Below are 57,671 nucleotides of genomic sequence, written 5' to 3'. Positions count from 1 at the left end.
TTTGCTTAACAGTACCTGTTGCTTCTAAAGCATCCGGACAACCGTCTCCATCACTATCTAAATCTAAATAATTAGCAATTCCGTCTCCATCAAAATCTCCAGTTCCTTCAATAGTATCTAAAATACCATCATTATCATCATCTAAATCATCCGTATCTTTTACACCATCACAATCATTGTCTTCACCGGCTTCAGATATTGTTTGTGTATTATTACTTGGATCACTATCTGGTTGAAACACCCCCGTTGCTGTAGTTGTAAAACTGATAGGAAATGAAGCCGTACTTACAGAAGTATTAACCGTTAACGTAACACTTTCTCCTACTGATAAATTATCAATAGTCCAGGTATTATTCGTATTATTAAAACTTGCTGATAAAGGAGAAACACCTGATTCAGAAAAAACTGCGGAGTTACTTGTTGCTGTCATACCAACTGGTATTGTAAAATCTACCTCAAAATCTTTTGATAATTCGGTAGCAGATAAATTAGTTATCGTTGTTGTAAAAGTAGCCGTAGTAGGCGCACAAAAATCATCTGCAGAAATCATTAAATTTGATACTTCTAAATCTGTTGCTGGTAGCAATATTTTTATCGCATCAGAATTATATGCCGTAAAAGCTATATCTGTATTACCAGATGTAGTGTGTACAAAATTAGTTATCTGGTTAAAATTACTCGTTGTTATGCCAAAATCGCTTAAATTGATAGATAGAACTCTTAAATCTCTATAGGTATCTATGCCAAATGTACTTTTAACCAAACCTGTAGAAGGGTTGATTCTATAAATAGTCCAATCTGTTCCTCCAACAACAGCAACATTTCCAAAGGAAACGTTTATTTCTGTACCTACTATATTCCCTGCACTGTCTATAAATTTAAACTTATCGGTATTACCAGGAGACCCTGTTTGGGTAACAATAATGTCTGGCAATGCATCGTTTATACTTACTGCTTGATTTATTACAATGGCATCGTATATGATTACTTGACTTTTTATATTAAAAAAATTGGTAGCTAATTCTAAACCACTACTACCATCTCTAACAAAAAATGAAGGAACAATAGGGCTAAATGTTTTTATATAATCTGTTGCACTATTATTTTGAGAAACTCCCCCCCAATTAGTTCCAATACCAATTAATTCTTCCGATTTATAATCAATAGAAGCAGGCATTGGAAATGAGACAAAACTTCCGCTTGTAAATGTTATATTATTTGCTGTTAAAATTGCATCATTAACACCAGTAGAATACGTATCACCATCTACACTAAACCCTAATAAATTATTAGAATCATCATAAGTAACTTGTGTAGCCGTTGTAGAAGTATAAAAACCTCCATTATCACCATAAACAGCGGCTACAGCATGTTGCGCACTCGAAGAAAAAGAAGTGCTTAATAAAACAAAGAAAAAAAGATAGAGATAAAAAAAATTACTAAAATTTAGACGTATGGAGAGGTGATTTTTCAATTATGTATATTTTAATAAAATTAATTTCTTGATAAATATAAATCTTAGAACACGACAACATTGTATCTATTTTACCCGAAAAAAAAACAATATTGATCATCTATTGATGTTACCAATTACAAAAGTAACCAATAAAAAAAACCTCTCCAAGTAGGAGAGGTTTTTCATAATCTTTTAACATTCTTACTTTACTTCTAGAACATTATTCTCTAAATTAATATCAGCCATTAATCCGCTTTTATCAATAGTAACAGATTTTACAGCTTTAGAAACTGTAAAAGAATATGTTGGCATTGCCCAACCCCAATCTTTTAAAATGGTTGCTATTGTTGGCTTAGTACCTCTCATCATTTCTAATGGAATGTTAAAACTTTCTGATGTTCCATCTGCATAAGTTACATCAACATCCATTGGCATTGGCATTTGCCCAATTCTCTCTAAAGTAATTGTTTTCTCATCAACAGATTTTACACCATAATCTATGGTATGTGTAGTTTCTGTCCATTCATTTAAATACCAACCTAAATCCAATCCAGCAGTTTTTTCCATAGATCGTTTAATATCATTTGGTGTTGGATGTTTAAAACTGAAATCGTTAAAATATTTCTTTAATCCGTTTGCTACATTCTCTTTACCAATAACATATTCTAATTGACTTAAGAAAATATTTCCTTTAGAATAACTTGCAGTACTGTACGCCCAATTTGTATGGTATCTGTCTGCATGTGTAGATAACGATTCTTCATACCCTTTTGTAACAATAGATCTATAACCTCGATAAGAACCTGCATGTGGGTTTTCTTTGTTTTCTTTTAAAATTTCGTTTTCTGCTTTGTTAGAAATATAAGAAGTAAAACCTTCATCCATCCAAGGATGTAAACTTTCGTTTGATGCTAATAGGAACTGAAACCAAGTGTGTGCCATTTCATGTGCTGTAACTCCAAAAAGACTACCAAATTTACGTTTTCCTGTAATTAAAGTAGACATTGCATACTCCATTCCACCATCTCCACCTTGTATTACAGAGTATTGTTTATATGGATATTGACCAACTTGCTCACTAAAATACGTCATTAATTCAGCCGTTTTAGGCTGTAAATCTTTCCAGTTTTTTAAATATTCTGCTTCTAATGTTTTCTTGTATAAAAAATGCAAATCGATTCCATTTTCCATTTTTAAAACATCGTGAATGTATTCTGGATCTGCTGCCCACATAAAATCATGCACATTTGGTGCTTTAAAATTCCATGATAATTTATCGCCTTTAGGCAAGTTCAATTCTTTTGAATCATCTTGATAACCATGACCAATTTCTTGTGGATTTTGTAAATAACCAGTACCACCTACAGTATAGTTCTTATCAATATGAATGGTTACATCAAAATCTCCCCAAACACCTTGAAACTCTCTTGCAATATATGGTGGCGTGTGCCAACCTTGAAAATCGTATTCTGCTAATTTAGGATACCATTGAGACATAGATAATGCAACTCCTTCTGCACTATTTCTTCCAGAACGACGAATTTGCACAGGAACCTGAGCATCAAAATCCATTTCTAAAGTAACCGTTTCTCCAGATTTAATTGGTTTATTTAGTTGAACTTCTAAAATAGTCCCCACAGTTTCATGAGAAACTGCTACGCCGTTTTGTTTTAAAGAACCAACTTTAATATACCCAATTTCATTTGGCTGTAATTTGCTAATTCTATCTCTAACTCTTCTGTCTGGATCTTTAATGTTTAACGACCTCACATCCATTTGAGAACCAGGTTGAAACGCATTAAAGTATAAGTGATAAAATACTTTATCTAGATCGTCGGGAGAATTGTTTGTATAAACTAACGTCTGCTTTCCTTTGTATTGATAGTTGTTTACATCTACATCAACATCCATTGTATAGTCTACATGTTGCTGCCAATAAGTTTCTTTAGCCACATTGGTTGTATCTTTTATAACCTTACAAGAGGTTAGCATTATTAGTGACAATCCTAAAAAATAAATTTTTCTCATATTTATATTAATTAATGTTCAAAAAAAAAGCAGCATTTTTAAAATGCTGCTTTTTAAGTTTAATAAATTATTTTTTTCCGTTTACCATTCTGTCTGCCATTTGTAATGCATTGTAAGCATTAACAACTCTACCAGTAACTGATAAATCTGCAAAAGGAACTAACTCTCCTTTAGGATTTTCTCTAGACTGAGATCCTGGTTTAATTACCTCTAAATCTATTTTTACACCAGAATTCATTAAAATATGCTTTACCTGACTTGCTGTTAATTTAGGATAATAAGAACGTACCAAAGCAGCTACTCCTACTGCAGAAGGTGCAGCCATAGATGTTCCACTAAAGTGTTTATATTCATTTTCTGGAGTTGTAGAATAAATTTGAACTCCAGGAGCAAAAATATCTACATTTTTTTTACCATAATTAGAAAAATTAGCTGGTAGGTTTTCATTATAACTAGAGCTCATTGCTCCAATTGTTAATACGTTATCTGAAACCTCTGTTATTAAATCTTTAGAATCGTTTGGGTACGTTCTTTCTACATCAATATCCTTACCATCGTTTCCTGCTGCATTTATAATTAATACATCGTGCTTTGCTGCATATTGAATTGCTTCATACACCCATTCTTTATGAGGTGAGTATCCTTTACCAAAACTAGTGTTAATTACTTTTGCGCCATTATCTACTGCATAACGTAAACCTAAAGCAACATCTTTATCATACTCATCTCCATCTGGTACAGAACGTACAGCCATAATTTTTACATTATCTGCTACACCATTAACTCCTTTTCCATTATTTCTAGATGCTCCAATAATTCCAGAAACATGAGTACCATGTGCTTCACTTTTAGTTGAAACCCCTGGATTTCCATTTCCATAACCTGGAGAGTCATTAATATCTTCTGGGTTATCTCCTATTCTATAATTAGTATATTCGTTATTTAATAAAGCAATCGATTTGTCTAATTCTTTTTTAATTTCTTCTTGTGCTTGGCTTAAAGAAGGCAAACCAAAACCAAACATTTGTTTTGCAATTGCAATGCTCTGTAATAAAGAAGGATCTTCGGTTGTAATTGCCGCAACTTCTATAGCACTATAATCGTCTTTACCAAAGTGTCTAGCTAAATTTTCATCTGCACCTTTAACACCGCTTAACATTTGCTCAAATCTAGTTTTTGTCTTTTCAGCATTCCCAACTTTAATGTCGTGCGCTGCCTGAATCTCTGCAACAATTTCTGGACTTTCTAAAGAAGGATTGTGTAAAATTCTAGCTGACTCCAAGTTTTCTTTATAAGCATCGCCTAAAAAGTTCCAACCATTAATATCATCTACATAACCATTTTTATCATCATCAATTCCGTTACCAGCAACTTCTTTTTCATTTACCCAAGCCACATCTTTTAAATCTTCATGACCCAAATCTGTTCCAGAATCTACAACACCTACTACAACCGTTACACTTTTTTTACCTTGTAAAAAATCATACGCCTTGTCTACAGACATTCCAGGAATAGAATCTTTTACCAAATCTAAATGTCCCCAAGTATTTTTTTGTGCTTCTGTTAATGGTGCTTTTTTAGCTACTGCTATTATTGCTACATCAGAACCATTTGGAACTGGAAGGTTAGAAATTGATTTACAACCTGTAAAAACAAGTCCAGCAAAAGCTGTATATAAAATTGGTTTTAAAACTCTCATAATATTAATTAAATATATCTATAAATTTGTGTGTGTTCTTTAATCTAACTCCTTTTTCTGTATGCTGAACAGTACAAAGTTCATTATAAGCATCATGTTCTAAAAAAAGGTAATATTCTTTATCTGCTGCTTGGTTTAAGAAAGCTGCTTTTTCTTTTAAAGTTAACAAAGGTCTTGTATCATATCCCATAACATAAGCCAAAGGAATGTGCCCAATTGTAGGTAATAAATCTGCTACAAAAACAATTGTTTTGCCTTGATAAGATAGCATTGGTAGCATTTGTTTTTCTGTATGACCATCCATAAAAAGGACATCGAAACCTATTTGGTCTTTATAATTACTATGTATAAAATTTAATTGTCCGCTTTCTTTAATAGGATTGATATTTTCTTTAAAGAAAGAAGCCTTTTCTCTTGGGTTTGGCTCGGTTGCCCATTTCCAATGTTTATCATTAGACCAGAATTTGGCATTTTTAAAAGCTGGTTGTAAAATGGTTCTTTGTGCATTCCACTCTATAGCACCTCCACAATGATCAAAATGTAAATGTGTTAAAAAAACATCTGTAATATCATCTCTATGAAAACCATGTTTTGCTAAAGAAGAATCCAAAGAAAAATCTCCAAAAAGGTAATAATAACTATAAAATTTATTTGATTGTTTTTCTCCTAGGCCTGTATCAACTAAAATTAAACGATCTCCATCTTCTATAAGCATACTTCTCATGCTCATATCTATCAAGTTATTAGCGTCTGCAGGGTTCGTTTTTTGCCAAATAGTTTTTGGTACAACACCAAACATTGCACCTCCGTCTAATTTAAAATTTCCAGTTTCTATAGGGTATATTTTCATTCTGTATAGATTAAAATCATAAAAAAAATTGACTATAAAAATAATCAATTAGAATTCAATATATTCATAATACTTCTTAAAAGTATACAGAAAGCAAAGATGAAGAAAATAAGATAGTTTTTTGTTAAGAAAGTCTAAAGATTACACTAAAACAATTTAAAAATGATTGCCCAATAAATTCTAATTATTTTTTCTGAATCGAAAAAGGAAAACTAAAAAATCATGAATAAAATTAGAATTATTTAGAAGCCCTACTAGAATCCATTTCACTTAGAAACTTAGCCACTCTAATAATTACAAATACCAAAGCAATCAATCCCAAAATAACAAACAATAATTGATTGTCTAAGAATGACGAGGAAGTTTCCCCATTAATTGGAGTAGAGATTTGTAACATCATAATAAGGAGTTCGGTTTAGTTATATCAAAAATCTATAAAATTAAGCGCATACCTCTTGTTCTTCGATAAAAAACCCTTTTCTTACGTTGACATGCACTTAATCTACTTTAAGTAAATTATTCTTTTACTGTTATTTGCTGATGAATTTCATTTCCAAAATTATCCGTAGCCGAAATAAGATAGTTTCCAGTATTTAAATCCACTCCAAACTCATGCAGTTCTTTTGTGCTCCCTAAATATTTGCTATCAACATACCAATATAAAACAGCTTCATTGTTGGCATGAGCTACTTTTAAAACAAGTTCATTCTTCTTTCCATCGAAATTCTTTGGTAAAAAAATGGTGCTTTTTTCCGTTGGATAAATAAATTTCATCGCGTTTTTTGCCGCACCTAAACAATCATTTCTAAATTTTGGTAGCGGTTTATAAAACGGGTTTTTATCCTTGTAATAATATTCCATTAAAGGAGGCAACACAAACCAAGATTTTTGTTTGATGTTTTCTAGTTGTTCACAAGAAGTATTTACCTGATAATTTTCTGAAGCATCTACATTTACCAAAACATGAAACGGACAAGGTGCTGTTTTTAAACCTGCATTTTGTACAAATTCTAATGATGTTTCTTCACAATTTTGAGTTGCTCTATAACCACTTTGTGCACAAATTTCGATTTCAGTCATTTCATCAAAAGGCTTCTCAAACCATGCTGAATTTGGTAATTTATCAAAAACATCAAATAAAATAGGAGCTGCAGCTTGCACACCAACCAAACCAGGTCTTCCTTCTCCATCTGCATTCCCAACCCAAACTCCTACTACATAATCTTTAGTGGTCCCTATTGCCCAAGCATCTCTAAAACCAAAACTTGTACCTGTTTTCCAAGCAATTTGTTTAGAAGCATCAAAAAACTCCCAATTTTGATCTGCATTGGGTCTATTTACATCTTTTAAACTCTCAAAAGTGAGATAAATAGAAGCGGCATCAAAAATCATTTTTTCTGATGATTTTTCTCCAAAATCTATTTTATGATCCGCATAAAAAGTAGGTTCACAAAATTCGTTTTTAAAATACCTACTAGAGTTTTCTGAATAATGATTTACTGTAGATGCCATGGAAGCATAACTTTTGCATAAATCCCACAAATTACTTTCTGCACCACCCAAAGCCAGTGTTAGTCCATAATAATTAGGATCTTTCTTTAAATCTCTCAGTTTTAATTTTTGTAAATAATCATGAAATTTCTCCAACCCAAAACTTTGCAACATTCTAACGATGGGCACATTTAAAGATCTAGACAGTGCTAACTTTGCAGAAATTGCTCCAGCATATTTTTTATCAAAATTTTCTGGATGATAACTTCCAAAGTTTGTAGGCACATCTGCAACCAACATATTTGGCAACAAATCTCCACTATCTAACATGGCTGTATATAAAAATGGTTTTAAAATACTTCCGGTACTTCTAGGTTTGTCTATAACATCTACATCTTTCTGATTAATTTTAGTCGTTTTAGAGTTGCCAACATAGGTTAAAACTTGCCTAGTATTCACATCTAAAACCAAAACAGAAATATTAAATATCTCATTGTTTTTTAATTGATTATAATGATTATTTACAATTAAATTTGTTTGATTCTGCAACTTTTTATTTATGGTCGTTTTTACAAACTTTCCTTTATTTTTTTTATTGATTTTCTGTAATAAATGTGGTGTAATTTGAGGAAGTGGATACGGTTTTTGTGGTAATTCTTCTAAAACTGATAATTCATACGTTATCGAGTCAATGATATTCTTATTCAGTAACTTTTTTAACAATCTATTTCTTTTCACCAACAATCTATGTTGATTTCTCCCTGGATAAATCAAATTTGGAGCATTGGGTAAAACAGCTAAAGTGGCAGATTCTGCCCAAGATAAATCGGATGCTTGTCTATTATAATAGCGCCAAGAAGCAGCATCTAAGCCTACAACATTTCCTCCGAAAGGCGCATTAGAACTCCAATAGGTAATAATCTTTTCTTTGGATGCTCTAAACTCTAAACGTGTTGCTAAAATTAATTCTTTTACTTTTTCAAAATAAGTTCTAGGTTTGTTATCTCTACTCAAACGAATAACTTGTTGTGTAATGGTACTTCCACCTCTTTTTACACTTCCTGCTTGTAAATTTTGTTTTAAGGCTTTAAAAATGGAAACTGGATTAAACCCAGGATGCATATAAAAATGCTCGTCTTCAAACTGAATTAAACAGGTTTTAAATTTCTCAGGAACGGAGTCTTTATGAGGAAAACGCCATTGTCCGTCTTCTGCAATTAATGCCCCCAATAACTCATTATTATTACTTGTAATTACAGTTGATGTTGGCTTGGTAAACAACTGACTTGGCAAACAAAACACATAAAAAATAAGCAGAACAACAATAAATATTGTTTTCTTTTTATGACGTTTTATGTAGTTTGTTATTTTCAATTTTTTGCTTATTTATTTCTTTTAAGGTTTAATTATCATTTCGAAATGAGACTTTTTCAGGCGATTGAGAAATCTCATATTTATACTCTTCTCATTATGAGATTTCTCCTATCGTCGAAATGACACTCTTATTTTTTGGATTGTATTACTTAATCACTTCAATCCAACGTCCTTTTGTTCTTAACAAATAGTCATGATCATACATCGCTTCCACCTGAATTCCTGGTAAATAATAATTCCCTAAATACGCTGCATTCAATAAAACAGTAAAAGTTTTTGTTTCTGCTTTTTTAGACCGTTCATTTAGGTCGAAATAAAAATTAACGCTGTCATCTCTAATATCTGTATAACGAGCTTCACTTTTTGTAGTGGTTCCAAAATCTGTAAAACGAGTGTTCACAATTTCCCATCCAGAAGGAAAAACTTGCGTTAAAGCAATGTCTTTTACATTTTCATTTTTAGGGTTGCTCACAATTATTTTTGCTACAAAATCCTGACCTTGTTTTAAATTGTTGATATCAATGGATTTCCCTTGTAAATCTACATACTGAACAGTTGCACTTAAGCCTCTACTTTCTGTAATTTCATCACCCAATGGCAATTGTCCTGAATTGATAATTCTTGCAAAGACAACATTGTTATTCTCATTTTCTATAGTGATGGAGTTTGCACCATTTTTAACCTGAACGGTTCTTTGCACCATAGAACTTTGCGTTTCTACAGCAACCTTTTTGCCATTATTAGTATATTTTAAGTTGATAGCTTTCCCTCCGTTTTTAACTACCATTTTACCAATTGCTAATAAACTATATGCAGTAGATTGTGTACTCATCCATTTACTACCAGACAATTCTTTTGCAATAGATTTCGCCACCTCTCTTATGTCCTTATGATCAGTTATTAACATGGTTTCTAAGGCCATTGCTCGGTTTCTATCTACAGAACCGTAAGAATAATAATTGTATTTAGAAGTAGTAAAATTAATGTTTGCAGTACTCATAATTTCTAAACTCGCTTCTTTTTGTCCTGCCAAAGCATACGCTGCAGCCAAACGCCATTTTGCATCATTAGAAATTTGTTTAAACTCTCGCATTCTGTTCATCGCAGACAAATCTGGACTACCAGCTAAAGCCAATGTGTATAAACGATAAGCTTGTGCTAAATCTGTATAATTATTTCTGTAATCTGGCCTCCAATTTCTTGCTGCTTTTTTCTGATAACTAATAAAGTTGCTTTTAAAAGTTAACGGTAAAACAAATCCTTTTTTGGCAGCTTCTAACATAAAATGACCAGCATATGTTGTTCCCCAATCATCTGTCTCACTTTCTCCCATCCAATAACTCAAACCTCCATTTGCTTGCTGAAAGTTACCTAATCGTTTAATTCCGTTTTCTATATTTTCCTGAACCCGACGTTTTTTATCCGCTGTTAAATCAAAAATATCATTCAAAAATAATTGTGGAAAAACACCTGATGTAGTTTGCTCTACGCAACCATGCGGATACTGAATTAAATACTCTAATCTTCCTGAAAAGTTAATGTGAGGAATGGTAGAGATTTCTAACATTGCGGTATTTGATCCTTCAACTCCAAATGTATCAAAATTAATAGTTTGATTCTGATTACCTTCTACAGTTGCCTCTACTATTTTAGAGGTAATTGGATTCGGATTTACAACATCCAACTCTACTTTATAGGTTGCTTTCTCTCCGTTTCCTGATGCAATAATTTCAACGGTATTGATGCCGTTTGCTTTTAATACATCCATTTCAAAATACACCATTTTTTCATCTGGCTTCTCAAAATTAAGTTTTTGAGTTTTATGACCAATCACTGCAATTCCGTTAGATGTTTTTACCTCTACCGTTACATTTTTCACTTTTTTATCCATTGCAAAAATGGTAATTGGCAACGTAACTTTTTCCTTTGGCGATAATTTTCTTGGCAACGTAGCCAACACCATTAAAGGCTTTTTAACAGGTACTGCTTTTTCTGCATTTCCAAAAGCTTCATTAGTAACATCACCCGCAACTACCATGGTTCTTACAGAGCCAATATAATTTGGCAACGTAATTTTATGTGATGCTGTTTTTCCTTTTTTAAGATAAAACGGACCAATAAATTTTACAACTGGTTTAAATCTGTTGGCTTTTCTATTTTTTGCAGCAGCAGCACTTCCATCTCCACCAATTGCGAAAACCTGATCTACACTACCCGAATAGGCACCAATTACATCATCAAAAATATCCCAAGTTTTTACACCTAAACCTTCTCTTGCATAGAAAACATCAAATGCATTCGGAGTTTTAAAACGTGTTAAATCTAACAGCCCTTCTTCTACAACAGCCAAAGTATACGTCATGGCTTTGTTGTTTTTTTCAGAAACTTTTACAGTAAATTCTTTTTCTGGTTGCAACTCTTCTGGCATCGAAATTTGAGGCTCTAATTTGGTACTTTCATCTTCTACCAAAAGCGGAATTACACCAAATAATCTTATTGGTAAATCATTTTCTGAGACTTGGTGTGGTTGTAATAATGAAATGTTTACAAACACATTTGGCGCCATATTTTTGTTGATAGGAATTTCTACAGAAGTATTCCCTTTTGTAGTTTTTATCCATTTTGTTTCTAATACTTTTGTACCATTCTCTATACTAATTAACGCATGACCTTCACTGCCTGAAGGAAATGTAATTTTAGCAGTTTCACCAACATTATACTTTTCTTTATCCGCAGAAAACACTAACATTTTTGCAGCTTCTTTATTATCAGAACCAGAATTTTCCCACCAATTCTTATAGAAATAAGCTGTTCTACCAGTTGCGTGACCACTTTTCTTATCGATCACTCTTATTAAGAAACGACCTCTATCTCTTTCTGGAATATTTAAATTGAAACTTCCATTTCCTTTAGAGTTCGTGCTAATTTTTAAAGTTTTATATGGTTTATTATACGTGCTAGAAGTATATCTAGACAAGTTATCATCCGAAGAACTCCACCACCAACGCCACTCAATTTTATAAACTTCAACCTCTATTTCATCTCTTTTTACTGGACTTCCTTTTTCATCAACCGAAACCACAGAAAAAGTCTGACTTTCATCTGTAAAGAAAGAATCATATCTATTTCCTTCTGGCGATTTTAAACCTACAAAAGAGGCAAATGGCGCATATTTTTTAGTGAAAGCATCTATAGAAAAATCTCCTCCGTTTTCAAAAGCTCTTACTAAAAACTGAACATTTAACATTCCGGGAGCATTTTTACCAATAGCTAGTTTACTATCAATTTTTGCGAATCCATTCTCATCTAATTTTCCATCAAAAATATTTATTTCTTCAGATGAAAACTCTCTTGATGGATCTGTAAAAACATAGTCTTTGTAATCTTCAAAACCATAATTTGCCGTAGAAACTTTTGCTTTAATTTCTGCCTTTAGGTTTTTTGCAGGAGTTCCATGCAACCATTTTACCTCTAAAGTTCCATTAATAGGTTTGTTGGCTGTTAAAACTTCATCATCAAAATCGACCTTAATTTTTAAACGATTTGGTTTTACCGTTTCTATTTTTAGTGACTTGTAAAACTTTGCACCACCTACAGAAATTTTTGCATTGTAGTTTCCTGTTTTTGCTTCTTGAGTAGTTGAAAATATAAAGTTGTAAAAGTTATTTACGTTTTCTGAAGTTACTTTTTTATACACCAATTTTCCACTAGGGTCTGTAACTTCTAGCTTAACAGGGTGATTTTTTGGCAACTTATTATCTGCATCATTTAGTAAAAACGTTAAATACACATTGTCTCCAGGGCGCCAAACTCCGCGTTCTCCATAAATATATCCTTTTAAGCCTTTTTCTGTTTTGCTACCAGCAACATCAAACTTACTTAAAGACAAAGAATTCCCGTCGAACAATCTAATGTACCCTTTATTATTCCCTTTAGAAACAACTGCAAAAGCCGCTGTTTTAGAGGTTTCTATATTAGCAAATCCTTCTGAATCTGTTTTGGTGGTTACAATTTCTTGTTGCTGAAAATTAAATAATTTAATAGTTGCTCCAGCCTGAGGTTTTGTGCTTAAAATATCTGTTACGGCAAAGAAATAAGAGTTATTTTCTCCTTTTTTTGCGATAACCCCTAAGTTTGAGGCTAATAAATTTTGAGTTACTTCTTTATAGTAATAAAAAGAATCTGAACAAGGGTTGTCTCTTTCTTGCCAATTATAATTACGGTCTTTATAATCGTATAATTTATTATCCCAATACAATTCTTCTCTCGCTTCTTCGTCTTCTATTTTACTTAATTCATCATACGTTTCCTCTTCGAAATCAGAGTTTAAACTTTGATTTCCTGAACAATCATAAAGTGCCTGACTTTTATTAAAACTCAACTCTACTCTATAAATAGCTCCAGGTTCAGCATCTATTAATTTAGCCAAATCTACACTATACGCCTTCCATTTTTGAGTATTAATTGTCTTGCCGTCAATTAAGGAAATGGTTTGCTTAGCAACACGCCTACCAACTCGTTTAATTTGGTATTCATTATCACTATTCATACTGTTTTCTTGCAAAAACTGAAGCACATTATCTTCGTAAATTTTTATAATTCTAACATCTACTTCTTTTACGTTGATGGCTTCAAAATTGAATTTTAAATCTTTAGAATTTGGTAAAATAGCTCCGCTACTTATCGCTCTTATTGCTGGTTTCTTTTGCTCGAAAGTAATGGTTTCCTTAAAAGATTCTTTCAATTTATAATCATAAGAGTTTTTAATTCCCTGAAAAACAGAAACTAAAACATCGCCTTGAAACTTATTTTCTGAAAACACTTTTAACTCATTCCCGTTGACAATAAAACGTGGATTTTTTTCATTTTGAATAGTTACCAAGCCGTCAAAATTTTGTTGTTTTTTAAGTTGATCAGAAAAATTAATGGAAATATACTGCTCGGATGTATTGTTAACTTTTAAACTAAGTACTTTAAAATTATTTTTACCAGGAATTAGAACTTCATTTTCACCTTTAGATTCAGCATTTATTGCTTTTCCATCCCAAGAAATGTCTAATTGAGAGTCTTCTACAAAACGCTGAATACTATCAACTTTAAATTCGAAAACCTTTCCGTTTTTGTAGGATTCATTCCAAACGATGTTTTTTGATGTTCCATTTTGAGAAGCACTTATTAATTTTTTAGCATTTTCTAATAAAATAATATCTGCAGATTTTACAACACCTTCTAAATATTGAAATTCTTTAGAGTAGGATTGTAAATTATTGGTCTGAATATTAAAATTTGGCGCAATTGTTTTAAACTGAAAAGTATAAGTTTCGAAGTCATGAGGCGTGTCTTTATAAATTTCTTCTAGATTTACAGAAACACTATATTCTGTATCTGCATTTAAGATTTCATCCGGTATAAATACAAAAGCATGTTTATTTACTGTTTTAACAGTACCACTTACATGCGGTTTCACAGAAATAATTTCAGTTGAAATCTCTTTATTTGCTTCCCACCCTTCTACTTCTTTGGCTAGGTTTATTTCTATATTATTTGCTACAGAAACCACTCCAGAAGTAGTGTAACTTATATATTCTTTAAACTTAAAAATGTTATCTGTTTTAACTTCTTCTTTCTTACAAGAAAGGATAAGTAAAAAGATTGAGATTGTTAAAAGTAGATTTTTCTTTTTCATAGTAATTGTATTTATAAACACAGCTCAAAAATAAGGATTCCCTTTGAGCTTAAGTAAGACTATTTAGTATTCGCTATGGTTTATTTAGTATTCGTGAAAAATGGTTATTAACTCTTTTCTTCTTTTAAGGATAAGAGCTTTTTATTACTAAAACCTTAGTCAAGATTTTTACATAAATCCCAAAGACTATATATTCCAGCAAAAATTCCAAATAAAAAAACCCCAATCGGAATGACTGGAGTTTTTGGAGGTGTCTAGCGGATTCGAACCGCTGTACATGGTTTTGCAAACCATTGCCTAGCCACTCGGCCAAGACACCTTTTATCTTAAAGCAAGATGTAAATCTATTTTTAAGGATTGCAAATTTACGCAATTTTACAAAGATTACAAGCATTTTTTTTAATTAATACTCAAAACAAATAAATTTTAAGATTTTAAAACAAATTACCCTCTTTTTATCTGCGTAAAATTTATCTTTTTTCTGTAAGAATAATTACTACTTCTTCTACGTTTCCACCAATTGGTGGATTAATCTTAGCTACAGAAACCTTCGCTTTTTTTACTCTAGAAATTTCTTTAAATATTCTATCTAAGATTCTCTGCGCCACTTCTTCTAACAGTTTAGAACGAATAGCCATTTCTTCTTTTACAATAAGGTTTAAGTGCACATAATCTACCGTATCTGCCAATTCATCTGTTCTAGATGATTTTTTTAAATTCGCCTTAATTTCTAAATCTACAGTGTATTCAGATCCTATTTTTGCTTCTTCGTCTAAACATCCATGAAAAGCATAGAGTTTAATCTTGTTTACTTGTATTATTCCCATTTTGTAATTTAAAAGAACAAATATAGCGTTATTAACCGATTTTTATAGACTTTCTACTACTTGTGTTAGTGATTGAAACGGCAGCTTTTTTATAGTTTTTTTTTGGAAACTATAAAAAACTACAGTGTAAAGCACGACCCGCAGGGAAACACCCAAAAAAAGATCTGAAAAATGAGTTATTTTACGTAATTTTGGAGCTTAATTTTGTACCGAAACAGATGTCTGAAGAGAAAAAATCGCTCAATTTTTTAGAGCATATTATTGAAGAGGATTTAACAAACGGAATGCCAAAAGAAAATTTACGTTTTCGTTTTCCGCCAGAACCAAATGGGTATTTACATATTGGTCACACAAAAGCAATCGGAATTAGTTTCGGTTTGGGTGAGACTTATAATGCACCTGTAAATTTGCGTTTTGATGATACAAATCCAGCAAAAGAAGAGCAAGAATATGTAGATGCAATTAAGAAAGATATTTCTTGGTTGGGCTATTCTTGGGCAAATGAGTGTTATTCATCAGACTATTTTCAGCAATTGTTCGATTGGGCAGTTTTGTTGATAAAAGATGGAAAAGCATATGTAGATTCTCAATCTTCGGAAGATATGAGAGCGCAAAAAGGTACACCAACTCAGGTTGGGACTAATAGTCCTTTTAGAAATCGTTCTGTTGAAGAAAACTTGGAATTATTCCAAGGAATGAAGGATGGAAAATTTAAGGAAGGTGAACATACTTTGCGTGCAAAAATTGACATGGAAAACCCAAATATGTTAATGCGTGATCCTTTAATGTATAGAATTATGTACAAAGATCACCATAGGACTGGTTCTGATTGGTGCATTTACCCAATGTACGATTGGACGCATGGTGAGAGTGATTATATTGAGCAAATTTCGCATTCTTTGTGTTCTTTAGAGTTTAAACCTCACAGAGAATTGTACAATTGGTTTAGAGATAATGTGTACGATTTTAGCAAATCTGAATACCCAAACCCGCCAAAACAACGTGAGTTTTCTCGTTTAAATTTGAGTTATACCATAATGAGTAAACGTAAATTGTTAACTTTGGTTGAACAAGGAATTGTTGCTGGTTGGGACGACCCTAGAATGCCTACAATTTCTGGTTTAAGAAGACGTGGTTATACTCCGGAATCTATAAAAAGTTTTATTGAGACTGTTGGTGTTTCTAAACGTGAAAACGTAATTGACGTAGCTCTTTTAGAGTTTAAAATTCGTGAGGATTTAAATAAAACTGCCAAGAGAGTGATGGGAGTTTTAGATCCTGTTAAAGTGGTAATTACAAATTATCCTGAAGGAAAAGAAGAAATGTTAGACGCCAACTATAACGACTATGAAGATGGTTTTGGTAGCAGAGAGGTTCCTTTTTCTAGAGAGATTTATATAGAACGTGAAGATTTTAGAGAGGAAGCAAATAAAAAGTTCTTCCGTTTAAAATTAGGGAAAGAGGTCCGTTTAAAAAACGCTTATTTTATTACAGCCACTAGTTGTACTAAAGATGCTGATGGAAATATTACTGAAATACAATGTACGTATGATCCGTTAACAAAATCTGGAATGGATACCGAAGAAAGCAAACGTAAAGTAAAAGGTACTTTGCATTGGGTTTCTGTAAAACATGCTGCAAAAGTAGAAGTAAGAGCCTATGACAGATTGTTTTTAGATGAAGCGCCAGATAGCCATAAAGACAAAGATTTTATGGAGTTTATTAACCCAAATTCTTTAGAAGTAATTACTGCTTTTGTAGAACCTAGTTTAAAAACGGCTACCATTGGAGAACGTTTCCAGTTTCAGCGAATGGGATATTTTAATGTTGATAATGACACAACCAAAGACAATTTAATTTTTAATAAAATTGTTGGATTGAGAGATTCTTGGGGAGGGAAATAAGTAGGCAGTATTCAGTAGCAGCTATCACTGTTGTGTTTTAAAATAGAATGTTCATTTAAAATTTATAATGATGAAAAAATTAATTGTTTTAAGTTTATTAATATTCGCTTCTTGCACCAGCAAGAAGGAAATGAAACATGTTGCAGAAATTTCTTGTGGTCAATGTCAGCTTAATTTAGATTCTGAAGCAGGTTGTAGTTTAGCCGTTAGATTTGATGATAAAGCCTATTTTGTTGATGGTTTTGGGATTGATGATTTTGGTGATGCGCATGACGAAAACATTGGCTTCTGTAACGCAATTAGAAAAGCAGAGATTACTGGTGTTGTAGAAAATGGACGCTTTTTTGCAAGTGATATTAAACTGGTTGAGTAAAAGAACCAAGATATTTAAAATTAAGACGTAAAAACAGATTTCTGCTTTCGCAGGAATGACAATAAATAAAAAATCCGATGAAATAATTTTCATCGGATTTTTTTATCAATCTGAATTTATTTCAGACTCTTATGATTATTGAAGTTACGCAAGTTCAGCATGACAAATTTGTTTTTAAGACAATTTGTTTTTATACTGCCTACTGAAGACTGAATACTAACCTAAGGTGCAGGATTCGGTATTAATTTGTGAACTGCTTCAATTTCAGTTAAAATTTCTTCTGATAAATCAATATTTATACTTCCAATATTTTCTTTTAACTGACTCATTTTAGATGCACCAATAATATTACCCGTTACAAATGGCAATTGATTTATATAAGCCAAAGACAACTCCGTTAAACTCAATTTGTTTTTTAACGCAATCTCTTCATACTTTAAAACCGCTTGCTCAGAAGCACCTGTTTGATATCGAGTAATATAATTAGGATATATAATTCCTCTTGCATCTGCAGGTTTTTGTCCTCTTAAATATTTACCAGTTAATACACCTTGTGCCAAAGGAGAATAGGCTAATAAACCTATATTTTCTCTCATAGACACTTCAGACATTCCGTATTCATAACTTCTATGTATTAATGAATATGAATTCTGAATCGTTGCCATTCTTGGTAAATTCAATTCCTTAGCAGCTTGTAAATACTGCATGGTTCCCCAAGGAGTTTCATTAGACAAACCAATTTGTCTTATTTTTCCTTGTTTTATTAAGGCATCTAAAGTTTCTAAAATCTCTACATGATTTTCTGCCTCTTCATTTGAGGTTTTGTAAGGATAATCTCTCGTACCAAAACAATTAACCCCTCTTTCTGGCCAATGCAACTGATACAAATCTATATAGTCTGTTTGCAGTCTTTTAAGACTACCTTCTACGGCCTCAATAATTGCTTCTTTAGCCAATCCGTTTTTTCTAATATGTGCCGTATATGGACCAGGACCTGCAATTTTACTTGCTAAAACAACTTTATCTCTGTTTCCTGTTTTTTTAAACCAGTTTCCAATAATAGTTTCTGTGGTTCCATACGTTTCTGGAGTTGCAGGAACAGCATATAGTTCTGCGGTATCAAAAAAGTTTACACCTTGCTCTAAAGCATAATCCATTTGTTCAAAACCTTCTTGTTGCGTGTTTTGTTTCCCCCAAGTCATGGTTCCTAAACAAATCTTAGAAACTTTAATATCTGTATTTGGTAATATTGTGTATTTCATATATAAATGAAGTGTAATTGTGTAAATATTTAATCGTGTAACTATACAAAAACTTACTGCGAAATTATAATATATTCTTATATAAAACAATAAGCGTGTAATTTTACAATTACACGCTTATTAATAAATTTATATTTTAATACGAAACTTAGACAAGCTCAGTTTGATATCTTAAATGTTAATTGAAAATAGAATTATCTATTAAACCATTATTTTAAGATAGCCTCAATTCCTGGTAAAGTTTTACCTTCTAACATTTCTAACATTGCTCCACCACCAGTAGAAACATAACTTACTTTATCTGCAAAACCAAATTGTTTAACAGCAGCAACAGAGTCTCCTCCACCAACTAAAGAAAACGCTCCGTTTTTGGTTGCTTTGTCAATAGAATGACCTAATGCAATTGTTCCGCCTGCAAAAGATTCCATTTCAAAAACACCTAAAGGTCCGTTCCATAAAATAGTTTTACACTTATTTACAACAGTATCAAAAATCTCTCTAGATTTTGGTCCAGCATCTACTCCTTCCCAACCATCAGGAATTGCATCAATATCTAAAGTTTGTGTATTTGCATCGTTAGAAAAATCATCAGCAGCAATAACATCTACAGGTATATGAACTTCTACTCCTTTTTCTTTTGCTTGCTTTAAAATATCTAAAGCTAATTCCATTTTATCATCTTCACAGATAGAGTTTCCAATCTTTCCTCCTTGTGCTTTAATAAAAGTAAAACTCATTCCACCACCAATAATTAAGTGATCTACTTTGTCTAAAATATTTTCAATAACAGTAATTTTAGAAGATACTTTTGCACCACCTAAAATTGCTAAAACTGGTTTTTCAGAATTGTTTAATACTTTATCTATACTTTCTATTTCTCTTGCTAATAAGTTTCCAAAACATTTGCTTTCTGGAAAAAATTGTGCAATAATTGTTGTTGATGCATGTGCTCTGTGTGCAGTACCAAAAGCATCGTTTACATAAACATCACCTAATTTAGATAATTTTTCTGCAAAAGCAACATCTCCTTTTTTCTCTTCTTCGTAGAAACGTAAGTTTTCTAATAACAAGATTTCTCCAGATTGTAAATTTGCAACAGCTTCTTCTACTTTATCTCCAATACAGTCTGCAACAAACTTTACTTTAACTCCTAAAATTTCAGTAGCTTTTTCTACAATGTGACCTAAAGAAAATTCATCTTGAAATCCTTTTGGACGCCCTAAATGTGACATTAAAATACAGCTTCCTTCTTGCTCTAAAATATCTATAATCGTAGATTTTGCAGCTTGAATTCTAGTAGCATCTGTTACTTCAAATTTATCATTTAAAGGCACGTTAAAATCTACACGAATTAACGCCTTCTTATTCTTGAAATTAAAATCTTTTAATGTTTTCATCTTTTATTAATGTATTTTCAACAAAAATACCGAATTATTTAAACTTTTAGAAATGTTAAACCTTAAATTTAATACAACGTTTGCGAAGCCAAATACTGCGCTTTTCAAATATTTAATCTTTAAAAAGATTGCCTTCTAAAATTAATGGATTAATGCCAAACAAATTTTATATTTGCCCATGCTTTTCAACCAAATTATCGGACAAGAACACATTAAAAAACACTTAAAAGTATCTGCTGAAAACGGCAGAATACCACATGCTCAATTATTTGTAGGGAAAGAAGGTAGCGGAACTTTGCCTATGGCAATTGCGTACGCACAGTTTTTATTGTGTAATTTTTCTGATAATGTTGATGTCTGCAACTTAAAATGCGACAAATTACAGCATCCAGATTTACATTTCACCTACCCAGTTACTTCCAATGATAACGTAAAAAAACATCCTGTTAGTAGTTTGTTTTTAGAAGATTGGAGAAGTTTTATAGAAACCCAACCTTACGGAAGTTTATTTAATTGGCTGCAACATATTGGTGTAGAAAACAAACAAGGAATTATTGGAGTTGATGAAGCAGAAGAAGTGGTAAAAAAACTTCGTCTTAAAAGTTACGAAGGTGGCTTTAAAGTGATGATTATTTGGATGGCAGAAAAAATGAATATTGCTGCCGCCAATAAATTGCTAAAATTAATTGAAGAGCCACCAGAAAAAACGGTCTTTATTTTAATTACAGAAAATGAAGGTCAGATTATAAATACCATAAGATCTCGCTGTCAGGCATTACATTTTCCTGTTTTAAGTGAGCAAGATATTTCTAATGCGCTAGTTGAAAAGCATCAAGTTTCAGAAAATAATGCTACTAAAATTGCACATCAAGCAGAAGGAAATTTCAACAAAGCATTACAACTGTTACAAAACGATTCTAGCGATCTTGTTTTTGAAGAATGGTTTATTGCATGGATTAGAACTGCTTTTAAAGCGAAAGGAAATGCTGCCGTTGTGCAACAATTAATCGAATGGTCGGACACCATTGCCAAAACTGGACGTGAAACTCAAAAACGTTTTTTAGACTATTGTTTACAATTTTTTAGACAAGCATTGTTGCTAAATTATAAATCGGATCACTTGGTTTTTATGGAATCTAAAACCGGATTCAATCTTTCTAAATTTGCACCTTTTGTTCATTCTGGCAATATTTTAAACATCGAAAAAGAACTAAATGATGCCATGTACCACATAGAAAGAAACGGAAATCCAAAGATTATTTTGTTAGATTTATCCATGAAATTGACTCGTTTTTTACACAAAAAAGAAGAAACGGTTTCGTAGCTATTTCCAGCTTTACACTATATCTTTTTATCGTTCCTCAAAAAAGGATGCCGTTTCAATCTGGGCTAAACTTGTTTGCTAGCTATTTTAATACCCTTAAAACAAGCCTCTTTTTAAATAGTAAAACTATGCGTCAATTCCGTTTAAAATTCTTTTTGTAACAAACAAATCTGCAATAGTTGGATTTTCTGGACAACTTTTTATTTTTATAAATTCATCACCAGATTTTACAAAACCAGTTTGTAAAACTTTAAAATAAGCACCACAAAAAGTAGTTTTCCAAAACCTCTTTACAATTTTCATATTGTTAAAACGAACACCTAATTTATAACAAGGATCTCTTTGTACAGTTGCTTCTAAAATGGTTTCACCTACTTTAAACGTATCTCCTTGATGAATTTTTGTTTCATCTAAATCATCAATCGTTAAGTTTTCTCCGAAGATTCCCATTTCAAAATCTACTTTCGGAAAAACAGCATCCCAATATTCATAATGTTTTAGAGAATATCCGTAAACTGCTTGCAAAACTCCACCATGATTTTCTCTATCGCAAATAGCATCTCCCTTTACATCTTCGATATCTAAAAAGATAGGTTTATCTACAGAGTATTTAAAAATTCCCGTAGTAACCAAGGTACCTTTATAGTCTATTTCTTTTCGTTCCCCAATATTTGTTGAAATGATTTTCATTCTTAAATATAAAATCTTATAGATTATTTTTAAAATTTCTCTAATGCTCTTTTTGTAAATTCAGATAAAACCAATTCACCAGAAACAGCAGCTCTTTCGGCTAATAAATCAGTCCAATTTTCAGTTCCTTGCCACAGTGCTTTCTTCATTTCTGATAAAGCTACAGGATTGTAGGAAGCCAATTTTTCTGATAACAATTCTACTTCTTTCTCTAATTCTTTTTGAGATTCAAAAACCCTAGCATACAAGCCTTTTTCTTTTGCCCAATACGCATTTTTCCAATTGGTTGCATCTAATGTTAATTCAGCCGTTCCTGCAACACCAATTTTACGTGTTACAGCAGGTTCAATTACAAAAGGGCCAATTCCTATGGTAAATTCAGATAATTTTATGGATGCACTTTCAGTTGCCAAGACATAATCGCAAGCAGCAGCTAAACCAACTCCACCACCAACAGTTTTTCCTTGAACACTCCCAATAATTAATTTACCACAAGTTCTCATGGCATTTATTACGTTTGCAAAACCAGAAAAGAATTGTTTACCTTCTTCTAAATTAGAAATAGCGACTAACTCATCAAAAGAAGCACCAGCACAAAAAGCTTTTTCGCCTTCAGACTTTAAAATAATAACAGAAACGTCTTCATTATTTCCTACTGAAAGTAATTCTTTACTTAACCTCCCTAATAATTCACTCGGGAAAGAATTGCTCGCAGGATGTCCAAATTCTATAGTTGCAATTTTATTTTGAATACTCGTAAATAAACTTCCGTTTTGTCTTGTAGTGCTCATAAAATGTATCTTTTTGTAAAAATAGTGGATTTTATTTTGAATGTCTTTTCAAAATGAGACTATTTAGTATTCAGAAGTTCAATCAAAGAAATTAAAAAAGAGATTCTTCAATCGCTAAAAGCTCATTTCGGAATGACACGTAAAAATTATTCGTTGATTACTAATGGTATAAACTTAGATCTAAACCTAATAATTAATGGCAATCCTCTTGCAATCATCCAAAGTGTAAAGGCAATCCAAATTGCAATTAATTTTAAATCAAAATAATCAAAAACTAATAATGTGGGTATAAAAACCAATGCAGTAGAAAGAAGTAAGAGGTTTCTTAAATATTTCATTTCTCCCATTCCTTTAAACATTCCATCAAAAATAAAAGTGATGGCATTTATAGGTTGCATTAATAAAACAATCCAAAAAACATTGTAAAACTGTTCTAAAACAGCAGGTTCTTTCGTAAAAATTTGTCCGATGAAATTGTAAAAAATAAAACCAATCAGACCAATAAGCACCCCTATTGCCAAACCATATTTTAAAAGTTTATTACTTAGTTCTACTAAAGAAGTATAATCTTTTGCTCCTAAAAATTTTCCAGATAATATATTTCCTGCACTAGCATACCCATCTACCATAAAAGCACCTAACAACCAAATATTAACACCAATTGTATAGGCAGCAATGTATTCTTTACCATAATCTGTTGCATAGGAAGTAGCAAAGTATAAAGCGGTATTTAAGGCAATAGTTCTTACAAAAAGATTTCCTATCATTCCTAACAAACGCGGCACTTCATTATGAAAAGGAAAACTAATTCTTAAGGATATAGACGTTTTTTTTAGCAACATAACTAAGGCAATAATAGCCATAGTAATTTGAGCGATAATACTTGCATATGCAGCACCTTCTATATTCATAGCTGGTATATAGCCTTCAATTCCGTATACTAGAATAATGTCTAAAAAAACATTTAACAAAGCCCCTATAATTGCAATAATCATTGGATAATAAGTGTTTTGTAAACCTCTAAAAACACCAAATACAGCAAATACAAAAAGTGAAAATGGGAATCCGAATATTCGTATTTTAAAATAGGTAACACAATACTCTAAAACAGTTCCGGATGCATTATAAAATTCAAAAATTTGTTTTGCAAACGGATATGAAATTGCCAATATAATTAAACTTCCAAAAACTACAATGGCAATTGCTTGCGCTGGTAATCCTTTTACTTCATCTAATTTGTTGGCGCCAACATATTGCGAAAGAATAGAAGAAATGGCACTTCTGATTTGTCCGAAAACCCAAATTAACATAGAAATGAATGCGCCTACAATTCCCACAGCGGCCAAACTTTCTGTTGCATTTTCAGAGATGTTACCAATAATTGCTGTGTCTGTAATAGATAATAATGGTTCTGCTATACCTGCAATTAAAGCAGGAATTGCTAACTTATTAATCTTCTTTAAAGTAATAGTTGTGCTCAAAAAATTATTTTTTACAAAGGTAATTACATTTGCGTTAAGGATTGCAGTGAAAAGCCCACAGTGAGGTAGGAACGAGGACTTGTAACGGAAAACCTGCCCCTTGTGGTAACGCCAAAAAAATATTTTAATATTTTAAATCTGCGGGTTCAATAAAATCTATATCTAAGGTATACATCTCTTTAATATACGCTTTTATCTCAACAATAAATTCTTCTAATTTATCTTCGGTAATTTCTACATCTGGCTTTCTATAATTCGATGAAAAATTAATTGATAAAAAACCACTATTTAAGTTCTTAAAAGAATAAATACCACCTTCTAAAGGTTTCTTAAAATCGTAGTTTTTACTTTTAGTGTACAAATAAGCATATAGTAGTACCTGAATGGCTTTGTGTTGCTCTTTTTCTCTTAGTTTTTCGAATTCTACCACGCGTAAATCGGAGCTACTAACCATGCCCGTTTTATAATCAATAATGCGCAAAACACCATTGAGCTCATCCACTCGATCTACTTGACCGTGAATTTTAATAGGAAAATCGATTCCTTCAATTTCTATTTCTGCGGATAAATTTTCTTCAGTTGCAAGAATCTTTAATTGATTGTTTTTATCTTTTAATAATTCTTTTTCTTGTGCTAAGAAATTATTGACAAATCGGTTGGCTACTTCAAAAATTAAACGATTTCTACCTGTAGAAATATCTCCGTTTTTAAATGCTTCTTTAAAATGCTTTACTACTAAATCTTTCGACTTCTTGTTCATTGAATCGATGTCTTCCGCTTGTAAAAACTTATTTACAAAGGGCGTATACAATTCATCCAAAGTTTCGTGAACAACAGTACCTAACGTATTATAGGCAACGGTTTCTTCTACATCTTCAAACTCTTTAAGTTTTATTATTTTTTGTTTATAAAACGAAATCGGATTGTATAAATAATTGGTTAATGCAGATGGAGAAATTCCTTTTTCAGCCAATTCTTGCAGCTTTTCTAAAACAGTTTCATCCTTTTTAATTTCTTTCAATTCCACTTTTTGATTCACTACTTTTGGAGCAACCGTTTTTTGAATTACATCTGTTCGCATCATTTCTAATTGCGTAACAAATCTACTTTTTTCTCCACTTCCTAAAACGTCGTGTTCTGTATTATAAATGATAAAAACGTTTTTTGCTCTTTGCATTAATCTAAAAAAGTGATATGAGAAAATAGCATCTTTTTCTCTATAGGTTGGCAGGCCAAACTCTACTTTAACATCAAAAGGAATAAAAGAATTTTGCTGACTACTAGCTGGTAAAACTCCTTCGTTTGTAGAAACTAAAATGATGTTTTCGAAATCTAAAACACGGGTTTCTAACATTCCCATTAACTGCAAACCTCTTAATGGTTCTCCTTGAAATGATAAACTTTCCGAAGAAATTAATTGTCTAAAAAACAGTGCTAATGTTTTTAAATCTGGAAAATATTTAAACTCATTTTGCAATGTTTTTAACTGCGTAAATGTGGTGTAAAATCGAAATAAATATTCTTTTTCTAAATCGCTAACATCTTCTTTTAGGTAGTTTATTAAGTTTAAAATTCTGTCTATAAATTCATCTACGGAAGCGTAAGTACTAAATATTGAAACCAACACTTGTTTTAATACTACTTCTGAATTTTCTAATAATTTATGAATATCATCCTGGTTGATAAACGTCTGATTATGTTTTGCTATATTGTCTGAAAAGGCATCTATTTCGGGAATTAACCTGTAAATAGATTGGTGCTTTAAAAACCGAATTACATCTTTATAATAAAACTCATTCACAATAGATTTCTGCAATTTATCTTGAGAAATAAATAGTTGAAATATAGAGAATAGCAAGTTTGTTGTAGGCACATCTTTTAACGGATATCCCATGGTAATGTTAATAGCATTGATGTTTTTAGGCAAAGAATTTAAAGTGATTGGCAACAATGTTTCATCTGCTAACACCAAAGCAGTATTTTTAAAATCTGTAATTTTCTCTAAAATCTCACCTGCATATTTAATTTGAGTGGTATTTTTAGAAGCACCAATAACTTCAATATTTTTAGGCGCAGAAAAGGTTTCTCCTAAGGATTTTATATCATTTTTCTCATAATATCTCCACTCTTTCTTATACCTTCTAATAAATTTACCTGCTTGATGATTCGATTTAAAAAAAACTTCATCAATATCCCAATAAATTTCTGAGTTTCCACCTTCTAAAACTTTCTGAAATAACAATTCCTCTGCAGCATTTAAAGCATTAAAACCAATAAAAAAGAACTTTTTATTTACATTATCTTCTAAAAAGTAATCTATTTTATTACAAGATTCTCTATAAATTAAACCTTGATACCCTATATTATTTTCTTTTAAAAATTGGTAAAATGCATTGTAGTACGTGTTAAGTTTTTCTAGAAACAAATAATGATCCTTCATTAATTCTGTTTCTTTAAACTCTCCCTCTACAGACCATTTTTTTAAACGCTGAATATCTCTTAAATAATGAAAGATATCTTTTGTTTCTATTAAGTGTTGATCTATCTCGTTAAAATCTTGAATAACCGTAAAAGCCCAAGATGCAAAGACATCAAAAGTTACCGGTTCCTTCTCTATCCCCTTATAAATAGTGTAAAAGTGAAATAATAATTGAATGCTATCTGCTTTTTCTATTCCTGAAATTTTATTGATAAACTGCTCAACATTTATAATTTCTGGTAAAAAACCAACGGTAATTTTATCTTTAAAGGTTTGTTTTACAAATACTTTTGCTCTTTGAGAAGGAAGTACAAAAATGACATCTTCAAAAGATTTTGTTGTTTTTAAAATAGTCTCTATTGTAGTAGAAATAAAAGATTGCATAGCTTTTTTTTGGATTTCTAAATTACAAAAACTTACTTTTATACATCTTTAAACATTAAATTATTTTTTGATGCAAAATGAATTAAACGTTGTCGGCATTCAAGCTGATTTAATTTGGGAAAATCCAGAAAGAAATCTTGCCTTTTTTGAAGAAAAAATTATTCGACTTTCTAAAGATACAGATCTTGTGGTATTGCCAGAAATGTTCACTACAGGTTTTACCATGAAACCAGAAATCGTTGCTGAAAAAATGGACGGAAAGTCCGTTTCGTGGATGTTAAAAATGGCAAAAGAAAAGAATCTTGCTATTTGTGGAAGTTTAGTGATTACACAAAAAGGTAACTTTTACAATCGTTTGGTATTTGTACATCCATCCGGAAAAATAGAGATATATGATAAAAAACATTCATTTACTTTAGCTGGGGAAGATAAAGTATATACATCTGGCTCGGAAAAATTAATTGTAAATTACAAAGGATGGAAAATATGCCCATTAATTTGTTATGATTTACGATTCCCAGTTTGGGCTAGAAATACCGAAAATTACGACCTTTTAATTTTTATGGCAAATTGGCCAACTATTCGAATTAAAGCTTGGAAAACACTTTTAAAAGCACGTGCAATAGAAAACATGAGTTATGTTATTGGCGTAAATAGAACCGGAAAGGACGCCAATAATTATCAATACACAGGAAACTCTTTATTGATTGATTATTTAGGTGAGGAATCTTCTAATTTAAAAAAGAATGAAGTTGGAATTATAAAGGCTACTTTATTCAAAGATAAACAAACTAAAGGTCGAGAAAAATTGAGCTTTTTAATTGATATGGATGCGTTTAAAATTGAACAATAGAAGTTCAACCAAATAACTAAAATAGGCTTAATTCAATGTAGAAATGAGATTTCTTAAATCTTATAAAAAATTATTATATCAATCATTTAGTAATTAATCCTTTTATAACTACATAGTACACCATAATTTTGTAAATGATTAGGGCGTGCCCATTTTAAAAAACAAAATTTATAATAGGTAACATATTGCGTAAAAATGGTCAGGCTATACACTACAAGTCCTCGCTCGTACCTCACTGTGGGCTTTACACTACTATCCTTCACGCAAAAAAGAATATAATTCAGAAATAAGACTGCAGTTCTAAAGAATAAACCAAACATAGTCATACTGAACTTGTTTAAACATCTCAAGTCACTTAAATTAATCTATCTAAGAATAGAAAATAACAAGGATTAAAATTTCGCTAGTGCTCGTTTGTAACGAGTACATGCAACCCCATAACAAACCTTTGAGTTTAGGACAAAAAAAACCTCAATTCATAAGAATTGAGGTTTAGGATCTTGAATATTCAAGATTAAAGAAAGGCGGCGACCTACTCTCCCACATAAATGCAGTACCATCGGCGCGATTGGGCTTAACTTCTCTGTTCGAGATGGGAAGAGGTGAGCCCCAATGCTATAACCACCCTAAAATTTTCAGCTAAATAATTTTAACTGTATAAGTTAACATATGGTAAAATAATATCTAAATCGTCTAATAAATAAAGAGGTTCTGCTCCCGCCTTTCGGCGGGAAGCGTACATAAGTCTATGGGTTATTAGTATCACTTGGCTATGACATTACTGCCTTTACACCTATGACCTATCAACGTAGTAATCTTCTACGACCCTTTAAAGAAATCTCATCTTGTGGTGGGTTTCGCGCTTATATGCTTTCAGCGCTTATCCCTTCCCGACGTAGCTACCCTGCTATGCTTCTGGCGAAACAACAGGTACACTAGAGGTCAGTCCAACTCGGTCCTCTCGTACTAGAGTCAGATCCACGCAAATTTCTAACGCCCACAGCAGATAGAGACCGAACTGTCTCACGACGTTCTGAACCCAGCTCGCGTGCCACTTTAATGGGCGAACAGCCCAACCCTTGGGACCTTCTCCAGCCCCAGGATGTGACGAGCCGACATCGAGGTGCCAAACCCCCCCGTCGATATGAGCTCTTGGGGGAGATCAGCCTGTTATCCCCGGAGTACCTTTTATCCTTTGAGCGATGGCCCTTCCATGCGGAACCACCGGATCACTATGCTCTTGTTTCCAACCTGATCGACCTGTATGTCTCTCAGTCAAGCACCCTTATGCCATTGCACTCTACGTACGGTTACCAAGCGTACTGAGGGTACCTTTAGAAGCCTCCGTTACTCTTTTGGAGGCGACCACCCCAGTCAAACTACCCACCAAGCACTGTCCTCATCTCTGAGTTAGACTCTAGATAAGCAAAGGGTGGTATTTCAAGGACGACTCCACAACGCCTAGCGACGCCGCTTCAATGTCTCCCACCTATCCTACACATTACTTATCCAAAGCCAATACTAAGCTATAGTAAAGGTTCACGGGGTCTTTTCGTCCCGCTGCGGGTAATCGGCATCTTCACCGATACTACAATTTCACCGAGCTCATGGCTGAGACAGTGTCCAGATCGTTGCACCATTCGTGCAGGTCGGAACTTACCCGACAAGGAATTTCGCTACCTTAGGACCGTTATAGTTACGGCCGCCGTTTACTGGGGCTTCATTTCAGATCTTCGCCGAAGCTAAACCCTCCACTTAACCTTCCAGCACCGGGCAGGTGTCAGGCCTTATACATCATCTTTCAATTTAGCAAAGCCCTGTGTTTTTGATAAACAGTCGCCTGGACCTTTTCACTGCGGCCCATCCGAAGATGGGCGACCCTTCTCCCGAAGTTACGGGTCTATTTTGCCTAGTTCCTTAGCCATGAATCTCTCGAGCACCTTAGAATTCTCATCCCAACTACCTGTGTCGGTTTACGGTACGGGTTCTTATAATCTGAAGCTTAGAGGTTTTTCTTGGAAGCCCTTAGGCACACTATCCAATTGTCCGAAGACGCTTGGTACTATCACATTTCACCTAACTCTGCGGATTTACCTACAGTGCCAATAGCTACATGTTTCAACGAACTATTCCGTCAGTTCGCGGTGCTTTCATTACTCCGTCACCCCATCGCAATTATAAGAAGTACAGGAATATTAACCTGTTATCCATCGACTACTCCCTTCGGATTCGCCTTAGGACCCGACTAACCCTCAGCTGATTAGCATCGCTGAGGAAACCTTAGTCTTTCGGTGTGGGGGTTTCTCGCCCCCATTATCGTTACTTATGCCTACATTTTCTTTTGTAAACACTCCAGCATACCTCACAGTACACCTTCTACGCTGATTACAATGCTCCCCTACCACTAACGTGTCTTTCAACGTTAATCCATAGCTTCGGTAATATGTTTATGCCCGATTATTATCCATGCGAAATCGCTCGACTAGTGAGCTGTTACGCACTCTTTAAATGAATGGCTGCTTCCAAGCCAACATCCTAGCTGTCTAAGCAATTTCACCTCGTTTTTTCAACTTAACATATATTTGGGGACCTTAGCTGATGGTCTGGGTTCTTTCCCTCTCGGACATGGACCTTAGCACCCATGCCCTCACTGCTGAGAAACATTTTATAGCATTCGGAGTTTGTCAGGAATTGGTAGGCGGTGAAGCCCCCGCATCCAATCAGTAGCTCTACCTCTATAAAACTTTTACTCAACGCTGCACCTAAATGCATTTCGGGGAGTACGAGCTATTTCCGAGTTTGATTGGCCTTTCACCCCTACCCACAGGTCATCCAAAGACTTTTCAACGTCAACTGGTTCGGTCCTCCACTGTGTGTTACCACAGCTTCAACCTGCCCATGGGTAGATCACTCGGTTTCGCGTCTACTACTACTAACTAAAGCGCCCTATTCAGACTCGCTTTCGCTACGGCTCCTTGACTTAATCAATTAACCTTGCTAGAAACAGTAACTCGTAGGCTCATTATGCAAAAGGCACGCCGTCACATCATAAATGATGCTCCGACCGCTTGTAGGCGTACGGTTTCAGGTTCTATTTCACTCCCTTACTTAGGGTTCTTTTCACCTTTCCCTCACGGTACTAGTTCACTATCGGTCTCTCAGGAGTATTTAGCCTTACCGGATGGTCCCGGTGGATTCATACAGGATTACTCGTGTCCCGCACTACTCAGGGTACCACTATCTTAAATTCGCTTACTTTTACGGGACTATCACCCTCTATGGTCAGTCTTTCCAAACTGTTCTAATTCACTTATCTTCGAATATCGTGGCCCTACAACCCCTATTTTGCCGTAACAAAATAGGTTTGGGCTAATCCGCGTTCGCTCGCCACTACTAACGGAATCACTATTGTTTTCTCTTCCTCCGGTTACTTAGATGTTTCAGTTCACCGGGTTTACCCCTATTGCTAGGTGACATGTCTTCAACATGCCGGGTTGCCCCATTCGGATATCTACGGATCAAAAGGTATGTGCCCCTCCCCGTAGCTTTTCGCAGCTTATCACGTCCTTCGTCGTCTCTGAGAGCCTAGGCATCCGCCATACGCCCTTACTTAACTTATTGTACTTTTTGCTACAGTATGTTTCCATACTATAATGAACTCTTTTATATTTTTATAAAAAAATTATTTAATTAGAATATAAATATTCTAATTGTTCTCTATCTATTTGATTCTTACGATATCATTTTACCAATATGTCAATGAACTTGTGGTCTATTTACTTGAAATTGACCGTTGTGGAGAATATCGGAGTCGAACCGATGACCTCTTGCGTGCAAGGCAAGCGCTCTAGCCAGCTGAGCTAATCCCCCATTATGAAATTCAGAATAAATCCTAAATTATGAATGTAGAATCCTCTTACTTCCAGAATTTCCTTAGTACTTTAGCTTTTTGTAGTCCCGGGCAGACTCGAACTGCCGACCTCTACATTATCAGTGTAGCGCTCTAACCAGCTGAGCTACGAGACTATAATAGCTTAAAATACTTATATTATAAAATTAACAGCAAAGAGTAAAAATGACCTTTTTTTGTAACTCACCATCTTTCTCTAGAAAGGAGGTGTTCCAGCCGCACCTTCCGGTACGGCTACCTTGTTACGACTTAGCCCTAGTTACCAGTTTTACCCTAGGCGGCTCCTTGCGGTGACCGACTTCAGGCACTCCCAGCTTCCATGGCTTGACGGGCGGTGTGTACAAGGCCCGGGAACGTATTCACCGGATCATGGCTGATATCCGATTACTAGCGATTCCAGCTTCACGGAGTCGAGTTGCAGACTCCGATCCGAACTGTGATATGGTTTATAGATTCGCTCTCTGTTGCCAGATGGCTGCTCATTGTCCATACCATTGTAGCACGTGTGTGGCCCAGGACGTAAGGGCCGTGATGATTTGACGTCATCCCCACCTTCCTCACTACTTGCGTAGGCAGTCTCGTTAGAGTCCCCAACTTTACTTGATGGCAACTAACGACAGGGGTTGCGCTCGTTATAGGACTTAACCTGACACCTCACGGCACGAGCTGACGACAACCATGCAGCACCTTGTAATCTGTCCGAAGAAAACTCTATCTCTAAAGCTGTCAGACTACATTTAAGCCCTGGTAAGGTTCCTCGCGTATCATCGAATTAAACCACATGCTCCACCGCTTGTGCGGGCCCCCGTCAATTCCTTTGAGTTTCAGTCTTGCGACCGTACTCCCCAGGTGGGATACTTATCACTTTCGCTTAGTCACTGAGCTAATGCCCAACAACTAGTATCCATCGTTTACGGCGTGGACTACCAGGGTATCTAATCCTGTTCGCTCCCCACGCTTTCGTCCCTCAGCGTCAGTACATACGTAGTAGACTGCCTTCGCAATCGGTATTCTGTGTAATATCTATGCATTTCACCGCTACACTACACATTCTATCTACTTCCATATGACTCAAGTCAACCAGTATCAAAGGCAGTTCCATAGTTGAGCTATGGGATTTCACCTCTGACTTAATCGACCGCCTGCGGACCCTTTAAACCCAATGATTCCGGATAACGCTCGGACCCTCCGTATTACCGCGGCTGCTGGCACGGAGTTAGCCGGTCCTTATTCTTACAGTACCGTCAAGCTGGTATACATACCAGTGTTTCTTCCTGTATAAAAGAAGTTTACAACCCATAGGGCAGTCATCCTTCACGCGGCATGGCTGGGTCAGAGTTGCCTCCATTGCCCAATATTCCTCACTGCTGCCTCCCGTAGGAGTCTGGTCCGTGTCTCAGTACCAGTGTGGGGGATCTCCCTCTCAGGACCCCTACCTATCAAAGTCATGGTAAGCCGTTACCTTACCATCTAACTAATAGGACGCATAGCCATCTTTTACCAATAAATCTTTAATTAAAACTCGATGCCGAGTCTCAATACTATGAGGTATTAATCTTCATTTCTAAAGGCTATCCCTCAGTAAAAGGTAGGTTCTATACGCGTTACGCACCCGTGCGCCGGTCGTCATCTGTGCAAGCACAATGTTACCCCTCGACTTGCATGTGTTAAGCCTGCCGCTAGCGTTCATCCTGAGCCAGGATCAAACTCTTCATTGTATATTTTAAATATTTTAATGAATAAGTTTCAAAAGAATTTGTTTAAATAAATCTAAACATGGTTATTCTACTCTTTAATTACGCTGTCAATTTCAATATTTTCAATGAACTTTGCTTCAATCTTAAAAAGCAACTTAAAAGCTACTCCCTAAATAAAACTTTGTAGAAATGTTAGACTCGAACTAACTAACTCGTTTAAGAGTCATTCCAAATTTTCTTTGATCGTTTTCGCTGTAATTCTTAGCGGCTGCAAACATACAAACTATTTCTAATCTGACAATAAAAAATTAAACTTTTTTTTTAATTTCTTTTTGCTTGCTCTAAAACTAAAAAAACCTTGAACGTTTTTGCCGAAAATTTCGGACTGCAAACACACAACTCTTTTTAATTATAAACCTAAGGAAATTGTTATTTTATTTTTAATAAAATTTTGACATTTTATCTAATTAAAATACTAATAATCACCTTACTTACAACTCCTCAATGAACGTTGCTAACTGTGTGATATTACTGTTAGCGGGTGCAAACTTACAACTCATTTTTAATCTAACAACTATTTTTTTACCTTTATTTTAATTTAATTTTACAATAGGTTTTAAGATACTTGTTTTTAGCAGTTTATGAAGAAAGTTTTTTTGAGGGTATTTTGAAGGTTTTAGGTTTTAGGGTGGTTTTGGAAGTGGATGCTTGTTTTTAACGCAGAGGAACAGAGAAAACATAAGGTCGTTGGAAGGTTTATTTTAGTGGAAATAGACCTTTTTATTGTTTGAGACTTGTTGAAATGTGCGTTGCTCTATGAAATAGTTTGGTTGAAATGTGTTCAGTTAGTTAAGAATTACGTCATTTCTGGCGCAATAATAGTTCTTGGTATGATTCTTTTTGTAAAAAAGTACTTAGGTTAATTATCCTCGGAGTGTTAGAATAATCCTTTTAATATAGATTTTACAAAAAAAACAAGAACATAGACTCTAATATATGAGAGGAACTCTTCTGTAAATGATTTATTATTAGATATAATTAGAAGGTGAAATTGCTTTGTTCCTCTAAATGGCGTGTATTTTTTTTTATTAACTCATTGAATCAAGTTCTGAAACCTATTTAGAACAACTAATTAATTCGCAAAACTTTTTATATAATATCTGTTTTGCGTACAGTTTGGCATTATCACTGTCATTAGACTTCACAATACTTCGATGTGAAAGATTTTGAGGGTTCAATGAAAACTCTAATTATATTTCCTTTACTAGAATTCTTTGCAAGCGAGCAATTACAAATAAACATCAAAAAAAGTTGAACAGATAGAAAATAGAAAACATAATTGTATTAAATAAAAAAGCCCCTTTAGGTTTTTGAAACCTGAAGGGGCTGATCTTTCTTATAAAAGATTGCTAGATTATACAAAACATTTGCTTTGCAATGACCTTAGTAAGCAAACTAGTTTAGCCCTGATTGCAGTGACATCCTTTTTGTTTTTCACAAAAAGATATAACGGAAAGCAGGAAATAGCTTCTAATACTAACTAGGATTTAACATCCACTTGAATTTAAAGTCAGTTTGAGGAACTACAATTCTTTCTGTAATTCTGTACATTCTGTCTGGTAACTTCATTAAATAATCTCTTGCCTTTTCTGCTTCTGGCGTAAGATTTGTAATTTTATCAATTTCCCAAGCTTCATTTAACTTTCTTATAATGTCTACATAATCGAAACCTGTATAAACGCCCACTCTTTGTGCAACGATAGAAAAATCATCGAACAAAGTCCCTTTCTCTTCAAAAGATTCTCTTAAATGCATTGCAGGCATTACAATTTTATATTTCATCATGTGTTGAAAAGCCAACATCATTTCACTCGGATCAATTTTAAAGATTTCTTTTACGAATTCTGTATATGCTTTGTGGTGACGCATTTCGTCTCCTGCAATAATCTTTGACATTTTAGCCAAGGCTTTGTGTCCTTTTTTACGTGCAATTTTAGCTACATTGTTGTGTGAAACATAGGTTGCTAATTCTTGGAAACTAGTGTAGACAAAGTTTTTATATGGATCTGTTGATGTACCAATATCAAAACCATCTGCAATTAAGTGTTGTGTAGAAATTTCTACTTCACGCATATTTACGCGCCCTGATAAATAAAGGTATTTATTTAACACGTCTCCGTGTCTGTTTTCTTCTGCTGTCCAGGTTCTTACCCATTTTGCCCAACTATTGTCTGGATCTTGACATACTCCATCTAAATCTAATAACCAAGATTCGTAGGTTGGTAATGCTTCTTCTGTAATGGTATCTCCTACAAGTACAACCCAAAAATCGTCATGCAACTCTTTAGATAGTTCTCTAATTTCTTCTACCTCAGTAATAAAAGAGTCTTTTTGAGAATTAGGCAAAAAGTCTGTTGGCTGCCAGATTTTTTCTGCAGGGATTAAGTATTTTTCCATAAAGCGATCCATACTTTTTTCTAAAGTTAGCATCACTTCTTTTCTTACGTTGTGTATAGACATGGTTTTATTTTATGTGTTCTTTAATAACTGATTCTGTTTTTTCTAATAATTCATCAAAAGGTAAAGTGTTTATTTTTACGGGTTGATGAACTGTAAATGTAATTGGACTACCTAAACCTAATGGAAATTTTCCGTATTTAAAAATTTTCCACGAATTATTTATGGTAATCGGCACAATATACCCCTCTTTATTGACTTTAGTTATTACTTTTAGTCCGTTTATTGCAAATTGCTTAGGCTTACCGTCTCTACTCCTAGTCCCCTCTGGGAATATAACAGCTCCCCATTTATTTTCCTTAATTCTTTTGGAAAAGGTTATTAAAGCAGAAATTGCTTGCTTTGGATCTTTTCTATCTATTAATGCGGCACCGCCATGTCTTAGGTTAAATGAAATACTTGGTATGCCTTTACCTAACTCTTTTTTTGATACAAATTTTGGTTGATACTTTCTAAACGCCCAACTAATTGGAGAAATATCAAACATACTTTGATGGTTAGACACAAAAATAAGCGAACAATTTTCTGGTAATTTATGTGGATTATTAACCTTTACAACGACTCCTAGAATTAATAGTGTTTTGGATAAAAACCAGTTCATATAATCTACCACCAACTGATGTCCTTTATATCCAAATATTTTTAAGCCCAACCATTGTAATGGATGAAATATAACTAGACTTAAAAAAAACACCAATATAAAAATTGGTGATACTATATAACTTAAAATTTTCATTGAACTCTAATAAAGGTTTCTACTTAGGCAGAAATGTTAGTTATTAAAACCAGTTACTCCAAGGTATTCTAGAAAGAATTAATAATAAAGCAATTCCGTAAAAGATTGCAAAAGTTTTAAATTTTGCTGTGTCTTCTGTTTTCTTTTTATGTTTAGACCAACCTATTGTAATAAGCACAATAGCAATAACCATCATTAAAGGATGTTCTACTGCTAAAAGTCTTGCTGCTTTGTCTCCCATAACTTCACTTCCGTTAGCTTTTAATGCTTTATACCAAGGCGACATAAAATACCATCCTAAACCAATTAATAATTGTATATGAGATAGAATTAAGGTAAACAACCCTAATCTTAAATCTTTATCTGTAAATGTTCTTTTTTTAATAACACCTGTAATAGCATTAAATACTGTAAAGATTAAAATTGCTAATACTAAATAAGCCCAATATGAATGTACGTCTTTCATTATATTTTTTAATAGATTTTTAAAGCTGTAAAGTTACTAATTTTAATAATAAAAAAACCACCTCATTTGAGGTGGTTTTAATAATTTATGTAAGAAAAAATTAATTTCTTATGTAAGTATCTCCTTTTAAAATATATCTGTAAACTACATTTTGAGAAGAACCATTATAAACAAAAACTGTAATTGCAAATTTTTGATCTTCTTCCATACCAGAGAAGTGCTTATTAATTACTGTATTAATTACAGTATCAATTTGCTCATCAGTCCAGTTAAAAGTACTGATGTTTCCATAAGTATCTAAGTTTGCAACAGCAGCTGCAAAATCTGGGTTTTCTCCATACGTATCTTTAATTAATGTATAATCAGCATCAACTAATTCATATTTAATCGTATTATCTGGTAACCAATTACTACCATCATGCTCTAATTGTAAAGAAGCAACTACTGTAGACTCATGTGCAACCCAAACACCAGCTGTTTTTGTATATGCATCACCACGTATTTGCTCTCCACTTGAACTAGAAACATATTTATACAATACATTTAATACATCTCCTTCTAATGCATAAGGATATTTAAGATTTAAGAATGCTGGTAAATAATCACCTGCAGAAGTTGAACTTCCAAAGTTTTCGATACCTATTGAAGCAAAATCTGCATCAGTTAATGAATAATAACCATTACCAGAAGGTAATACCCAAGCTCCTTCAGTAAAAGTATAAATTGCATTATATGTTTCTTTATCACCTACAGTTTCATCTTCTAAAGTTTCATTACTCATAATAGAAGACCAAGTGTTTGCAACACGGAAACCATCAATTATTGCAGATGGTCCACCACCTCCTTGACGGATACCAATTCTTTTTGCAGAATTACCAGAGTTTCCAGTATTAGTAGCTTCAGGAGTTGTTGGTTCTACATCTGAAACTGCTGTTAATACATATAAATTTGCAATACCTGTTTCTACTTCATAAGAAGTTACTATAAGGTAAGTAGTATCTAATTCGTAAGCTGTTGTTCCGTAAGTTAATGAACTTGAACTTGCACCTATACCAAATAATACTTTTCCATTACCATCGCTTTTAGCTCCTGTTCTTGCTGAAAAGTTAAAACTCCCATCTTCTTCCATTAAATGGAAAAAATAAGTTCCGTCACCTACTTCACTTAATTTAATTAAAGCACTAGAGTAAACTTTATTTGAAGTTAATTCTGGAGAAATAGCTGTATTTACATCTTCTGAACCTGAAGTAGAAATTTCTAAAGCTCCACCAACATTTGAAGATGGATAATCTGCCATTGTTAAACCATCAGCTACATACATTAATTCATTAGGAGCACCTGAATGACTAACCCAAGAACCACCAGAAACAGTGGTTAAATCTCCAGCAACTGTACCGTAATCTAAATTTTCATCTAAAGAAACCTCTGGAGTTACCGTAAATACGCTACCTGTATATTGGTCATAATAAGCAGATACATAATCTCCTTCATTAGCCTCGTCATATTCACCTGCAATGATGTCTGTTAAGTAGTCTGCTGGCGTAGTAGTAACTTCAAAGCCTAATAAAGTACTTCCGCTAGTTGCGTAATCTTCTAAACTTAAAGTATAATTTTTAACAGAAAATGCATTCCCTACATATAAGTCATAAGAAATTAATGCAGTAGATCTATTTCCCCAAACTGGGTATTTATCTGATAAAAAACCAGGTAAAGCTTCTTTTGCTTCATCTTCTGAATTAAAACTACCATAAGACAAACCTAAAGTTTCATAATCTTCATCCGTAAGCGTAAGTACTACGTCTCCTGCTACTCCAGATGCATTAGCATCAACTTCTTCATATATATCTTCTAATGGATCACAAGAAGTGAAAACCATTGAAAAAACTGTTAATAATAAAAGTATTTTTTTCATTTTTATATTTTTCTAAAATTTAACTTTTAATCCTAAACTAAATGTTCTTCCTGCTCCGTAATATACTTGTGCAGTATCATAGTCTGAAGTATTACCGTTATTTGCATTTGAAATGTATTCTACATTAAAAAGGTTATTCACATTTGCAGTTAACGTAGAAGATAAACCAGCTATTTCGAAACCATGTCTAAGTCCTAAATCAAATAAATGAAAGTTAGGCATTTTCCAAGTATCAATACCGCTATCAGCCTCATCTGTTCTAGATGTAACATTCATAGTAGCATAGTTGTCTCCAGCATAATTATAATCTAAAGAAACACTAGTTTTATCTAATAAATCATATTTAAGACCTAAAGCAAATGTTGTTTGTGCAGCATTAGAAACTTTTAAGTCTTTTGCATATACTGTTCCACTAGATATAATGTCTCCAGTAGCTTCATCAAACGTAGTTGCAGATGCATTGTCTTTCCATCTCCAGTTTCCTAAAGAAGCCATACCTGTAATAGCTAATTTTTCGATTGGCTTAAATAAGAAATCTATTTCTAAACCTTGGTGTAAAGCGTCTAAACCTGTTACGTTAGATGTAATTACTTCTCCGCCTGCACCAGGAAGACTAAAAGTCATAAATCTATCTAACCAAGAAGTGTTATATAAGTTAACGTTTGCAGAAAACATTTGTGATTTAAAACCGTAACCTAATTCTACACTAAACACTTTTTCATTTAATGCCCCGTCATATAATTCTACAGATTGGTCACTATCAAATATATTGTCGAAAATTGGAGCTCTTGAGAAATACCCAATATTACCAAATACATTTTGTGCGTCATCAATATTAAAGTTAGCACCTGCTTTTGTACTGTATCCTAAGAAATCTGCTGATTCTGATTCTCTATTTTCAGCACCATAAGACATTCTATCTACTTTACTATATACAGAGTTAGATACTGCTGATGAGAAAAATACAGATAAGTCATTTTTACTATATTCTAATTGTGCAAATAAACCATATCTACCTACATGACCATCGTAATCTTTATTAAATTTATCTCCTACTTTTAATGCTTGACCTCCTGTTTTTTCTTCAAGATCATCATTATAGAAATATTCTCCACCTAAAAGGTCTGTTACTTCATACCAGTGAGAACCAACATAATCTCTAGCATCTATACCTCCAGAAAAAGTAAGTGTTTCTGTTAAGTCTGTTTTTAATGTTGATAAAATACCATACCATTCATGAGAGTTTTCTGAAGAAGCAAAAATATCTGTTGCTCCATTAGCTCCACTCGCTTTATTTTCTGCTACAATTAAATCAAAATCGATTGGTTGATCTATATCTCCTAATCTATAATCATTGTTTGTAAATTTTGTTCCTTGAGTTCTTCTACCTCCACCTGAACCAAAAGATGCATAAACAGAAGTAGTTAAGAATGTTTTATCAGAAATTGTCCAGTCATAATTTACAGATAACTGAGGCTTGTGATAAGAGTTAAATGAAGAGTTTTCTACTTGTCCGTCTCTATAACCCCAATCTGGATTAAATCTTTTTCCACCTTGTTCTGTTGCTCTATACTCAGCAATAGTTCTTCTGTTAAATCTTTGTCCGTGTTCTTGAATTGTTCCAATAGCATTAAAAGATAATTTGTGATTATCATTAATTTGTTTAGAAACATTTAAAAAGTAATTAGTTCCTTCAAACTGTAATCCGTCTACATATCCTTCACCAGAAACTTTAGAAGCAGATGCTGTAACAGCAAAACCATTATCCATCATTCCTGTAGATAAAGTCATACCATATTTTTGGTATCCATTATTACCAGTACTCATTGTAACAGAACCACCCTTTAAAGCATCAGTAGATTTAGAGATAATGTTAATTGTACCACCAATTGAAGGTACAGCTACTTTAGAAGCTCCTAAACCTCTTTGTACTTGCATTGCAGAAGTAACATCTGATAAACCAGCCCAGTTAGACCAATATACCGCTCCGTTTTCCATATCATTAACAGGAATACCGTTAATCATAACAGCAATATTTTGAGTTCTAAACCCACGTAAGTTAATATCTCCATCTCCGTAACCACCACCTTGTTTAGTAGCATATACTCCAGGAGTAGATTTTAAAATTTCAGGAAATTCTTGACTTCCTAACTTCGCTTCAATATCTGCAGCTTTAACTGTAGAAACAGCCACTGGTGTTTTTCTACCAATAGCAAAAGAAGTTGCAGTAACAACTATTTCATCTAAGGCGCCAGCATCTTCTGTTAATTTAATCATTTTTAAATTAGCTTTTGAAGTAGAAAAAGCAACTTCTCTATTTGTAAAACCAATAAAAGAAATAACGATAGTACCAGAATTAACATCTGCTGTTAGCGTAAATTTTCCATCAAAATCTGTTGATGTACCGTTTGTTGTGCCTTTCACAACAACACTTGCGCCTGGTAAAGGTTGGTTTGTATCATCTACAACCGTACCAGTAATTTTAGTTTGTCCTAAAACAGTAGCCGTTACTAATAGTAGTGCTACAAATAATAAGTTTTTAAAATTTCTCATTGTTTAATTTTATATTATTAAATGTTCTGCAAAATTCCTCTTTTTACAGACGTTTAATGTTAACTTAATGTTAAGGTTTAACAAAAAATTAAGACACTTAAAGCAATAAAACTATACTTTCTTAACTGAAAACTATACTATTACAATAAAACAAACTTGTGTTTTAAGGTTACCAAATATTTAACAAAACGACAATAAAAATTGAAACCAAATAATTTAAAGACAGCTACCTAAAGCCCCCTTATTATAGTGAGTAGATTTCGATAAATTTCTTTTGATTGTTAGGTAAAAGAGCCTATTTATAACACAGAAAAGCCTGCTATATAGCAGGCTTTTCTGTGTTATAAACTTAAAGAAATCTTTATGAATTACTTAATAATTTTTTAGCCATTTCTTTCCCTAATTCTACACCAAATTGGTCATAACTATAGATATTCCATAAAATTCCTTGAGTAAAAATTTTATGCTCATACATGGCTATAAGTTTCCCTAAAGAACGAGGTGTTAATTTATCAAAAAGAATTGCATTACTTGGTCTGTTTCCTTCAAAAACTTTAAAAGGTAACAGTTTTGCAATTTTATCTTCATCACCAGAAAACTTTAATTCTAAATGCACTTCTTCTTTTGTTTTACCAAAAGCTAGAGCATCCATTTGCCCGTAGTAATTAGACATTAATTTTTTATGATGATCTGTTAAACCATATAACGACTCTTTATACCCAATAAAATCTGCAGGAATCAACTTAGTCCCTTGGTGCACTAATTGCATAAAAGCATGTTGCATATTAGTACCTGTACTTCCCCAAACAATAGTACCTGTTTGGTAATTTACTTTCTCACCGTTTCTATCTACACCTTTACCATTACTTTCCATAATAGCTTGTTGTAAATAAGCAGGTAGTTTAGCTAAGTATTGAGAATATGGTAAAACTGCCTCTGTTTCTGCACCGTAAAAATTATTATACCAAATGCTTAACAATGCTAAAATTACAGGAATATTTGTATCAAAATCTTCATTTTTAAAATGAAGATCCATTTCTTCTGCTCCTTCTAAAAGTTGCTTATAATTATCATAACCTACAGATAAACTAATAGACAAACCAACTCCAGACCAAAGTGAAAAACGACCACCAACCCAGTTCCACATCGGGAAAACGTTTGCTTTATCTATACCAAAACTATCTACTGCTTCTAAGTTTGTAGAAACTGCCACAAAGTGTTTTGGAATATCAAAAATAGTTGCCGATTTTAAAAACCAGTTCTTAAGCGTTTCCGCATTAGAAATAGTTTCTTGTGTTGTAAAAGTTTTAGACACAATTACAAATAAAGTTGTTTCTGGGTTTAAAGTTTTCATCACTTCAGAAACGTGATCTCCATCTACATTAGAAACAAAATGTGTTGTTAATTGGTTCTTGTAAAACTTTAAAGATTCTACAACCATATCTGGTCCTAAATCAGACCCACCAATACCTATATTAACAATATCTGTAATTGCTTTACCTGTATATCCTTTCCATTTACCAGAAATAACTTTGTTAGAAAAACTTTTAATTTTTCTTAAAGCAGCTTGTATTTGTGGCTTAATATTTTTTCCATCAACTAAAATAGGTTCATCAGAAGTACTTCTTAATGCGGTATGTAGCACCTCTCTACCTTCAGTAACATTAATTACTTCACCAGCATATTGCTTATCTATTGCATCTTTTAAATCTACCTCTTTTGCTAAATCAACAAGCAATTTAATAGTTTCTTTAGTAACTCTATTCTTAGAAAAATCTACTAATAAATCATCAAAATTTAAAGAAAAGTCTTCTTTTCTATTGGTTTCTTTATCTAAATCTTTTATGCTGATATTTTTAATATCATTAAAATGATTTGTTAATGCTTCCCATGCATTTGTTGTAGTTGGGTTGATGTTTTTTAAAGCCATTTTATTTTAATTTTGTGCTATTCTTTCTATAACTTCTGGTTCTTCAACCGGAAGAATTTTGTTTTCTAATCGATATTTAAGCGGTTTAATAAACTCTAAATATTCTGGTAATAAACTTTTCTTTAAAGGTTCTGCGGAAGGTAATTTTTCTTTAAATGGATCTACTTGTTGCCCATGTTTCCAAAAACGATAACAAACATGAGGCCCACCAGTATTACCTGTCATACCTACGTAACCAATAACGTCTCCTTGTTTTACATACTGACCTTTCTTTACATTCTGATTACTCATGTGTAAATATTGGGTTGAATATGTACTATTGTGCTTAATTTTAACAAACTTACCATTACCACCTCTTCTTGTAGATTCTACAACAGTTCCACTTGCTGTTGCTAAAATTGGTGTTCCTATTTTTGCTGCAAAATCGGTACCTTTATGAGGTTTAATTTTATTTCCATAATAGGCAATTCGTCTTCTTAAATTATATCTTGATGATATTCTGTATTGAAACTTAATAGGAGATTTTAAAAACTGACTACGCAACATGTTTCCATTCTCATCATAATACTCAGGAATCCCTAATTTAGAATCTGAAATAAATCTAAAGGCTAGTAAATTTGCACCATTATGATTAAAAACTGCCGATTTAATATTTCCGTATCCCGCAAAAAGAGAATCTTTTATATATTTCTCTTCAAAAACAAGCTTAAATGAATCTCCTTTTTGAAGTTTGTAAAAATCTAAAGTCCAAGCATAAATATCTGCAACTGCATACGTTAAACTTGATGATAAATGCAAACTATCCATTGTATTAGATAGATTAGAATAAATGACTCCTTCTACAACTCTTTCAACCGTTTTTATTGGTTGCGCATAAACTTGTGCTTTAATTATTGAATCTTTAAAATCAATAACTGTCGCATTTATTACACTGTTTTTATAAATAAAAACCTTAGCCTCTGCTAAGGAATCTTTACTCGATAAAATTAAATAAGGTTTCCCTGCTCTTAATCTTCTAACATCAAACTCTTCTCTTATTGAGTTAGATATTTCGCTAATTTTAGGGTAACCTACATGGTGTCTATCTAAAATTTCACCAAAACTTTCTCCACTTCTAATAGTGTCTTGAATTACTTTATAATCATCTGTATTATACCCATATTTAAAAACAGGTTTAGGTTTTACTTTTTTTGGAGGTGTAACGGTTTTCTCAACTTCTTTCTTACAAGATGATATAGAGGTAATTAAGACTAAAAGGAAGATTATTTTTCTCAAGAATAGGTGCTATTGAATGTGGTTCCAAAAGTACAAATAAAAAATATTTCTAAGGCCGCTATCTTTATGAACTTCCGATAACGGTTTCGTTAAAAATTTCTTAATTTTTAACGAAAGGATTCGCCAACCCCTTATACGTCTCTAGTTCAGCTCTTAAAGAGCCAACTGCTAAATCTGCTTTTATCTTTATTGGTATTTTATTAGCATCAGCAGTTATCCAAAGTGTAACACTTTCTTGTGCTTTAAAAACTCTACCAGATTGCACCAAAGGTCTAAAAATTAAAGTATTTATTTTTCCGAATTTCGTTTTTAAAGTTTCTGTTCCTAAGAAACGTAATTTAAAAGGGTATACTTGAGAGTCTAAGAACATATCTATAGCAATTTCCTCACCTACTTTCATACCAGAAACATCTTTATTTCTTAAATAGTAAAAAGAGGATAGTATATCTTGTACATTAGAAAAAGCTACAGAAGTATCTTTTTGAATAGTAAAATCCTGAACGTAAGCTTTATTAGAGTTATAATTAAAAGAAGTAATTCTATGTTTTTTATAACCACCTTCATCAATCTTTCTTTTAAAAAGATAAGGTTTTACAGAATCTTTATCAAAATAAGATTCATACACATCATCTACTTCAAAAAACCACTTTATCATTCCAGAAGTCCAACCAGTTCCTTTTGTATAAAAAACTTTTTTGCCATTAAGCTCTTTTTCATTCACTTCTAAGACCGCAGTTCCAGCTCTTAAAAAACCACTGTAACTCATTTTATAACGTAACGACTCTCCGCTTTTAAAAGCTTTTAAATTTTCTTGACTATTAGTAGTTGTCAAAAAAAGAAGGGCAAAAAATAATAGGGTATATCTTTTCATAAAAATCAAACTTATAAAAAAGTAATGACAATTACCGTTCCAAAACGATAAAAAGCAACTTATTAACTATTTAATACTGTATCCTTAAGGAATAAATAACCTTAAAATGTTCCCCAGTTTTTCAATTCTTCTTCGCTCCATAAATATGGATAAAAAATTCTTCGCTGATATTTCGGGTGCATATATTTACGCCAACTACTACCTCCTGTTGCTTCTAAATCTTTCTCTTTTCCACCAATATATTTTGCTGCCGCATTATAATGTGCCATTACCCATTTTACATTTACAGTATAATCATAATGACGCATGGCTTTTATTAATTCTTCATTCTCTTGAACTTTTTTGGGTAATTGTTTAAACTTTAAAGACAGATTAATATCATTGTAATCTTCCATAAAATCGATAAAATCTCCCATATATTTTTGTTCAAAAAGATTTAATAAGGTAGATTTTTGTCCCGTAGTATAATTTTTACCAGCTGCTTGCCAATACAAGTGATTGTATGCATTTTTAAAAGAAGAATTTCTATCTATTTCATCTCTAAAACGTACATCTATTAAATTGATTAATTCTGTAGAAGCAAATTCTATTTTTCGGTATTGAGCAGATTGAAAACCACTTGCGGGCGTTAATGTATTTCTAAATTTTAAATATTGATCTTTCTCCATTCCGTCTGCCATCACATTAAAAGAGCTACATAACATATCAAAATATCTACTGATTCTCCCCAAATGCAAAGAAAATTTATCTGCAGTAACTTCAATTGTTTTTGCAACCTGATCAATTTCCCACAAAATCATTTTAAATAACAACTCGTTTACTTGATGATACATGATAAAAACCATTTCATCTGGCTGCGTGGTTCTTGGGGTTTGCAAGCCTAAAAGTGCATCTGTTTGAATATAATCCCAATATGTTATTGGTGTGCTCCAGAGTAAACCTTCTAGCATAGAGTCTACCGGAACTCCTAATTTATCGTATTTTTCTTCTATTGCTTTTAGTATTTCTTCTCTGTTCATGCTTTTTTAAAATCTAGATTTTTAGAGTCAAGAAACAAGATGATTTTGATTTTTTGACTTTAATGGCAATTTACTATAAAAATTGATTTTTTTTTAGAATAAAAATATTTCTTGATTTGTCCTAATTTTAGTTTATACCTAAAAGATTTTTGAAACCTTGCAGGATAATGAATATGTAAATGTTTACTGAAACTGAAAACTATTTACTAAATTTTGTCTTGATTCTTGGTTCAGCTTTTTTTAAAGCGTCCCTCTTTTTGCTTGCTCTCTTTCTATAGATTCAAACAATGCTTTAAAGTTTCCTGCTCCAAAACCTTTAGCTCCCATTCTTTGAATGATTTCGAAAAACAAAGTTGGTCTATCTTCCACAGGTTTTGTAAAAATTTGTAATAAATATCCTTCTTCATCAGCATCAATCATAATACCCAAACCTTTTAATTTTTCGATATCTTCTCTTAACTCATGGCTATATTCTTCTAATCTTCCTGGAACTGCATTATAATATTCTTCTGGTGGCGTTGATAAAAATTCTACGCCGTTTACTTTTAATTGACCAACCGTTTTTATGATGTCATCTGTAGCAACTGCAATATGTTGCACGCCAGAACCTTCGTAAAAATCTAAATATTCTTCAATTTGAGAACGTTTTTTTCCTTCTGCAGGTTCATTTATAGGGAATTTGATTCTTCCATTTCCATTAGACATTACTTTACTCATTAATGCGGAATATTCTGTATGAATTTGCTTGTCATCAAAAGATAAAAAGTTAACAAAGCCCATAACATCTTCATAAAATTTTACCCACGTATTCATTTGATTCCAACCCACATTACCAACCATGTGGTCTATGTATTTTAATCCTGCAGCTGGCGGATTGTAATCTGATTCCCATTTTTTAAAACCTGGTAAAAATGCACCGTTGTAGTTTTTACGTTCAACAAATAGATGTACTGTTTCTCCGTACGTATAAATTCCTGCTCTAACAACCTCACCATGTTCGTCTTGTTCTACAGTTGGTTCCATATAAGATTTCGCTCCGCGGGATGTTGTTTCTGCATACGTTTTTCTAGCATCTTCTACCCAAAGTGCAATAATTTTTACACCATCGCCATGTTTTACAATATGATCATTTATAGGAGATTTGCTATTTAACGGAGTAGTTAACATTAACTTTATTTTATCTTGAGTTAATACATAACTTACAGCATCTTTAGACCCCGTTTCTAAACCACGATACGCATGTGACTGAAAACCAAAGGCTGTCTTGTAAAAGTGTGCTGCTTGTTTTGCGTTACCAACGTAAAACTCTACGTAATCTGTTCCTAATAATGGAAGGAAATCTTGTGCGCCTTCAAATATTTTTTCTAAACCATAGTTTACTGATTTTATTTCTTTTTTACTCATCTGTATGTTTTATAAAAAAGAGAGTTAGAGTTTGTTTTGAAAACCCATTGTCATCTTTTAAAATTCTTGAATTTTAATTTCAATCTTTGCTAATTGTTCTATATTTATATAATTTCTGTTACAAGCTATTATTAATTGAGTTTCGAGCTCGAAAGAAGAACCTAAAGCGATATCAATAAAGTCAGAAAAAGATTTATCTGTTCTCGATGATCCTTCTGCAATATAACTTGGAATAGAAACTGAACACCTACTAATTTGATAAATTAAACCAAATCTTTAAGTTCTTATAATTATGTCATTTTCTAACGGTCATAATCTCTTTTCTTGCTTCTTGTTTCTATTTTCTATTTACTCAAGCCACGATTTATAATACTCTTCATCGGCAATTTTCATTGCTTCTTCTGTAACCATTAAAGGTTTAAAGGTGTCTACCATAACTGCTAATTCTTCGGTTTTTGTTTTACCAATACTTTTCTCAGTAGTTCCTGGGTGTGGACCGTGAGGAATTCCGGCTGGATGCAAGGAAATATGCCCTTGATCGATGTCATTTCTACTCATAAAATCGCCATCTACATAGTATAAAACCTCGTCGGAATCTATATTACTGTGGTTATATGGTGCGGGAATCGAGTTTGGATGATAGTCGTACAAACGCGGCACAAAACTGCAAATTACAAAGGCATTTGTTTCAAATGTTTGATGCACAGGAGGCGGTTGATGGATACGTCCCGTAATTGGTTCGAAATCGTGAATTGAAAATGCATAAGGAAAATTATAACCGTCGTAACCCACTACATCAAAAGGATGTGAAGCATAAATCATTTCTATAATTTCTCCTTGTTTTTTTACTTTTATTAGGAAATCGCCTAATTCGTTATGCGTTTCTAATTCCTCGGGTCTTCTTAAATCTCGTTCACAAAAAGGTGAGTGTTCCAATAATTGACCGAAATAATTTCGATATCTTTTTGGCGTATACACTGGCGAGTAAGATTCTACGATAAAAAGTCTGTTGTTTTCATCATCAAAATCTAGTTTGTAAATAATTCCACGTGGAATTACCAAGTAATCACCGTATTTAAAGTTGATGTTACCAAGATGCGTTCTTAATTTTCCAGTTCCTTTATGAATAAAAATTACTTCATCTGCATCTGTATTTTTGTAAAAATAATCTGTGGTAGGTTTTTTTGGTGCTGATAAAATAATATTACAATCAGAATTTGTTAAAACAATTTTTCTACTTTCTAAATAGTCGTTTTCTGGCTGAACTTGAAATCCGCGAAAACGATACGATTGAATATTATTGGCTTTTGCAATTTTTGGTTTTACAGAATATTGTTTACCAATATGCTTAACCATGGTCGGCCTGTGCTCGTGATACGAATTGGTAGACATTCCGTCGAAACCAATAGTGCCAAACAATTGCTCGTAATACAAACTGCCGTCTTTTTTACGAAATTGAGTGTGTCTTTTGGGTGGAATTTTCCCTAGCTTATGATAAAAAGGCATAATTTTAATGTATTAAATGATTAAAAAAATGAATAGATGAATAAAACCTACATAGTTCTTTAAATAAAAATTTAGGTTTTAATTGAGAGATTCTGAAACAAGTTCAGAATGACAGTAAACTATCATCACTCTGGATTGCGTTTTATGAAGAATTTTAGATATGCAAGTAAACCTGAAAACATCTCAATCGATTTCGTTGTTCAACAAATATAACAAAAGATTGTTAGAAGATTGATTTACAGAATTAAAAACTACAATCTTAAAAAATCTTGAAAAGGAGTAAATGCTATTAAAAGGATTAAAATACATGCTAATACAGTAACCAAAGAAGACGTTTTTCTTTCTGCTATTTTAAAACTAACATCTGTACTATTAGATTGTAGTAAAATATCGTTTGATTGATATAATGGATGGTCTAATTTACTTTTTGTGGAATTATTTTTTGGAATCTTTTGATAATAAAAGAATAAAAATGAAATTACTACAAATGAACCAAAACTAAACATTAATAAATCATATGCAGTTAAAACCCTATCGAAAAAAGGAAAAAAAGGTAATATATTAAGGCTATACATCGTTTATAATTTTAACTAATATAAACAAAAAAAACAAAAGACCCTTTAGGTTTCAAAAACCTGAAGGGTCTTTTATAATAAGATTATAAAACTAAGTTAAGAATTACAAGTTAATTACTCAATCTTTTTAACTACAGCTTTTGGCGCTTCTTTTTTAGATCCGTCAAAACCTTCCACACCACCAACTGTTGTGTATTTCATTACATATTTTTTATCTGGAAAAATACGTTGATACGCACTCTGACACATTAAAGTAGCTTCGTGAAAACCACATAAAATCAACTTTAATTTTCCTGGATAGGTATTTACATCTCCAATGGCATAAATACCTGGAATATTGGTTTGGTAATCTAAAGCGTTGTTTACTTTAATAGCATTTTTTTCTATTTCTAATCCCCAATTTGCAATTGGACCTAGTTTTGGAGACAAACCAAATAATGGAATAAAATGATCTGCTTCAATGATAAAAGGTTCTTCTCCTTTTTTAACAACAGAAACTCCGGTTACTTTATCTGCTCCCTCAATTCCTTTAACTTCTGCAGGTGTTATCATGGTAATTTTACCAGCATCTTTTAACTCTTGTACTTTGTCTACAGAATCTAAAGCACCTCTAAATTCGTTTCTTCTGTGAATTAAAGTTACAGATGAAGCTACGTCTGTTAAAAATATTGACCAATCTAATGCAGAATCTCCTCCTCCAGAAATGACTACTTTTTTATCTCTATAAAACTCCGGATCGCGAATAATATATTCTACTCCTTTATCTTCGAAATCTGTAATATTAGGAATTGGCGGTTTTCTTGGCTCAAAAGAACCTAAACCACCTGCAATTGCTACTATTTTTGCATGATGCTTTGTACCTTTGTTAGTGGTTACTATAAAAGTTCCATCTTCTTGCTTATCTATTGTTTCTGCGCGTTCACCTAATGTAAAACCTGGTTCAAATTGTTTAATTTGCTCCATTAATTTATCAGTTAAATCGCCTGCTAAAATTTCTGGATATGCTGGAATATCATAAATAGGTTTCTTAGGATAAATCTCCGAACATTGCCCGCCTGCTTGCGGCAATGCATCTATTAAATGACAACGTAATTTTAATAAACCTGCTTCAAAAACAGTAAAAAGTCCGGTTGGACCTGCACCAATAATTAAGATATCTGTAGTAATCACTTTTTTATTATTTTGTCTTTACAAAGAACGAAGCAATCTCTACATAAATAGATTGATTGCTTCGTTCTTTATAATAATGCTACTTTATTTATTTATCCTAATGAGCGCGTTAGGGATTGCAATGACATCCTTTTTATTTCTTTTCTGAAATAAAAAGATACAATGTAAAGCCCGACCTTTAGGTAACGCCCAAAATTATAGTATTTCAAATATCTAAAAACTGATTAAAATCAGTTTACGCAACATTTATTACTTCTGTAATTTGTGGCGCATACTTTTTTATAGTTGCTTCAACGCCATTTTTTAAGGTCATTTGATTTACAGAACAACCTGTACATGCGCCTTCTAGCTGAACATTAACAATATTATCTTCTATAGATAAAAGTTTAATATTACCACCATCACTCACTAAAAAAGGGCGAATTTCTTCTAATGCTTTTTCTACATTATTTAATGTTTCTTGTGCTGTCATATGCTTATTTTTTCACTGAACTACAACCACTCATTGTTGTAATTCTAACAACTTCTGTTGGTGGTAAATCTGCGTTTCTTTTTAATAATTCTGCAACCATTTCTTTAGTAATATCATTAAATGATTTTTCTAAAATAGTTCCGTTTTGTAAAGCTACCGGATGACCAACATCTCCTGCTTCTCTAATACTTTGTACTAAAGGAATTTCTCCTAAAAACTTAGTTTTAATGTCTTCTGCTAAATTTTTAGCACCGTCTTTACCAAAAATATAATACTTGTTATCTGGCAATTCTTCTGGTGTAAAATACGCCATATTTTCAATGATTCCTAAAACAGGTACATTAATGTTTTCTTGTTGAAACATTGCAACTCCTTTTTTAGCATCTGCCAACGCAATATTTTGTGGTGTACTTACTACAACTGCTCCGTTAATTGGTAAAGCTTGCACAATTGATAAATGCACATCCCCTGTTCCTGGAGGTAAATCGATTAAAAGAAAGTCTAACTCGCCCCAATTACCATCAAAAATTAATTGATTTAATGCTTTTGACGCCATTGGTCCACGCCAAATTACTGCTTGGTTTGGATCTATAAAAAAGCCTAATGATAATAATTTTACACCATAGTTTTCTACAGGCTCCATTTTAGATCTACCGTCTATATTTACAGAAAGTGGTCTTGCTTTTTCTACATCGAACATGATGTGTTGTGACGGACCGTAAACATCGGCATCTAAAACACCTACTTTAAAGCCCATTTTAGCTAAAGAAATTGCTGTATTTGCGGTAATTGTAGATTTACCAACACCACCTTTACCAGATGCAATTGCAATAATATTTTTAATATTAGGTATTGCTTTTCCCTTAATTTGATTCGGATTTACTTTTTCTGCTGGCTTTTCTACTTTTACGTTAACTTTTACAATAATTTGCTCGTCAACATTGGTTTGAATTGCTTTGGTTATTTCCGTTTCAATTTTCTTTTTAGCTTGTAAAGTTGGGTTGCTAATGGTAACATCTACCTCTACTTCATTACCAAAAGTAACAACGTTAGTTACATTATTGTTTTCTATTAAACTTTTACCTTCTCCGGGAGCGGTAATTGTTTCTAATGCCTTGTATATATCTTGTTTCTTAAAACTCACGTTTTCTTATATTTAATCTTACTTGCAAAGATACGTCTTACTGCTCAGAAAAGAAAGTTTGTAGATTGCGATTATTTATGAATTGATAGGTTGAAATTATAGACACAAATTGCACTAATACTTTTGTAATTGTTTGATAATTTAAGAAAACTAAGACAACTCTTCCATAGGATTCCAAAATACTTTTTCTAAATCTTGAATTTGGTTTTCGATTACAATAATCCCTTCGCTTTCTAGTAATTGCTGCATAAGGTTTGTACCATCAAAATGATGTTTGCCAGTAAGCAATCCTTTTCTATTGACAACTCTATGTGTAGGAACATCGTCTAAATTATGCGCTTTATTCATTGCCCAACCTACCATTCTTGCAGATCTTGCTGCTCCTAAATACGTTGCAATTGCTCCGTAACTGGTAACTTTACCAAAAGGAATTAGACGAGCTACTTGGTAAACTTTATCAAAAAAATTATCGGATTCTTTCACGTTGTGAAGATAATATTATTACAGAGAATTTAAAGAGGTAAAGATATACATTATCAACAGTAATGTTATGAGATTCCTCAATCGCATAAAAAGGCTCATTTCGGAATGACAATAGAGCGTTTTAATGAGTGTTCAAAAAAAAACTAGTACTCATTAAAATGAATACTAGTTTTTTATTATATCTAATAACTCCTTCAATCACCTAAAAAGGTTCATTTTCAGAATTACAAAAAATTAATATTTTAATCGAAACTTAATATAAGTAATAGGTTTATCTACTTCTAAATATTGTTTTTCGTAAAAAGTTTGTGTTTCTGTAACTTCTTTTGGAGCGCCTTCATTTTTATACACGGTATGGTTTGCATATAAAATTTCGTGTCCTTCTCCATGTAACAGCCCTAAAGTATAACCATGCATAAATTCAGAATCTGTTTTTAGATTCATAATTCCTTCTGCATTAAGAATATGATGGTATTTTTTCATAAAACTAGAATTTGTCATTCTATGTTTTGTACGCTGAAATTTTATTTGAGGATCTGGGAACGTAATCCAAATTTCTGAAACTTCATTTTCGGCAAAAATAAAATCGACCAACTCTATTTGAGTTCTCACAAAAGCTACATTATCTAGATTTTCTTCTATTGCAGTTTTTGCTCCTCTCCAAAAGCGAGCGCCTTTAATATCTATACCAATATAATTTTTATTTGGATTTTTTCTAGCCAAAGCAATGGTATACTCTCCTTTACCACACCCCAACTCTACAACAATAGGATTGTTGTTACCAAAAAAAGAATGCCATTTACCTTTATGAGAGAAATCTGTTACAACTTCTTCTCTAGTTGGCTGAATGACATTTTTAAACGTTTCATTTTCCTTGAAACGTTTCAGTTTGTTTTTGCTTCCCAAATTATTCTTTTAAGCTTTATCTTCTGTTCCTTCTCTCTTAAACTTAAGAGCTTGTCCCATCCAATATGCGAATAAACATAATAGAACTAATAAAAATCCCCAATTAACGGCATTAGAAATCCACCAACCAAAATCTGCATGTGCTACACTTAAACGTAACCAATGGAATGGCGTAAATAATAAATCGGTAAATAAACTACCAATCCATCTAAAAATATTGCTTGCTATCATAACTTAATTATCTTTACGCTGCAAAAATAACAAAAGAAACGATGCTAGCCAATTTTTTAGAGAAATCTAAACCAATCAATTTTATAGTCTATTTTGGACTCTTTTTTTGCTTCTTTATAATTACTGTTTTTTCTAACTTGTTAACGGATAATTTCACTTGGCTAAAAGCTATGGAAAACATCTCTTTTTTAGGACTCTTTTTAATTGTTTTTTTCTTCTACAATTTTATCGTCTCTAAAAATAAATTAACATTTGACCACTCTTATGCATTCTTTATTTTTATATTAACAAGTATTCTTTTTACCCCCAAGCTACTCGAGCTTAAAGCCTTGTTAACATTAATAATTTACCTTCTTTTTTTAAGAAAAATATACAGTTTACGTTCCTATAAAAAGTTAATTCAGAAATTATTTGATAGTGGCTTTTGGTTAGGTATTCTTTTTATCTTAGAACCTTTTACCTTGTTTTTTTTCGTTCTAATTTACGCCTCTATTTTATTGAGAAAAAAAGTTTCTTTTCACACTTTACTAACTCCAATTATTGGGTTTATTTCTCCCTTAATTGTTTATTTTTCGTACTTATTTTGGCATGATTCTAATGTAGAGTTTCAACAATTTTTTGCCTTTAATAATATAAATAATGTATTTATTTATACAAAAGACACCACACTATGGATTTTTGGAACAGTACTTCTGCTAGCTGTTAGTTCTATATTCTTAAAATCGCCGAAAGCATTATCTGTAAATAATTCTTTTAAAAAAAGTTGGATTGTTTTAATTATCAACACAATTATCGCAGTTGTTTTTGCTTTAATGATTACTGAAAAAAATGGAACTGAAATTGTTTATTTTTTGATTCCTGCATCTATAATTATAGCAAACGGTTTTGAAGTAATTGAAAAGATGATTGTTAAAAACATACTATCAGGATTACTTTTAATAGGTACAGTAATCACATATTTCTTACTATAATTTAGTCCCAAAAGCTAAATCGCCAGCATCACCTAAACCAGGAACTATATATCCTTTACTATTTAACTCATCATCTATTGCTGCGATCCATAAATGTGTGTTTTCTGGAAATTTATCTTTTATAAACTCGATTCCTTCTTTAGAAGCAATAACTACTAAAATATGAATTTCTGCAGGAGTTCCTTGTTTTTTTATTGCCTCATAAACAGACACTAAAGATTGTCCTGTTGCTAACATAGGATCTAACAACAATAATGTTTTGTTTTCAATTGATGGAGCTGCAAAATACTCTACTACAATTTCAGATTTAGCATCATTGTTTGGATGATGACGGTACGCAGAAATAAAAGCATTTTCGGCATCATCAAAATAGTTTAACACACCTTGATGCAAAGGTAAACCAGCTCTTAAAATTGAACATAAAACAACATCGTTATCAAATAATTGTTCTGTTTTTTCACCTAAAGGAGTTTCAATAGAAACATTTTTATAAGAAAGGTTTTTACTTAATTCATAACCTAAAACCTCACCAATTCTTTCAATATTCCTTCTAAAACGAAGTGAATCTTTCTGAATGTTAACATCTCTAATTTCTGCAATAAATTTATTAAGAATAGAATTTCCTTCTTGTAAATGGTGAATAATCATTGTAAATAATTTTTGAACAACAAATGTAAAGCAATTGTATAAAATTGTATCTTGCATCTACACAAAAGATTAACAAAAAACTAAAAAATGGGAATGCAATGAAATACCCTGTAATTTTTGAAGCAAACAAACCCATGTTATCGCATCTAGATAAAATATACCCTGGTCAGGTATTAAGAATACCGACTTTAGTAGACTAATTAAAAATCAACCAACCAAATTAGAAGAGTTTCAACATATAATTTGAAACTCTTTTTTTGTGCCTTAAACTAAAAATTATCCTCAACTTTGCAAGCTAATTTTAGAATTCTATTTTTTTGAAAATAAATCAAAGAACAATCGCATTAATTGCAGTTTCTATAGCTACCGTAATTTATGGACTTAATTACACTATTGCTAAAGAGGTAATGCCTACTTATGTAAAACCTTTTGGCTTTATAGCAATACGAGTAATGGGTGCAACATTAATTTTTTGGCTTCTAGGATTTTTTGTTAAATCACAGAAAATAGATAAATCAGATTATAAAAATATTGTATTGGCTTCCTTTTTTGGTGTTGGTTTAAATATGCTTTCCTTTTTTAAAGGATTAAATTTAACAACACCTATTAGCGCATCTGTAATGATGGTAACTTCACCAATTATGGTGTTAATTTTTTCTAGCCTATTATTACGAAAAGCTATCGGAAAACAAAAAATATTAGGAGTAATTATTGGTTTAGTAGGTACCATTTTACTTATTATGTATGGTAATTCATCTAACACAAATGCAACAAATAGTAATTGGGGCAACTTTTTGGTATTTGTTAACGCAGCTTCTTATGGATTGTATTTAGTAATCTCTAAAAATTTGATTTCAAAATACCATCCAATTGTATTTGTTAAATGGCTGTATTTAATTGGATTGCTTTTTACAGTTCCTTTTGGA

General features: G+C 32.6%; 40 protein-coding genes, 3 tRNA genes, 3 rRNA genes and 1 pseudogene (2 of these 47 running past the window's edge). 7 read left to right on the top strand and 40 right to left on the bottom strand.

Annotation, left to right across the window (positions count from 1 at the left end; all coding sequences use genetic code 11):
- From H0I27_RS01945 to folB, 9 genes are all read right to left on the bottom strand, one after another.
- A protein-coding gene (locus tag H0I27_RS01945) for a T9SS type A sorting domain-containing protein (protein ID WP_218732258.1) crosses the window boundary here: on the bottom strand, positions 1 to 1,474 show its beginning. 2,885 nt of this gene lie to the left of the window's left edge; only the first 1,474 of its 4,359 coding nucleotides appear in the window; the start codon lies at positions 1,472 to 1,474; its stop codon lies beyond the left edge, outside the window.
- A gap of 183 nt (positions 1,475 to 1,657) precedes the next feature.
- On the bottom strand, positions 1,658 to 3,484 hold the full coding sequence (locus H0I27_RS01940) for a M1 family metallopeptidase (protein ID WP_218732257.1): 1,827 nt from the start codon (positions 3,482 to 3,484) through the stop codon (positions 1,658 to 1,660).
- Positions 3,485 to 3,551: 67 nt separating this feature from the next.
- Positions 3,552 to 5,183: a S8 family peptidase gene (locus tag H0I27_RS01935; protein ID WP_218732256.1), complete on the bottom strand. Its 1,632-nt coding sequence runs from the start codon at positions 5,181 to 5,183 to the stop codon at positions 3,552 to 3,554.
- A 4-nt stretch (positions 5,184 to 5,187) separates the two neighbouring features.
- Complete coding sequence (locus H0I27_RS01930) at positions 5,188 to 6,033, bottom strand: MBL fold metallo-hydrolase (RefSeq protein ID WP_218732255.1); 846 nt, start codon at positions 6,031 to 6,033, stop codon at positions 5,188 to 5,190.
- 238 nt (positions 6,034 to 6,271) lie between these two features.
- The gene (locus H0I27_RS01925) at positions 6,272 to 6,433 is read right to left on the bottom strand and encodes a hypothetical protein (protein ID WP_218732254.1); all 162 of its coding nucleotides are present in this window, start codon (positions 6,431 to 6,433) and stop codon (positions 6,272 to 6,274) included.
- Positions 6,434 to 6,549: 116 nt separating this feature from the next.
- Positions 6,550 to 8,898, bottom strand: coding sequence for a penicillin-binding protein 1C (gene pbpC, locus H0I27_RS01920; RefSeq protein WP_254713123.1), 2,349 nt, complete (start codon positions 8,896 to 8,898; stop codon positions 6,550 to 6,552).
- Positions 8,899 to 9,043: 145 nt separating this feature from the next.
- Entirely contained in the window at positions 9,044 to 14,584 is a 5,541-nt protein-coding gene (locus H0I27_RS01915; protein WP_218732253.1) for an alpha-2-macroglobulin, read from the bottom strand.
- A gap of 245 nt (positions 14,585 to 14,829) precedes the next feature.
- Positions 14,830 to 14,903, bottom strand: a tRNA-Cys gene (locus tag H0I27_RS01910).
- Between the two features lie 151 nt (positions 14,904 to 15,054).
- Entirely contained in the window at positions 15,055 to 15,411 is a 357-nt protein-coding gene (gene folB / locus H0I27_RS01905; RefSeq protein ID WP_218732252.1) for a dihydroneopterin aldolase, read from the bottom strand.
- 218 nt (positions 15,412 to 15,629) lie between these two features.
- On the opposite strand from folB, the gene H0I27_RS01900 reads away from it, so the two are divergent.
- Together H0I27_RS01900 and H0I27_RS01895 are read left to right on the top strand one after the other, a co-directional pair.
- Positions 15,630 to 17,315 carry a glutamine--tRNA ligase/YqeY domain fusion protein gene (locus H0I27_RS01900; protein WP_218732251.1) on the top strand — a complete coding sequence of 562 codons (1,686 nt, stop codon included), beginning with the start codon at positions 15,630 to 15,632 and terminating at the stop codon, positions 17,313 to 17,315.
- Positions 17,316 to 17,385: 70 nt separating this feature from the next.
- Complete coding sequence (locus H0I27_RS01895) at positions 17,386 to 17,688, top strand: DUF6370 family protein (RefSeq protein WP_218732250.1); 303 nt, start codon at positions 17,386 to 17,388, stop codon at positions 17,686 to 17,688.
- Positions 17,689 to 17,909: 221 nt separating this feature from the next.
- Here H0I27_RS01895 and H0I27_RS01890 read toward each other — a convergent pair whose 3' ends face one another.
- Entirely contained in the window at positions 17,910 to 18,950 is a 1,041-nt protein-coding gene (locus tag H0I27_RS01890) for an aldo/keto reductase (protein WP_218732249.1), read from the bottom strand.
- 209 nt (positions 18,951 to 19,159) lie between these two features.
- Positions 19,160 to 20,347, bottom strand: coding sequence for a phosphoglycerate kinase (pgk, locus tag H0I27_RS01885; RefSeq protein WP_218732248.1), 1,188 nt, complete (start codon positions 20,345 to 20,347; stop codon positions 19,160 to 19,162).
- A 178-nt stretch (positions 20,348 to 20,525) separates the two neighbouring features.
- Here pgk and H0I27_RS01880 point away from each other — a divergent pair, with 178 nt between their 5' ends.
- Complete coding sequence (locus H0I27_RS01880; RefSeq protein ID WP_218732247.1) at positions 20,526 to 21,671, top strand: DNA polymerase III subunit delta'; 1,146 nt, start codon at positions 20,526 to 20,528, stop codon at positions 21,669 to 21,671.
- 126 nt (positions 21,672 to 21,797) lie between these two features.
- On the opposite strand, the gene H0I27_RS01875 is transcribed toward H0I27_RS01880, so the two are convergent.
- The 4 genes from H0I27_RS01875 to H0I27_RS01860 form a co-directional block, all read right to left on the bottom strand.
- Positions 21,798 to 22,361 carry an MOSC domain-containing protein gene (locus H0I27_RS01875; RefSeq protein WP_218732246.1) on the bottom strand — a complete coding sequence of 188 codons (564 nt, stop codon included), beginning with the start codon at positions 22,359 to 22,361 and terminating at the stop codon, positions 21,798 to 21,800.
- A gap of 29 nt (positions 22,362 to 22,390) precedes the next feature.
- Entirely contained in the window at positions 22,391 to 23,152 is a 762-nt protein-coding gene (locus H0I27_RS01870) for an enoyl-CoA hydratase/isomerase family protein (protein ID WP_218732245.1), read from the bottom strand.
- Positions 23,153 to 23,298: 146 nt separating this feature from the next.
- Entirely contained in the window at positions 23,299 to 24,633 is a 1,335-nt protein-coding gene (locus tag H0I27_RS01865; RefSeq protein ID WP_218732244.1) for an MATE family efflux transporter, read from the bottom strand.
- A 124-nt stretch (positions 24,634 to 24,757) separates the two neighbouring features.
- Positions 24,758 to 27,496, bottom strand: a complete 2,739-nt coding sequence (locus tag H0I27_RS01860) for a PD-(D/E)XK nuclease family protein (RefSeq protein WP_218732243.1) — start codon at positions 27,494 to 27,496, stop codon at positions 24,758 to 24,760.
- A gap of 70 nt (positions 27,497 to 27,566) precedes the next feature.
- On the opposite strand from H0I27_RS01860, the gene H0I27_RS01855 reads away from it, so the two are divergent.
- Positions 27,567 to 28,349: a nitrilase family protein gene (locus H0I27_RS01855; protein ID WP_218732242.1), complete on the top strand. Its 783-nt coding sequence runs from the start codon at positions 27,567 to 27,569 to the stop codon at positions 28,347 to 28,349.
- 519 nt (positions 28,350 to 28,868) lie between these two features.
- Here the strand turns inward: H0I27_RS01855 and rrf are convergent.
- From rrf to H0I27_RS01735, 24 genes are all read right to left on the bottom strand, one after another.
- Positions 28,869 to 28,978 (bottom strand): 5S ribosomal RNA (rrf, locus tag H0I27_RS01850).
- A gap of 107 nt (positions 28,979 to 29,085) precedes the next feature.
- Positions 29,086 to 31,970, bottom strand: a 23S ribosomal RNA gene (locus tag H0I27_RS01845).
- A 175-nt stretch (positions 31,971 to 32,145) separates the two neighbouring features.
- A tRNA-Ala gene (locus H0I27_RS01840) sits at positions 32,146 to 32,219 on the bottom strand.
- An 82-nt stretch (positions 32,220 to 32,301) separates the two neighbouring features.
- A tRNA-Ile gene (locus tag H0I27_RS01835) sits at positions 32,302 to 32,375 on the bottom strand.
- Positions 32,376 to 32,459: 84 nt separating this feature from the next.
- Positions 32,460 to 33,977: ribosomal RNA gene (locus H0I27_RS01830) — 16S ribosomal RNA — on the bottom strand.
- Together the 16S, 23S and 5S rRNA genes with 2 tRNA genes alongside form the textbook arrangement of a ribosomal RNA operon.
- A 1,515-nt stretch (positions 33,978 to 35,492) precedes the next feature.
- Positions 35,493 to 36,476, bottom strand: a complete 984-nt coding sequence (locus H0I27_RS01825) for an acyl-ACP desaturase (RefSeq protein ID WP_165734367.1) — start codon at positions 36,474 to 36,476, stop codon at positions 35,493 to 35,495.
- Positions 36,477 to 36,480: 4 nt separating this feature from the next.
- On the bottom strand, positions 36,481 to 37,209 hold the full coding sequence (locus H0I27_RS01820; protein WP_218732241.1) for a 1-acyl-sn-glycerol-3-phosphate acyltransferase: 729 nt from the start codon (positions 37,207 to 37,209) through the stop codon (positions 36,481 to 36,483).
- A 43-nt stretch (positions 37,210 to 37,252) separates the two neighbouring features.
- Complete coding sequence (locus H0I27_RS01815; protein WP_218732240.1) at positions 37,253 to 37,675, bottom strand: hypothetical protein; 423 nt, start codon at positions 37,673 to 37,675, stop codon at positions 37,253 to 37,255.
- A 100-nt stretch (positions 37,676 to 37,775) separates the two neighbouring features.
- A complete protein-coding gene (locus H0I27_RS01810; protein WP_218732239.1) occupies positions 37,776 to 39,587 on the bottom strand; it encodes a hypothetical protein in 1,812 nt (603 codons plus the stop codon).
- Between the two features lie 12 nt (positions 39,588 to 39,599).
- Positions 39,600 to 42,140 (bottom strand): TonB-dependent receptor, encoded by a 2,541-nt coding sequence (locus H0I27_RS01805; RefSeq protein WP_218732238.1) that lies wholly within the window; start codon positions 42,138 to 42,140, stop codon positions 39,600 to 39,602.
- 361 nt (positions 42,141 to 42,501) lie between these two features.
- Complete coding sequence (gene pgi, locus H0I27_RS01800; protein WP_218732237.1) at positions 42,502 to 44,070, bottom strand: glucose-6-phosphate isomerase; 1,569 nt, start codon at positions 44,068 to 44,070, stop codon at positions 42,502 to 42,504.
- A 6-nt stretch (positions 44,071 to 44,076) separates the two neighbouring features.
- Positions 44,077 to 45,345, bottom strand: coding sequence for a peptidoglycan DD-metalloendopeptidase family protein (locus H0I27_RS01795; protein ID WP_218732236.1), 1,269 nt, complete (start codon positions 45,343 to 45,345; stop codon positions 44,077 to 44,079).
- A gap of 100 nt (positions 45,346 to 45,445) precedes the next feature.
- Positions 45,446 to 46,216 carry a DUF3108 domain-containing protein gene (locus H0I27_RS01790; RefSeq protein WP_218732235.1) on the bottom strand — a complete coding sequence of 257 codons (771 nt, stop codon included), beginning with the start codon at positions 46,214 to 46,216 and terminating at the stop codon, positions 45,446 to 45,448.
- A gap of 101 nt (positions 46,217 to 46,317) precedes the next feature.
- Positions 46,318 to 47,235: a tryptophan 2,3-dioxygenase family protein gene (locus tag H0I27_RS01785; protein WP_218732234.1), complete on the bottom strand. Its 918-nt coding sequence runs from the start codon at positions 47,233 to 47,235 to the stop codon at positions 46,318 to 46,320.
- Between the two features lie 240 nt (positions 47,236 to 47,475).
- The gene (hppD, locus tag H0I27_RS01780; RefSeq protein ID WP_218732233.1) at positions 47,476 to 48,639 is read right to left on the bottom strand and encodes a 4-hydroxyphenylpyruvate dioxygenase; all 1,164 of its coding nucleotides are present in this window, start codon (positions 48,637 to 48,639) and stop codon (positions 47,476 to 47,478) included.
- Positions 48,640 to 48,696: 57 nt separating this feature from the next.
- The gene (locus tag H0I27_RS01775; RefSeq protein WP_254713162.1) at positions 48,697 to 48,861 is read right to left on the bottom strand and encodes a four helix bundle protein; all 165 of its coding nucleotides are present in this window, start codon (positions 48,859 to 48,861) and stop codon (positions 48,697 to 48,699) included.
- A gap of 126 nt (positions 48,862 to 48,987) precedes the next feature.
- Positions 48,988 to 50,145, bottom strand: coding sequence for a homogentisate 1,2-dioxygenase (locus H0I27_RS01770; protein ID WP_218732232.1), 1,158 nt, complete (start codon positions 50,143 to 50,145; stop codon positions 48,988 to 48,990).
- 251 nt (positions 50,146 to 50,396) lie between these two features.
- Entirely contained in the window at positions 50,397 to 50,720 is a 324-nt protein-coding gene (locus H0I27_RS01765) for a hypothetical protein (protein ID WP_218732231.1), read from the bottom strand.
- Positions 50,721 to 50,834: 114 nt separating this feature from the next.
- Entirely contained in the window at positions 50,835 to 51,890 is a 1,056-nt protein-coding gene (locus H0I27_RS01760) for an NAD(P)/FAD-dependent oxidoreductase (RefSeq protein ID WP_218732230.1), read from the bottom strand.
- A 235-nt stretch (positions 51,891 to 52,125) separates the two neighbouring features.
- Positions 52,126 to 52,362, bottom strand: a complete 237-nt coding sequence (locus tag H0I27_RS01755) for a NifU family protein (protein ID WP_218732229.1) — start codon at positions 52,360 to 52,362, stop codon at positions 52,126 to 52,128.
- A gap of 4 nt (positions 52,363 to 52,366) precedes the next feature.
- The gene (locus H0I27_RS01750; RefSeq protein ID WP_218732228.1) at positions 52,367 to 53,506 is read right to left on the bottom strand and encodes an Mrp/NBP35 family ATP-binding protein; all 1,140 of its coding nucleotides are present in this window, start codon (positions 53,504 to 53,506) and stop codon (positions 52,367 to 52,369) included.
- Positions 53,507 to 53,656: 150 nt separating this feature from the next.
- Complete coding sequence (locus tag H0I27_RS01745; protein ID WP_218732227.1) at positions 53,657 to 53,989, bottom strand: MGMT family protein; 333 nt, start codon at positions 53,987 to 53,989, stop codon at positions 53,657 to 53,659.
- A 234-nt stretch (positions 53,990 to 54,223) separates the two neighbouring features.
- Positions 54,224 to 54,895, bottom strand: coding sequence for a tRNA (guanosine(46)-N7)-methyltransferase TrmB (trmB, locus tag H0I27_RS01740; protein ID WP_218732226.1), 672 nt, complete (start codon positions 54,893 to 54,895; stop codon positions 54,224 to 54,226).
- A gap of 9 nt (positions 54,896 to 54,904) precedes the next feature.
- Positions 54,905 to 55,126: a hypothetical protein gene (locus H0I27_RS01735; protein WP_218732225.1), complete on the bottom strand. Its 222-nt coding sequence runs from the start codon at positions 55,124 to 55,126 to the stop codon at positions 54,905 to 54,907.
- Between the two features lie 41 nt (positions 55,127 to 55,167).
- On the opposite strand from H0I27_RS01735, the gene H0I27_RS17605 reads away from it, so the two are divergent.
- Positions 55,168 to 56,097: a DUF6427 family protein gene (locus H0I27_RS17605; protein ID WP_254713122.1), complete on the top strand. Its 930-nt coding sequence runs from the start codon at positions 55,168 to 55,170 to the stop codon at positions 56,095 to 56,097.
- On the opposite strand, the gene upp is transcribed toward H0I27_RS17605, so the two are convergent.
- Positions 56,092 to 56,745 (bottom strand): uracil phosphoribosyltransferase, encoded by a 654-nt coding sequence (gene upp, locus H0I27_RS01725; protein ID WP_218732223.1) that lies wholly within the window; start codon positions 56,743 to 56,745, stop codon positions 56,092 to 56,094. The genes H0I27_RS17605 and upp overlap by 6 nt on opposite strands.
- A 65-nt stretch (positions 56,746 to 56,810) precedes the next feature.
- Here upp and H0I27_RS01720 point away from each other — a divergent pair.
- A pseudogene (locus H0I27_RS01720) lies at positions 56,811 to 56,945 on the top strand (peptidoglycan-binding protein LysM); the annotation flags it as partial.
- Between the two features lie 123 nt (positions 56,946 to 57,068).
- A protein-coding gene (locus tag H0I27_RS01715; RefSeq protein WP_218733738.1) for a DMT family transporter crosses the window boundary here: on the top strand, positions 57,069 to 57,671 show its 5' portion. Its footprint extends 285 nt past the window's final position; only the first 603 of its 888 coding nucleotides appear in the window; it begins with the start codon at positions 57,069 to 57,071; its stop codon lies beyond the right edge, outside the window.

The organism is Polaribacter sp. HaHaR_3_91 (assembly GCF_019278525.1).
Taxonomy (GTDB): domain Bacteria; phylum Bacteroidota; class Bacteroidia; order Flavobacteriales; family Flavobacteriaceae; genus Polaribacter.
The sequence above is the reverse complement of the archived record's forward strand: the minus strand, read 5'-3'. Positions and strand labels throughout refer to the sequence as shown.

Excerpts from the sequence above, each read along its gene's own strand:
- H0I27_RS01940 (WP_218732257.1), bottom strand. The coding sequence starts at position 3,484 with ATGAGAAAAATTTATTTTTTAGGATTGTCACTAATAATGCTAACCTCT.
- H0I27_RS01935 (WP_218732256.1), bottom strand. The coding sequence starts at position 5,183 with ATGAGAGTTTTAAAACCAATTTTATATACAGCTTTTGCTGGACTTGTT.
- H0I27_RS01930 (WP_218732255.1), bottom strand. The coding sequence starts at position 6,033 with ATGAAAATATACCCTATAGAAACTGGAAATTTTAAATTAGACGGAGGT.
- H0I27_RS01925 (WP_218732254.1), bottom strand. The coding sequence starts at position 6,433 with ATGATGTTACAAATCTCTACTCCAATTAATGGGGAAACTTCCTCGTCA.
- H0I27_RS01915 (WP_218732253.1), bottom strand. The coding sequence starts at position 14,584 with ATGAAAAAGAAAAATCTACTTTTAACAATCTCAATCTTTTTACTTATC.
- folB (WP_218732252.1), bottom strand. The coding sequence starts at position 15,411 with ATGGGAATAATACAAGTAAACAAGATTAAACTCTATGCTTTTCATGGA.
- H0I27_RS01900 (WP_218732251.1), top strand. The coding sequence starts at position 15,630 with ATGTCTGAAGAGAAAAAATCGCTCAATTTTTTAGAGCATATTATTGAA.
- H0I27_RS01895 (WP_218732250.1), top strand. The coding sequence starts at position 17,386 with ATGAAAAAATTAATTGTTTTAAGTTTATTAATATTCGCTTCTTGCACC.
- H0I27_RS01890 (WP_218732249.1), bottom strand. The coding sequence starts at position 18,950 with ATGAAATACACAATATTACCAAATACAGATATTAAAGTTTCTAAGATT.
- pgk (WP_218732248.1), bottom strand. The coding sequence starts at position 20,347 with ATGAAAACATTAAAAGATTTTAATTTCAAGAATAAGAAGGCGTTAATT.
- H0I27_RS01880 (WP_218732247.1), top strand. The coding sequence starts at position 20,526 with ATGCTTTTCAACCAAATTATCGGACAAGAACACATTAAAAAACACTTA.
- H0I27_RS01875 (WP_218732246.1), bottom strand. The coding sequence starts at position 22,361 with ATGAAAATCATTTCAACAAATATTGGGGAACGAAAAGAAATAGACTAT.
- H0I27_RS01870 (WP_218732245.1), bottom strand. The coding sequence starts at position 23,152 with ATGAGCACTACAAGACAAAACGGAAGTTTATTTACGAGTATTCAAAAT.
- H0I27_RS01860 (WP_218732243.1), bottom strand. The coding sequence starts at position 27,496 with ATGCAATCTTTTATTTCTACTACAATAGAGACTATTTTAAAAACAACA.
- H0I27_RS01855 (WP_218732242.1), top strand. The coding sequence starts at position 27,567 with ATGCAAAATGAATTAAACGTTGTCGGCATTCAAGCTGATTTAATTTGG.
- H0I27_RS01825 (WP_165734367.1), bottom strand. The coding sequence starts at position 36,476 with ATGTCTATACACAACGTAAGAAAAGAAGTGATGCTAACTTTAGAAAAA.
- H0I27_RS01820 (WP_218732241.1), bottom strand. The coding sequence starts at position 37,209 with ATGAAAATTTTAAGTTATATAGTATCACCAATTTTTATATTGGTGTTT.
- H0I27_RS01815 (WP_218732240.1), bottom strand. The coding sequence starts at position 37,675 with ATGAAAGACGTACATTCATATTGGGCTTATTTAGTATTAGCAATTTTA.
- H0I27_RS01810 (WP_218732239.1), bottom strand. The coding sequence starts at position 39,587 with ATGAAAAAAATACTTTTATTATTAACAGTTTTTTCAATGGTTTTCACT.
- H0I27_RS01805 (WP_218732238.1), bottom strand. The coding sequence starts at position 42,140 with ATGAGAAATTTTAAAAACTTATTATTTGTAGCACTACTATTAGTAACG.
- pgi (WP_218732237.1), bottom strand. The coding sequence starts at position 44,070 with ATGGCTTTAAAAAACATCAACCCAACTACAACAAATGCATGGGAAGCA.
- H0I27_RS01790 (WP_218732235.1), bottom strand. The coding sequence starts at position 46,216 with ATGAAAAGATATACCCTATTATTTTTTGCCCTTCTTTTTTTGACAACT.
- H0I27_RS01785 (WP_218732234.1), bottom strand. The coding sequence starts at position 47,235 with ATGAACAGAGAAGAAATACTAAAAGCAATAGAAGAAAAATACGATAAA.
- hppD (WP_218732233.1), bottom strand. The coding sequence starts at position 48,639 with ATGAGTAAAAAAGAAATAAAATCAGTAAACTATGGTTTAGAAAAAATA.
- H0I27_RS01770 (WP_218732232.1), bottom strand. The coding sequence starts at position 50,145 with ATGCCTTTTTATCATAAGCTAGGGAAAATTCCACCCAAAAGACACACT.
- H0I27_RS01765 (WP_218732231.1), bottom strand. The coding sequence starts at position 50,720 with ATGTATAGCCTTAATATATTACCTTTTTTTCCTTTTTTCGATAGGGTT.
- H0I27_RS01755 (WP_218732229.1), bottom strand. The coding sequence starts at position 52,362 with ATGACAGCACAAGAAACATTAAATAATGTAGAAAAAGCATTAGAAGAA.
- H0I27_RS01735 (WP_218732225.1), bottom strand. The coding sequence starts at position 55,126 with ATGATAGCAAGCAATATTTTTAGATGGATTGGTAGTTTATTTACCGAT.
- H0I27_RS17605 (WP_254713122.1), top strand. The coding sequence starts at position 55,168 with ATGCTAGCCAATTTTTTAGAGAAATCTAAACCAATCAATTTTATAGTC.
- upp (WP_218732223.1), bottom strand. The coding sequence starts at position 56,745 with ATGATTATTCACCATTTACAAGAAGGAAATTCTATTCTTAATAAATTT.